This window comes from Mycolicibacterium duvalii (assembly GCF_010726645.1).
Taxonomy (GTDB): Bacteria; Actinomycetota; Actinomycetes; order Mycobacteriales; family Mycobacteriaceae; genus Mycobacterium; species Mycobacterium duvalii.
This window is the reverse complement of sequence record NZ_AP022563.1, coordinates 4,660,468-4,717,284: the sequence shown is the minus strand read 5'-3', so window position 1 is coordinate 4,717,284 and position 56,817 is coordinate 4,660,468. Positions and strand designations below refer to the sequence as shown.

55 protein-coding genes (2 of these 55 cut by a window edge) are annotated in these 56,817 nt (G+C 69.9%); 28 read left to right on the top strand and 27 right to left on the bottom strand.

Features of this window, described 5'->3' with window-relative positions:
* From mmpH to G6N31_RS22295, 4 genes are all read right to left on the bottom strand, one after another.
* Positions 1-38: the 5' end (the start) of an MMP endo-(1,4)-3-O-methyl-alpha-D-mannosidase gene (gene mmpH / locus G6N31_RS22310; protein WP_098004287.1), read on the bottom strand. It extends 1,027 nt beyond the left edge of the window; the window shows 38 of its 1,065 coding nt (coding positions 1-38); the start codon lies at positions 36-38; its stop codon lies beyond the left edge, outside the window.
* Positions 38-757 carry a class I SAM-dependent methyltransferase gene (locus tag G6N31_RS22305; protein ID WP_098004286.1) on the bottom strand — a complete coding sequence of 240 codons (720 nt, stop codon included), beginning with the start codon at positions 755-757 and terminating at the stop codon, positions 38-40. Before G6N31_RS22305 ends, mmpH begins: the two co-directional genes overlap by 1 nt.
* Positions 751-1,986 carry an MMP alpha-(1->4)-mannosyltransferase gene (gene manT, locus G6N31_RS22300; RefSeq protein WP_098004285.1) on the bottom strand — a complete coding sequence of 412 codons (1,236 nt, stop codon included), beginning with the start codon at positions 1,984-1,986 and terminating at the stop codon, positions 751-753. Before manT ends, G6N31_RS22305 begins: the two co-directional genes overlap by 7 nt.
* 203 nt (positions 1,987-2,189) lie before the next feature.
* Positions 2,190-2,657, bottom strand: a complete 468-nt coding sequence (locus G6N31_RS22295) for a PPOX class F420-dependent oxidoreductase (RefSeq protein WP_098004284.1) — start codon at positions 2,655-2,657, stop codon at positions 2,190-2,192.
* A gap of 97 nt (positions 2,658-2,754) precedes the next feature.
* Here G6N31_RS22295 and G6N31_RS22290 point away from each other — a divergent pair, with 97 nt between their 5' ends.
* From G6N31_RS22290 to glgX, 9 genes are all read left to right on the top strand, one after another.
* Positions 2,755-4,065, top strand: a complete 1,311-nt coding sequence (locus G6N31_RS22290; protein ID WP_179964225.1) for an MFS transporter — start codon at positions 2,755-2,757, stop codon at positions 4,063-4,065.
* 21 nt (positions 4,066-4,086) lie between these two features.
* Positions 4,087-5,481 (top strand): acyl-CoA dehydrogenase family protein, encoded by a 1,395-nt coding sequence (locus G6N31_RS22285; RefSeq protein ID WP_098004283.1) that lies wholly within the window; start codon positions 4,087-4,089, stop codon positions 5,479-5,481.
* A gap of 115 nt (positions 5,482-5,596) precedes the next feature.
* Entirely contained in the window at positions 5,597-7,456 is a 1,860-nt protein-coding gene (locus G6N31_RS22280) for a hypothetical protein (protein ID WP_179964224.1), read from the top strand.
* On the top strand, positions 7,453-7,626 hold the full coding sequence (locus G6N31_RS27085; protein ID WP_165776251.1) for a hypothetical protein: 174 nt from the start codon (positions 7,453-7,455) through the stop codon (positions 7,624-7,626). The genes G6N31_RS22280 and G6N31_RS27085 overlap by 4 nt, the downstream gene beginning before the upstream one ends.
* A 29-nt stretch (positions 7,627-7,655) precedes the next feature.
* Positions 7,656-8,081, top strand: coding sequence for a hypothetical protein (locus tag G6N31_RS22275; protein ID WP_098004282.1), 426 nt, complete (start codon positions 7,656-7,658; stop codon positions 8,079-8,081).
* On the top strand, positions 8,078-9,394 hold the full coding sequence (locus tag G6N31_RS22270; protein WP_098004281.1) for a hypothetical protein: 1,317 nt from the start codon (positions 8,078-8,080) through the stop codon (positions 9,392-9,394). The genes G6N31_RS22275 and G6N31_RS22270 overlap by 4 nt, the downstream gene beginning before the upstream one ends.
* 29 nt (positions 9,395-9,423) lie before the next feature.
* Positions 9,424-10,101 (top strand): PAS and ANTAR domain-containing protein, encoded by a 678-nt coding sequence (locus tag G6N31_RS22265; RefSeq protein WP_098004280.1) that lies wholly within the window; start codon positions 9,424-9,426, stop codon positions 10,099-10,101.
* A complete protein-coding gene (locus tag G6N31_RS22260; protein WP_098004279.1) occupies positions 10,098-10,676 on the top strand; it encodes an isochorismatase family protein in 579 nt (192 codons plus the stop codon). Before G6N31_RS22265 ends, G6N31_RS22260 begins: the two co-directional genes overlap by 4 nt.
* 79 nt (positions 10,677-10,755) lie before the next feature.
* Positions 10,756-12,900, top strand: a complete 2,145-nt coding sequence (gene glgX, locus G6N31_RS22255; protein ID WP_098004278.1) for a glycogen debranching protein GlgX — start codon at positions 10,756-10,758, stop codon at positions 12,898-12,900.
* Between the two features lie 238 nt (positions 12,901-13,138).
* Here glgX and G6N31_RS22250 read toward each other — a convergent pair whose 3' ends face one another.
* A complete protein-coding gene (locus G6N31_RS22250; protein WP_163722315.1) occupies positions 13,139-14,515 on the bottom strand; it encodes a maltokinase N-terminal cap-like domain-containing protein in 1,377 nt (458 codons plus the stop codon).
* Between the two features lie 74 nt (positions 14,516-14,589).
* On the bottom strand, positions 14,590-15,642 hold the full coding sequence (locus G6N31_RS22245) for a hypothetical protein (RefSeq protein WP_098004277.1): 1,053 nt from the start codon (positions 15,640-15,642) through the stop codon (positions 14,590-14,592).
* A 175-nt stretch (positions 15,643-15,817) separates the two neighbouring features.
* On the opposite strand from G6N31_RS22245, the gene G6N31_RS22240 reads away from it, so the two are divergent.
* The 3 genes from G6N31_RS22240 to G6N31_RS22230 all read left to right on the top strand — a co-directional run bounded on the left by G6N31_RS22240 (position 15,818) and on the right by G6N31_RS22230 (position 17,676).
* Positions 15,818-16,630 carry a HugZ family pyridoxamine 5'-phosphate oxidase gene (locus G6N31_RS22240; protein ID WP_098004276.1) on the top strand — a complete coding sequence of 271 codons (813 nt, stop codon included), beginning with the start codon at positions 15,818-15,820 and terminating at the stop codon, positions 16,628-16,630.
* 16 nt (positions 16,631-16,646) lie between these two features.
* Positions 16,647-17,234: an orotate phosphoribosyltransferase gene (gene pyrE, locus G6N31_RS22235; protein WP_098004275.1), complete on the top strand. Its 588-nt coding sequence runs from the start codon at positions 16,647-16,649 to the stop codon at positions 17,232-17,234.
* A gap of 76 nt (positions 17,235-17,310) precedes the next feature.
* Positions 17,311-17,676 carry a TIGR03668 family PPOX class F420-dependent oxidoreductase gene (locus G6N31_RS22230; RefSeq protein ID WP_234815379.1) on the top strand — a complete coding sequence of 122 codons (366 nt, stop codon included), beginning with the start codon at positions 17,311-17,313 and terminating at the stop codon, positions 17,674-17,676.
* Here the strand turns inward: G6N31_RS22230 and G6N31_RS22225 are convergent.
* A complete protein-coding gene (locus G6N31_RS22225) occupies positions 17,673-18,581 on the bottom strand; it encodes a DMT family transporter (RefSeq protein WP_197747145.1) in 909 nt (302 codons plus the stop codon). The two genes, G6N31_RS22230 and G6N31_RS22225, sit on opposite strands and share 4 nt — an antisense overlap.
* A 104-nt stretch (positions 18,582-18,685) precedes the next feature.
* Here G6N31_RS22225 and G6N31_RS22220 point away from each other — a divergent pair, with 104 nt between their 5' ends.
* Positions 18,686-19,024, top strand: coding sequence for an aminopeptidase (locus G6N31_RS22220; protein WP_098004273.1), 339 nt, complete (start codon positions 18,686-18,688; stop codon positions 19,022-19,024).
* Between the two features lie 28 nt (positions 19,025-19,052).
* Here G6N31_RS22220 and G6N31_RS22215 read toward each other — a convergent pair whose 3' ends face one another.
* The 7 genes from G6N31_RS22215 to G6N31_RS22185 all read right to left on the bottom strand — a co-directional run bounded on the left by G6N31_RS22215 (position 19,053) and on the right by G6N31_RS22185 (position 26,029).
* Entirely contained in the window at positions 19,053-19,352 is a 300-nt protein-coding gene (locus G6N31_RS22215) for a hypothetical protein (protein ID WP_098004272.1), read from the bottom strand.
* 46 nt (positions 19,353-19,398) lie between these two features.
* On the bottom strand, positions 19,399-20,673 hold the full coding sequence (locus tag G6N31_RS22210) for an MFS transporter (RefSeq protein WP_098004271.1): 1,275 nt from the start codon (positions 20,671-20,673) through the stop codon (positions 19,399-19,401).
* A gap of 88 nt (positions 20,674-20,761) precedes the next feature.
* On the bottom strand, positions 20,762-21,571 hold the full coding sequence (locus tag G6N31_RS22205; protein ID WP_098004270.1) for a hypothetical protein: 810 nt from the start codon (positions 21,569-21,571) through the stop codon (positions 20,762-20,764).
* Positions 21,572-21,576: 5 nt separating this feature from the next.
* Positions 21,577-23,943, bottom strand: coding sequence for a glycoside hydrolase family 65 protein (locus tag G6N31_RS22200; RefSeq protein WP_163722490.1), 2,367 nt, complete (start codon positions 23,941-23,943; stop codon positions 21,577-21,579).
* Positions 23,943-24,647: a beta-phosphoglucomutase family hydrolase gene (locus G6N31_RS22195; protein ID WP_098004268.1), complete on the bottom strand. Its 705-nt coding sequence runs from the start codon at positions 24,645-24,647 to the stop codon at positions 23,943-23,945. The genes G6N31_RS22200 and G6N31_RS22195 overlap by 1 nt, the downstream gene beginning before the upstream one ends.
* Positions 24,648-24,692: 45 nt before the next feature.
* A complete protein-coding gene (locus G6N31_RS22190) occupies positions 24,693-25,568 on the bottom strand; it encodes a rhomboid family intramembrane serine protease (RefSeq protein ID WP_098004267.1) in 876 nt (291 codons plus the stop codon).
* Positions 25,565-26,029 carry a VOC family protein gene (locus G6N31_RS22185; RefSeq protein ID WP_098004266.1) on the bottom strand — a complete coding sequence of 155 codons (465 nt, stop codon included), beginning with the start codon at positions 26,027-26,029 and terminating at the stop codon, positions 25,565-25,567. Before G6N31_RS22185 ends, G6N31_RS22190 begins: the two co-directional genes overlap by 4 nt.
* 266 nt (positions 26,030-26,295) lie before the next feature.
* Between G6N31_RS22185 and G6N31_RS22180 the strand changes: the two genes are divergently transcribed.
* The 3 genes from G6N31_RS22180 (at position 26,296) to lipE (ending at position 28,461) form a co-directional block, all read left to right on the top strand.
* Positions 26,296-26,706 (top strand): heme-binding protein, encoded by a 411-nt coding sequence (locus tag G6N31_RS22180; protein WP_098004265.1) that lies wholly within the window; start codon positions 26,296-26,298, stop codon positions 26,704-26,706.
* An 82-nt stretch (positions 26,707-26,788) separates the two neighbouring features.
* Positions 26,789-27,223 carry an Rv1352/Rv1906c domain-containing protein gene (locus G6N31_RS22175; protein WP_098004264.1) on the top strand — a complete coding sequence of 145 codons (435 nt, stop codon included), beginning with the start codon at positions 26,789-26,791 and terminating at the stop codon, positions 27,221-27,223.
* Positions 27,224-27,240: 17 nt separating this feature from the next.
* Positions 27,241-28,461 (top strand): lipase LipE, encoded by a 1,221-nt coding sequence (gene lipE, locus G6N31_RS22170; RefSeq protein ID WP_420090874.1) that lies wholly within the window; start codon positions 27,241-27,243, stop codon positions 28,459-28,461.
* A 17-nt stretch (positions 28,462-28,478) separates the two neighbouring features.
* On the opposite strand, the gene G6N31_RS22165 is transcribed toward lipE, so the two are convergent.
* The 3 genes from G6N31_RS22165 to G6N31_RS22155 all read right to left on the bottom strand — a co-directional run bounded on the left by G6N31_RS22165 (position 28,479) and on the right by G6N31_RS22155 (position 31,310).
* Positions 28,479-29,615: an FAD-dependent oxidoreductase gene (locus G6N31_RS22165; RefSeq protein ID WP_098004262.1), complete on the bottom strand. Its 1,137-nt coding sequence runs from the start codon at positions 29,613-29,615 to the stop codon at positions 28,479-28,481.
* Complete coding sequence (locus G6N31_RS22160) at positions 29,612-30,436, bottom strand: DUF1295 domain-containing protein (RefSeq protein WP_098004307.1); 825 nt, start codon at positions 30,434-30,436, stop codon at positions 29,612-29,614. Before G6N31_RS22160 ends, G6N31_RS22165 begins: the two co-directional genes overlap by 4 nt.
* A gap of 91 nt (positions 30,437-30,527) precedes the next feature.
* Positions 30,528-31,310: a glutaminyl-peptide cyclotransferase gene (locus tag G6N31_RS22155; RefSeq protein WP_098004261.1), complete on the bottom strand. Its 783-nt coding sequence runs from the start codon at positions 31,308-31,310 to the stop codon at positions 30,528-30,530.
* A 31-nt stretch (positions 31,311-31,341) separates the two neighbouring features.
* Between G6N31_RS22155 and G6N31_RS22150 the strand changes: the two genes are divergently transcribed.
* Complete coding sequence (locus G6N31_RS22150; RefSeq protein WP_163722313.1) at positions 31,342-32,502, top strand: zinc-binding dehydrogenase; 1,161 nt, start codon at positions 31,342-31,344, stop codon at positions 32,500-32,502.
* Between the two features lie 10 nt (positions 32,503-32,512).
* Here the strand turns inward: G6N31_RS22150 and hrpA are convergent, their stop codons facing one another.
* Genes hrpA through G6N31_RS22135 form a run of 3 tightly spaced genes read right to left on the bottom strand, consistent with a single transcriptional unit; the run spans position 32,513 to position 37,738 of the window.
* A complete protein-coding gene (gene hrpA, locus G6N31_RS22145) occupies positions 32,513-36,415 on the bottom strand; it encodes an ATP-dependent RNA helicase HrpA (RefSeq protein WP_098004260.1) in 3,903 nt (1,300 codons plus the stop codon).
* Between the two features lie 23 nt (positions 36,416-36,438).
* Complete coding sequence (locus G6N31_RS22140) at positions 36,439-36,828, bottom strand: VOC family protein (RefSeq protein ID WP_098004259.1); 390 nt, start codon at positions 36,826-36,828, stop codon at positions 36,439-36,441.
* A gap of 16 nt (positions 36,829-36,844) precedes the next feature.
* Complete coding sequence (locus G6N31_RS22135) at positions 36,845-37,738, bottom strand: mycobacterial-type methylenetetrahydrofolate reductase (RefSeq protein ID WP_098004258.1); 894 nt, start codon at positions 37,736-37,738, stop codon at positions 36,845-36,847.
* Between the two features lie 148 nt (positions 37,739-37,886).
* On the opposite strand from G6N31_RS22135, the gene G6N31_RS22130 reads away from it, so the two are divergent.
* The 3 genes from G6N31_RS22130 to G6N31_RS22120 all read left to right on the top strand — a co-directional run bounded on the left by G6N31_RS22130 (position 37,887) and on the right by G6N31_RS22120 (position 41,957).
* Entirely contained in the window at positions 37,887-39,035 is a 1,149-nt protein-coding gene (locus tag G6N31_RS22130) for a hypothetical protein (RefSeq protein ID WP_098004257.1), read from the top strand.
* A gap of 10 nt (positions 39,036-39,045) precedes the next feature.
* Entirely contained in the window at positions 39,046-40,503 is a 1,458-nt protein-coding gene (locus G6N31_RS22125; protein ID WP_098004256.1) for a protein adenylyltransferase SelO, read from the top strand.
* A gap of 89 nt (positions 40,504-40,592) precedes the next feature.
* The gene (locus G6N31_RS22120; protein WP_234815378.1) at positions 40,593-41,957 is read left to right on the top strand and encodes a WS/DGAT/MGAT family O-acyltransferase; all 1,365 of its coding nucleotides are present in this window, start codon (positions 40,593-40,595) and stop codon (positions 41,955-41,957) included.
* 12 nt (positions 41,958-41,969) lie between these two features.
* Here G6N31_RS22120 and G6N31_RS22115 read toward each other — a convergent pair whose 3' ends face one another.
* A complete protein-coding gene (locus tag G6N31_RS22115) occupies positions 41,970-42,611 on the bottom strand; it encodes a hypothetical protein (RefSeq protein WP_098004254.1) in 642 nt (213 codons plus the stop codon).
* 217 nt (positions 42,612-42,828) lie between these two features.
* Between G6N31_RS22115 and G6N31_RS22110 the strand changes: the two genes are divergently transcribed.
* The 5 genes from G6N31_RS22110 (at position 42,829) to G6N31_RS22090 (ending at position 46,653) form a co-directional block, all read left to right on the top strand.
* The gene (locus tag G6N31_RS22110; protein WP_098004253.1) at positions 42,829-43,173 is read left to right on the top strand and encodes a hypothetical protein; all 345 of its coding nucleotides are present in this window, start codon (positions 42,829-42,831) and stop codon (positions 43,171-43,173) included.
* A 166-nt stretch (positions 43,174-43,339) separates the two neighbouring features.
* Positions 43,340-44,617: a metal-dependent hydrolase family protein gene (locus G6N31_RS22105; RefSeq protein WP_098004252.1), complete on the top strand. Its 1,278-nt coding sequence runs from the start codon at positions 43,340-43,342 to the stop codon at positions 44,615-44,617.
* Between the two features lie 21 nt (positions 44,618-44,638).
* Positions 44,639-45,661: a CobW family GTP-binding protein gene (locus G6N31_RS22100; protein WP_098004251.1), complete on the top strand. Its 1,023-nt coding sequence runs from the start codon at positions 44,639-44,641 to the stop codon at positions 45,659-45,661.
* A gap of 84 nt (positions 45,662-45,745) precedes the next feature.
* Entirely contained in the window at positions 45,746-46,078 is a 333-nt protein-coding gene (locus G6N31_RS22095) for a DUF2237 family protein (RefSeq protein ID WP_234815377.1), read from the top strand.
* 44 nt (positions 46,079-46,122) lie between these two features.
* Positions 46,123-46,653 carry a DUF4333 domain-containing protein gene (locus G6N31_RS22090; RefSeq protein WP_098004249.1) on the top strand — a complete coding sequence of 177 codons (531 nt, stop codon included), beginning with the start codon at positions 46,123-46,125 and terminating at the stop codon, positions 46,651-46,653.
* A gap of 6 nt (positions 46,654-46,659) precedes the next feature.
* Here G6N31_RS22090 and G6N31_RS22085 read toward each other — a convergent pair whose 3' ends face one another.
* The gene (locus G6N31_RS22085) at positions 46,660-49,452 is read right to left on the bottom strand and encodes an AAA family ATPase (protein ID WP_264033342.1); all 2,793 of its coding nucleotides are present in this window, start codon (positions 49,450-49,452) and stop codon (positions 46,660-46,662) included.
* Positions 49,453-49,900: 448 nt separating this feature from the next.
* Here G6N31_RS22085 and G6N31_RS22080 point away from each other — a divergent pair, with 448 nt between their 5' ends.
* The gene (locus tag G6N31_RS22080) at positions 49,901-50,548 is read left to right on the top strand and encodes an MOSC domain-containing protein (protein WP_098004248.1); all 648 of its coding nucleotides are present in this window, start codon (positions 49,901-49,903) and stop codon (positions 50,546-50,548) included.
* Between the two features lie 68 nt (positions 50,549-50,616).
* A complete protein-coding gene (locus G6N31_RS22075) occupies positions 50,617-51,567 on the top strand; it encodes a phosphotransferase (RefSeq protein ID WP_234815373.1) in 951 nt (316 codons plus the stop codon).
* Here the strand turns inward: G6N31_RS22075 and G6N31_RS22070 are convergent.
* From G6N31_RS22070 to G6N31_RS22055, 4 genes are all read right to left on the bottom strand, one after another.
* A complete protein-coding gene (locus G6N31_RS22070) occupies positions 51,549-52,025 on the bottom strand; it encodes a hypothetical protein (protein ID WP_133117702.1) in 477 nt (158 codons plus the stop codon). The genes G6N31_RS22075 and G6N31_RS22070 overlap by 19 nt on opposite strands.
* 79 nt (positions 52,026-52,104) lie before the next feature.
* Entirely contained in the window at positions 52,105-52,821 is a 717-nt protein-coding gene (locus G6N31_RS22065) for an NUDIX hydrolase (RefSeq protein ID WP_098004304.1), read from the bottom strand.
* A 70-nt stretch (positions 52,822-52,891) separates the two neighbouring features.
* Positions 52,892-54,136, bottom strand: coding sequence for a KasA/KasB family beta-ketoacyl-ACP synthase (locus tag G6N31_RS22060; protein ID WP_098004246.1), 1,245 nt, complete (start codon positions 54,134-54,136; stop codon positions 52,892-52,894).
* 421 nt (positions 54,137-54,557) lie between these two features.
* Positions 54,558-55,544 carry a hypothetical protein gene (locus G6N31_RS22055; protein WP_098004245.1) on the bottom strand — a complete coding sequence of 329 codons (987 nt, stop codon included), beginning with the start codon at positions 55,542-55,544 and terminating at the stop codon, positions 54,558-54,560.
* 216 nt (positions 55,545-55,760) lie between these two features.
* Between G6N31_RS22055 and G6N31_RS22050 the strand changes: the two genes are divergently transcribed.
* Complete coding sequence (locus G6N31_RS22050) at positions 55,761-56,771, top strand: iron-containing redox enzyme family protein (RefSeq protein ID WP_098004303.1); 1,011 nt, start codon at positions 55,761-55,763, stop codon at positions 56,769-56,771.
* Positions 56,772-56,800: 29 nt separating this feature from the next.
* Here G6N31_RS22050 and G6N31_RS22045 read toward each other — a convergent pair whose 3' ends face one another.
* Positions 56,801-56,817 carry the 3' portion of a CDGSH iron-sulfur domain-containing protein gene (locus G6N31_RS22045; RefSeq protein WP_098004244.1) on the bottom strand. It continues 214 nt past the right edge of the window, so 17 of the gene's 231 nt are visible here — the last part of the coding sequence; its start codon lies off the right edge, out of view — the gene reads right to left on this strand; its stop codon occupies positions 56,801-56,803.

The following is a 56,817-nucleotide window of genomic DNA, read 5'->3' as shown; positions in this document are numbered from 1 at the left end:
GCGGTGAAAACGCCGGGAACGCTGGGGATCTGGGGCATCAGCTCGATCGCGGCTTGTCGAAGTAGAGGGCCACACTCTTGCCGATCACCGGATTGAGCAACGACTCCGCGGTGCGGGTCAGCCACGGCTGATCGACCATGTCCCACACCAGCAACTTGTGGTAGGCGCCCACCGCGGGATGGTCGTTGTTCTCCGTCCCGACAGCACATTTGAGCCACCAATACGGCGAATGCAGAGCGTGCGCGTGATGGGAGTGGGTCAGCCGCAGTCCGTGCGCGACCACCTTGTCGCGTAACTCGTGGGCCCGGTAGATGCGGATGTGTCCGCCCTCGTTGGCGTGGTAGGAGTCCGACAGTGCCCAGCAGATCCGTTCCGGTAGCCAGCGCGGCACCGTGATCGCCAGGTGCCCACCGGGTTTGAGAACCCGGACAAGCTCGGCGATGGCCCGGTCGTCCTCGGGCACGTGCTCGAGGATCTCCGAGGCGATCACGCAGTCGAAGCTGCCGTCCGGGTAGGGCAGATCGAGCGCATCGCCCTTGACGGCTTCCGCCGACGCCGACGCCGGCACCTCGCCCTGCTGCTTCATCGCCTGCAGGATCTCGTCGACATCGTTGAGATCCGAGGCGTTCTGGTCGAATCCGATCACGTCCGCGCCCCGGCGGAACGCCTCGAACGTGTGTCGTCCCGCGCCGCAACCGACGTCGATCACCTTGGTGCCGGTACCGACGCCGAGGCGGTCGAAGTCCACCGTCAGCATGTCGCGACCCTCCCGCAGGCCCGTTCGTAGACCGCAACCGTCTGTGCGGCAACCGATTCCCAGCTGAAGACTTCCAGCGCGCGCCGGCGGCCGTTGTCGCCGAGGCGGCGCAGCTCGCGCGGCGAGTCCAACAGCCGGCCGAGCACCGCGGTCAGCTCGTCGACGTCGGCCGGGGTGACCAGCCGCGCGCACTCGCCGTCGGGTCCGACGACCTCGGGCAACGCGCCGGCCCGGCTGGCGACGATGGGGGTGCCGCTGGCCATCGCCTCCACCGCCGGCAGCGAGAAACCCTCGTACAGCGAAGGGATGCACGCCACTTCGGCCGATGACAACAGCTGCGCCAACTCGGCGTCGGACAGACCGCTGGAGCTGTGCACGATGTCGGAGATGCCGAGTTCGGCGATGAGTTTCTCGGTCGGGCCGTTGGGCTCGAGCTTGGCGACCAGCTGAAGTTCGAGATCACGCTCGACGCGCAGCCGCGCGACGGCGTGCAGCAGGTGGCTGACCCCCTTGAGCGGTACGTCGGCGCTGGCGATCGCGATGATGCGATTGCGCACCCGCGCGCCGGCCGGCTGGAACAGCTGGGTGTCGACGCCGAGCGGCACCACATGCAACTGCTCGGGAGCCACCGCGAAGTCCTCGGCGATGTCGGCCGCTGACGTCGAGGACACCGTGACCAGTTCCGGGATCTGCCGCGCGACCTGCTTCTGCATCTCGGCGAAGCCGTACCACCGGCGGACCAGCGGTTTGCGCCACCACTTGGCGGCCGCGACATCGAGGACGCGGTCGCGGGTGATGGGATGGTGCACCGTGGCCACCACCGGCAGCCCCGACTCGGCGATGGTCAGCAGGCCGGTCCCCAGGCACTGGTTGTCGTGCACCACGTCGAAGTCGTCGCGACGGTCGGCCAGCAGGCGCGCGACGCGCATGCTGAACGTCTTGGGCTCGGGAAAACCCGCCGTCCAGGTCGTCAGCAGCTCCTGCAGATCGATGCTGGTCCTGATCTCGTTGGGGCGCGGAATGCGGAACGGGTCCGGCTCGCGGTAGAGGTCAAGGCTGGGCACTTTGGTCAGCGTCACCCGCGGGTCCAGACCGTCGGGGTAGGGCTGCCCGGAGAACAGTTCCACCTCATGGCCCAGTTCCACCAGGCCCCGGCTGAGATGACGGACGTAGACACCCTGGCCACCGCAGTGCGTCTTGCTCCGGTACGACAGCAACGCGATGCGCATGTCAGCCCACCGCTTCAACATGGCGCACCAGGACGCCGGTCCAGGATGGGAAGCCGCCCTGAGCTGCCCGAATCATATGGAGCAAGGAATTCCGAACCCTCCTGGACATGTGTCCAGACTATAGTTTGACGTGCTAGCAGACGCAACGCGTGTGCTAGCACTGACTATCACAAACGCCGCTGACCGTCCTGCTCACCCTATGGTCAGAGCCTCGGAGGGGGCGGCGGAAACCCACCGGTCGCAACTGGTCCCCACCGTTGGGCAGTGACCCTGATCAGGCACTTACCCTGTTCGGCCATCGCGGTGCGGTACTCGTCCCAGTCGGGATGTTCTCCCGAGACGGCCCGGAAGTACTCGACCAGCGGTTGGAGGGCGTCGGGCAGACCGACGACCTCGGCGTCCCCGTCGATTTGGACATAGGGGCCGTCGAACTCGTCGGAGAGCACCACCACGCTGGCGCGCGGTCGCCGGCCGATGTTGACCGCTTTGGCCCGCTGCGGATAGCTCGCGATCACGATCCGACCTTCGGCGTCGACGCCGCCGGTGACCGGGGAACTCTGCGGCGACCCGTCGGCCCGGAACGTGGTCAGCACCATCCGGTGCCGCGGCCGGACGAAGTCGAGCAGTTCCGAGCGCGAAACCGGGTCGGCGGTGGCGTACCTGCGGGCCATCGGCTCAGCCTATCCGCGGCCACGGAAACCTCTGGCTACACTGCGCCCCATGCGGCAGCGCCTTTACACTTCGCCGCGCATCTGACAAGGGATCACGGTGGCGGAGAGCAACAGCGCAGCAATCGTCGAGTGGCGGCGGTTCGGCAAGGTGCCGATCGCTGCGGGCCTGGGTTACTCGATGGGGGTCATCCACGTCTACTGCCTCGGTGCGTTCATGGCGCCACTGCAGGACGAGTTCGGCTGGTCGCGGGCTCAGGCCTCGGCGGGTCTGACGATCGTCGGCATGGCCGCGGCGGTCGCGGCGCTGCCGATCGGGCTGATGGTCGACCGGTTGGGGCCGCGCCGCGTCGGGCTGTGCGGGGTGACGCTGATGGCGGCGACGTTCGCGCTGATGGGCAGCGCGACGGGCTCGATGGTCAATTGGATCCTGTTGTGGGCGCTGCTGTCCTTCGCGTCGTTCTGGGTGCAGACCACGGTCTGGACGTCGGCGGTGGCCAGCCGCTTCGAGGCCTCACGCGGGCTGGCCTTCGCGGTCACGCTGTCCGGCGGTTCGCTGGCCGCCGCTGTGTTCCCGCCGTTGGCGACCGCGCTGATCGGGATCTGGGGATGGCGCGGCGCGTTCGTCGGCCTGGGGTTGATGTGGGGCGCGCTGGTGCTCCTGACGGTCGCCCTGTTCTTCCGGGGCGCCCAGGACGAGCGTGCCGGCCGGGCCGGGGAACCCCCGGCCGCCGCACCCGGCCCCGTACCGGTGACCGCGCCGGCGGTGGAACTGCCCGGGGTCACTCTGCGCGCCGGGTTGCGCTCCCTGACGTTCTATCAACTCCTGCTCGCCGCGGGGCTTTTCGCGTTCACCACCCTCGGTGTGGTGGTGCATCTGGTGCCGATCCTGCGCGACGCCGGCGCCGAACCGTTGGCTGCGGCCGGTACCGCGTCACTGGTGGGGGTGTTCTCCATCGTCGGCCGACTCGGGGTCGGCCTGTTGCTCGACCGCTTCCCGGGCCGGGTGGTCGGTGCGGGTGCGTACCTGGTGCCGATCGCGGGCAGCGCGCTGCTGCTCTTCGACGGCGCCAACCCGGTGAGCCAGACCCTGGCCGCGGCGCTGTTCGGGCTCACCCTCGGCGCGGAGGTCGACGTGATCGCCTACCTCGCCTCCCGCTATTTCGGGCTGCGCAACTTCGGCGGGCTGTTCGGCGGTCTGGTCGCTGCGCTGTCACTGGGCACCGCGTTCGGTCCGCTGGCCTCCGGCGCGACGTCGGACCACTTCGGCAGTTACGCACCGTTTCTGGTGTCGACGATGGTGCTGATGGGCGTGAGCAGCGTGGCGCTGGCACTGCTTCGGCCCGCGCCGGACTGGAGCCTGGAACCGTCGGTGGATTTGTCGCCGCAGGTGGGTACAGACCCCTCGTAGACCGACCGACGAGGGGCGCACATGACCTTCAACATCACGCCCACGGCAGCTCAGCACGACCTGGCGCGGCGCACCCACCAGTTCGCCGAGGAGGTCGTCCGGCCGGTCGCCTCCGAGTACGACCAGCGCCAGGAGTTCCCGTGGCCGGTGCTCGAGGAAGCGGCCAGCCAGGGTTTTTACAGTCCGCTGTTCTACCGGGACCTGATCGGCGACCCGACGGGACTGTCGCTACCGATGTTCATGGAGGAGCTGTTCTGGGGCTGCGCCGGCATCGGGCTGGCGGTGGTGATGCCGGCGCTGGCGCTGTCGGCGATCGGTCAGGCCGCGTCCCCGGAACAGATGCTGCAGTGGGCACCTGAATGCTTCGGCACGCCCGGTGATCTCAAGCTCGCGGCGCTGGCGATCTCCGAACCCGAAGGCGGCAGCGACGTGCGCAACCTGCGCACGACCGCGCGCCGCGACGGCGATGACTGGATCATCGACGGTCACAAGATGTGGATCGGCAACGGCGGCATCGCCAACGTGCACGTCGTCAACGCGGTGGTGGACCAGGAACTGGGCCACAAGGGCCAGGCGCTGTTCATCGTGCCCGGCGGCACACCCGGTCTGGAACTGGTCCGCAAGCTCGACAAGCTCGGCTGCCGCGCGTCCCACACCGCCGAGCTCAAGTTCGACGGCGTCCGGATTCCCGGCGACCACCTGCTCGGTGGAGAGGAGAAGCTGGAGTACAAGCTGGCCAAGGCACGCGAGGCCGCTGAAGGACTGGCGGGGGCCGCGTCCAGATCCCGCTCCGCGGCGCTGGGCACCTTCGAGCAGACCCGGCCGATGGTCGCCGCGCAGGCGCTCGGGATCGCCCGCGCCGCGCTGGAGTACATGACCGAGTACGCCAACCGGCGCGAGGCCTTCGGGGCGCCCATCATCGACAATCAGGGCATCGCCTTCCCGATCGCCGACCTGGCCACCCAGATCGATGCGGCCCGCTTGCTGACCTGGCGGGCGTCGTGGATGGCGGCCACCGGGGTGCCGTTTGAGCGCGGTGAGGGCTCGATGTCGAAGTTGGCAGCCAGCGAGGTCGCGGTGAAGACCACCGAGCGGGCCATCCAGACGATGGGCGGCTGGGGCTACATCAAGGACCATCCGGTCGAGAAGTGGTACCGAGACGCCAAGCTGTACACCATCTTCGAGGGCACCAGTGAGATCCAGCGGATGGTGATCGCCCGTGCGCTGGGCGCCGCGGACGGCGCGCCGCCGCTACATGTCGACCTCGAGCCGACCGGCGGACCGCTCAACCGCTACTTCGGTCGCGGCACTCCGCTGCGCACCCGCGCCGCGGCGCGCGCGCTGGCGGCCAAGGACAGCGTCCCGCAGCCGGTCATGCAGATGGCGATGAAGGTGCTGCGCCCGCCGCGCAAGTAACGGCCGCGTGCCCACCCGCCGCGAAACAAAACCCGGTACCCCTGGTTTCACCTGATTCGTTTTTGGCAACATTACCGATCAGTCAGATAGCGGTCCGGTACGCAGAGCGATGGGGATGACGATGGGGTTTTCGTGGGCGTCTTCGCGGTATGACGTGTCCCTGCTGGCTCAAGGCGACGAGGGCGGCGGCGCCGCGCTCAATGAGATCATCGGCCTCTCGGTCGCGGCTGCGGTCATCTCCGCGGTGCTGGTCTGGATCGGCTGGTTGCACCGCAGCCACAAGATCACCTGGCTGACCTCGCTGGCCGACTGGACCGGCCGGCGCTTCAAGCGACCGCCCTGGGTGGCCCTGCCGGTCATCCTGTTCACCAGCTCGATCATCTGTGCTCTGTTCGGGTTCATCTGGGACGTCAGCCTGCACATCGGCGACGGTCGCGACGACGGCGCCCTGGCCAACCCGGCCCACTACTTCATTCTGATCGGGCTGTTCGGCATCTTCGTCGCCGGCTGTACGGCGATGGTGTTGCCGCTCGACGGTGCGCGGCCGGGACCGGCCGCGGTGCGCATCACCGACGACTGGTACGCACCGGTCGGTGGTCTGGTGATGGCCGGCTGCGGTCTGTACGCGCTGACGGGATTCCCGCTCGACGACATCTGGCACCGCATCTTCGGCCAGGACGTCACGCTGTGGGGCCCGACGCACCTGATGATGATCGGTGGCGCCGGCTTCTCGACGTTGGCCGCGGCCTTTTTGGAGTACGAAGGCCGACGGGCCGCCGGACCGGACGCGCCGCGCGACGGCCTCGGCCTCAAGTTCGTGCTGTACCTGGCCTTCGCCGGAGTGCTGATCGGCGCATCGGTCTACCAGATCGAGTTCGACTTCGGCGTCCCCCAGTTCCGCCAGGTGTTCCAGCCGATGCTGATCGCTGCCGCGGCAGCTCTCGCGCTGGTGATGGCCAGGATCTTCCTGGGCCGCGGCGCGGCGATCATCGCGGCGCTGATCGCGATCGGCCTGCGCGGCATCGTCGCGCTGCTGGTGGGGCCGGTGCTCGAGGCGCCCATCAACTGGTTCCCGCTCTATCTCGGCGCGGCGCTGGTCGTCGAAGTGCTCGCACTGACCCCACTGCTCAAGCGACCCGTGCTGTTCGGCATGGTCAGCGGTCTGGGCATCGCGACCGTCGGGCTGTGGCTGGAATCGCTGTGGATCAACGCGGTGTACCCGCTGACCTGGCCGGCCAGCATCTGGGGTGAGGCGCTGGCGATGTCGGTACCGGTGGCGATCCTGGTCGGTGCATGCGGCGCGATGGCCGGGATGGTGCTCACCGGGCAGCGGCTGCCGCGGCGGGCGCTCAGCATCGGTCTGGTGTCGCTGACCGTCGTGGTCATCGGCGCCGCCGCGGCCAACGGCCTGACCTACAACACCCCGGAGAACGCGACCGCGCAGGTCACCCTGACCGAAGCGCCGCCCGTCGACGGAAATCGGTTCGTCACCGCCGACATCCGGTTCAACCCGCCGGATGTGATCAGCGACGACCCCAACTGGGTCGCGGTGCTCGGCTGGCAGGGGGGCACGGACAACCAGCGCGGCATGTTCGTCGACCGTCTCGACCGGGTCGGCCCCGGACACTACGTGTCGACCGAGCCGATGCCGGTCTCGGGCACCTGGAAGACGCTGGTGCGGGTGCACGACGGCAAGACGTTGGCGGCGGTGCCGATCTACCTGGCCGGTGACCCCGGCATCGGCGCGGAAGAAGTCCCGGCCGAGCCGCAGTTCACCCGCCCGTTCGTCTCCGAGATCACCATCCTGCAGCGCGAACGCAGTCCCGACATCCCGGAGTCGCTGTGGCTGATCGGCTGCCTGGTGGTGCTCGTCTGCACGCTGGCGATGGTCGCCGGGATCACCTGGGGCGGCGGCCGGATCAGCAACAGCGAACCGCGGCAGGGTGCCGACCTGGAACCGGCAGGACAGACATGACGGAGAGGACAGACATGACCATGCCGCCCGAGGTCGTCGTGCTCGCCGACCACCCGATCTGGATCGCCGTGCCGGCATTCGCTCCGGCGTTCGTGGTGGCCGGCGTGGTGGTCTACATCGCGGTGCGCAACCGCAAGAAGCGCGAGGCCGGCGAATCCCGCGACAACTGAGAACCCCCTCTCGAAACACTGAACAGGTGATGACAATCCGAATCGACACAGCGTTGGCAATCGCTGCGGCGGCGGTGCTGCTCGCCGGCTGCGGAGGATCAGAGCCCGGGCAGGCCGCGTCCCCGACCGCATCGCCTCCCGGGGTCAGCGAGCCGGCGGGTTCCGCCGAACCGGCCCCGCAGCAGTCCGATCAAGTCGTCCTCGACGTCACGATCGAGGGGGGTTCGGTGACGCCCACCAACGAACAGCTGCAGGCAGCGGTGGGTCAGCCCATCGTGCTCCGCGTCGACAGCGACTCCGCCGACGAACTGCACGTGCACTCGACACCGGAACACACGTTCCCGGTGGCGGCACAGCAGGGGCAGTCGTTCGAATTCACCGTCGACATGCCCGGACGCGTCGACGTCGAGTTGCACAACAGCCACACCACGATCGCCACCATCCTGGTGCGGTGACCGAGCAGCTTCTGGCCCATGGGTTGGGCGGCTCGAGCGATCTCCCGATCCCGTTCACCTATGCGCTCATCGGTGCCGCGTGGGCGTTGACGTTCACCTTTGCGGTGGTCGCGCTGGCCTGGCGGAGCCCCAGGTTCGACCCCGGCAAACCGGGGCGTGCGCTGCCGCAATGGGTCACGACCGTCGTCGACGCGTCGCTGACCCGATGGGTGCTGGCCGCGCTGAGCCTGGTGTTCACCGGATGGGTCGCGATGGCGGCGTTCTTCGGGCCGCAGACCGCCGACAATCCGCTTCCCGGCGTGTTCTACGTGCTGCTGTGGGTGGGGCTGGTAGCGCTGTCGTGGGCGCTGGGACCGGTGTGGCGGGTGCTGTCACCGGTGCGCGCGCTGCACAAGCTGATCGGCGGGCGCAGCGTCGGCGCAGACTATCCGCGCACGCTGGGCTACTGGCCCGCCGCGGCGGGGCTGTTGGCGTTCGTGTGGCTGGAGCTGGCCAGCCCCGACCCCGGCTCGCTGGGCGCGATCCGCACCTGGTTGCTGGTGTACCTGGCGGTGACGCTGGCCGGTGTGGTCTGGTTCGGGTCGCGGTGGAACTCGAACGCCGACCCGTTCGAGGTGTACAGCGTCGTCGCGTCCCGACTGTCGGCGTTCCGCCGCCGCGACGATGGCCGGGTCGCGGTCGGCAACCCGTTCGATCACCTGCCGTCGCTGCCGGTGCGGCCCGGCGTGGTCGCAGTGCTGGCCGTGCTGCTGGGCTCGACCGCATTCGACAGCTACTCGGCCACCCCGCAGTTCCGCAATCTCGCCGGGGAGTTGACCGACTCCACCGTCGGGGCCACGCTGGTACGCACCGCGGGCCTGCTGCTGTTCATCGGGGTGGTCGCGGGCACGTTCTGGCTGGCGGCGCGCGCCACCGGCGGGGTGGACGCGGCACGGCGCCGCGAGTTGCCCGGGCTGATGGCGCACTCTCTGATCCCGATCGTGATCGGCTACGTCTTCGCCCACTACCTGACCTACCTGGTCGAACGCGGGCAGCAGACGGTGATCCAGTTGGCCGACCCGCTGGACCGCGGCTGGAACGTGCTGGGCCTGGCCGACGCTCAGGTCGGCTATGTGCTGTCGACGCATCCGGCGCTGCTGGCCACGCTCAAGGTCGGGTTCGTGGTGGCCGGGCACATCGCCGGCGTGGTCGCGGCGCACGACCGGGCCCTGGCGCTGCTGCCCAAACAGCATCAGCTCACCGGGCAGCTGGGGATGATGCTGGTGATGGTGGGTTACACGTTCATGGGGCTCTATCTGCTGTTCGGCGGATGAGTTCGCGGCCGGGCCGATAATGTCAACTCGTGTCAGGTGAAGATGCCCTGGAACAGGCCCTCGCCGGCGGTGCCCCACAGCGAGTCGGATGGTTCCGTTTCTATTTCGCCGACGAACGCTGGGAGTGGTCCGAGCAGGTGCAGCAGCTGCACGGGTACCAGCCCGGCACCGTCACACCGACCACCGAACTCGTGCTCTCCCACAAACATCCCGACGATCGTCAGCAGGTGGCCGCCACCCTCGACGAGATGCGCCGCACCCATCGCACCTTCTCGACACGGCACCGCATCGTCGACACCGGCGGCAAGACCCACGAAGTCGTGGTGATCGGCGATCGGCTCAACGACGGCGACGGCCGGCTGATCGGCACCCACGGCTTCTACGTCGACGTCACCCCCAGCGCGACGGCCGCCAAGGAACTGATGACCGCGGCACTGACCGAGATCACCGAGAACCGCGCGGTCATCGAACAGGTCAAGGGCATGCTGATGCTGATCTACCGGGTCGACGCCGATGCCGCGTTCGAGTTGCTGCGGTGGCGCTCGCAGGAGAGCAACGTCAAGCTGCGCGCACTCGCCGAACGCGTGCTCCACGACTATGCCGAGTTGGTCTACGAGGAGACGCTGCCCCCACGTGCCGCGTTCGACCACCTCCTGCTGACGGCGCATCTGCGGGTGGACCGCGGCGGCGATACCGTGAACAGATGAGCGATCCCGCGTCACACGTCGCGTTGATCATCGTCGACGTGCAGAACGACTTCTGTGAGGGCGGCTCGCTGGCCGTGGCCGGTGGCGCCGCGGTGGCCCATGCCGTCAACGACCTGCTGGCCGGACCGTCCGGCCGGCGCTACCGGCACGTGGTGGCCACCAAGGATTTTCACATCGATCCGGGCAGTCACTTCTCCGACGACCCCGACTTCGTCGACTCCTGGCCGCCGCACTGCGTCGCCGGGTCGGCCGGCGCGGACTTCCACCCCGACCTCGATGTCGCCCCGATCGAAGCCGTGTTCGCCAAAGGGCACTACAGCGCGGCCTACAGCGGTTTCGAAGGCACCGACGACTCCGGCGCGACGCTCGCGGACTGGCTGCGCGCCCACCACGTCGACGCGGTCGACGTGGTGGGCATCGCCACCGACTACTGCGTGCGCGCGACGGCCGCCGACGCTGCGACCGCCGGGTTCACCACCCGGGTCCTGCTGGACCTGACCGCCGGGGTCTCCCCCACCTCCACCGCCGACGCGGTCGAGTCGTTGCGGGCCGCCGGAGTCGATGTGGTGACCTGACCCACCCGACGGTTGTACTCGGCCCCGAATGGGCATCCCCTAACGTCGCAGCCGCGGCAAGGAGTTCAGGAGAATCCACTTGACCCAGATCAGCACCCCGGGTGACGCGCTTGACCTCGAGTTATGGCCGGGTAAGGCCTACCCGCTCGGCGCCACCTATGACGGGTACGGCACCAACTTCGCGGTGTTCAGCGAGGCCGCCGAGAAGGTGGAACTGTGCCTGTTCAACGCTGACGGCGCCGAGACCCGGATCCCGCTGCCCGAGGTGGACGGCTTCGTGTGGCACGGATTCATCCCCAGCATCGAACCCGGGCAGCGCTACGGCTACCGGGTCCACGGCCCCCACGACCCGGCCAACGGGCAGCGGTGCAACCCCAACAAGCTGCTGCTCGATCCGTACGCCAAGGCCATCGACGGGCAGTTCGACTGGGATCAACCGCTGTTCAGCTACACCTTCGGCGACCCCGACAGCCGCAACGACGACGACTCGGCGGCCAACATGCCCAAGTGCGTGGTGATCAACCCGTATTTCGACTGGGGCGTCGACCGTCCGCCGAATCACGAGTATGCGGACTCGGTGATCTACGAGGCCCACGTCAAGGGCCTGACCCAGACCCATCCCGACATTCCCGAGCAGATCCGCGGCACCTACGCCGCGGTCGCGCATCCGGCGATCATCGACCATCTGCAGGCGCTGGGGGTCACCGCGATCGAATTGATGCCGGTGCACCATTTCGCCAACGACTCGACGCTGGTCGAGAAGGGGTTGTCGAACTACTGGGGCTACAACACCATCGGCTTCTTCGCGCCCGACTCGAAGTACAGCTCGAACCCGAACCCGGGCGGGCAGGTCCAGGAGTTCAAGGCGATGGTGCGCGCGCTGCACGAGGCCAACATCGAGGTGATCCTCGACGTCGTCTACAACCACACCGCCGAGGGCAACCACCTCGGGCCGACGCTGTCGATGCGCGGTATCGACAACGCGGCGTACTACCACCTCGTCGACAACGACAAGCGCTATTACATGGACTACACCGGCACCGGGAACAGTCTGAACGTGCGGCATCCGCACACCCTGCAGCTGATCATGGACTCGCTGCGCTACTGGGTCACCGAGATGCACGTCGACGGGTTCCGGTTCGACCTGGCCTCCACGCTGGCGCGCGAGTTCTATGACGTCGACCGGCTGGCGACCTTCTTCGAGTTGGTGCAGCAGGATCCGGTGGTCAGTCAGGTCAAGTTGATCGCCGAGCCGTGGGATGTCGGGCCCGGCGGCTACCAGGTCGGCAATTTCCCGCCCCAGTGGACCGAGTGGAACGGCAAGTACCGCGACACCGTGCGGGACTTCTGGCGTGGTGAACCGGCCACCCTCGACGAGTTCGCCTACCGGCTGACCGGATCGGCCGATCTCTACGAACACACCGCCCGCCGACCGGTGGCGTCGATCAATTTCGTCATCGCGCACGACGGCTTCACGTTGCGCGACCTGGTGTCCTACAACGAGAAGCACAACGAGGCCAACGGCGAGGACAACAACGACGGCGAGAGCCACAACCGCTCGTGGAACTGCGGTGTGGAGGGACCGACCGACGATCCCGAGGTGCTGGCGCTGCGCGCCAAGCAGGAGCGCAATTTCCTGACCACGTTGCTGCTGTCCCAGGGCGTGCCGATGATCTGCCACGGCGACGAGCTCGGCCGCACCCAGGGCGGCAACAACAACGGCTACTGCCAGGACAACGAGATCACCTGGATGCACTGGGACGAGGCCGATACCGACCTGCTCGAGTTCACCCGCGCGGTCTCCCAATTGCGCGCCGCACACCCGGTGTTCCGCCGACGTCGCTTCTTCAGCGGCAAGCCGCTGGGCCGCCGCGGTCCGGCCGGTCTGCCCGACGTCGCCTGGTTCACCCCGGACGGCACGGAGATGAGCGGCGAGGACTGGGGTACCGAGTACGCCAAATCGGTCGGGGTGTTCCTCAACGGTCACGGCATCCCCGACATGGACGCGCGCGGACAGCGGGTCATCGACGACTCGTTCCTGCTGTTCTTCAACGCCCACTACGAGCCGATCGAGTTCACGCTGCCGCCGGCCGAGTTCGGCCGTTCGTGGATCCCGGTGCTGTGCACGGCCGCCGAACCCGACCCCGAGGAGTCGTTCACGGCGGGCACACCGGTGACGGTGGACGCCCGGGCGACACTGGTGCTGCGGGCGGCGACCGACTAGGGCGGTGGCGTGACCGCCGTGAAAAACGTTGCGCGGCACGAGCCTTGAGGGTCCAGTTCAGCGAATTTCGCGTGTTCGTGTGTTAGCTTGAAGGCGCTGTTGCAACCGTGGCCGTCGAGTCGGCGTCGGGCGTTTCGCAACGTCCAATGCCACCGGCCTGGGCGGGCCGGCAGTAGGAGCCGAAGAGCGGCGGCGACCTACCCGACGGCCACGGTTGCCAGCCTCGGGTTCGGCGACCTCAGCCGAGGATGCGTGCGATCGAGCGCATCGGGATCGGTAACCAGGACGGCCGGAACCGCGCTTCGTAGGCCGCCTCGTACACCGCTTTGTCCAGTTCGTAGGCGGCCAGAACCTCGGCGGCGGAGCGCGGATCCGTTCCGGCGACCGCCGCGTAGCCGGCACAGAAGGCCGCGCTGTTGCGCGCCACCCAGTCCCGCGCTGCGGCGGCGCGCCCGGCGTCTCGGTCATCGAGTCCGACCATCTGCTGATACGCGGCGTACTCGAACGAGCGCAGTACCCCGGCCACGTCGCGCAGCGGCGAGTCGGGGCGGCGGCGCTCCTCGAGCGGCTGGCCCGGTTCGCCCTCGAAATCGATCAGCAACCAGCGCTCGGCGGTGCGCAGCACCTGTCCCAGGTGCAGGTCGCCGTGCACACGCTGCACCGAGATGGGCACCCCGGCCAGCCCCCGGAAGCGGGCCTCGATCGCGCCGGCGTGCTCCTGCAGTTGCGGTGCCGCGCTGACCGCCGAGCGGAGACGGTCGAGTACGGCGTCGAGCGGGAAGGGCTCGGCGCCGGTGCCGAGGTGCGCCGCGAGCATCGCGTGCACCGACGCGACGGCCTCGCCCAGTCGATGGGACTCGTTTGTGAAACTCCCACCCGACCCCCCGGCGAAACTCCCACCCGACCCCCCGGCGAAACTCCCACCCGACCCCCCGGCGAACAGGTCGCGAGTGTCCGCGGTGGCCATGTCCCAGCCTTCGGTACTGCCGGCCGCGAACTCGGCGACCATGCCCAGCGCGCACGGGAGCGAATCCGGCCCCGCCCACCACGTTTCGAACGACCCGAGCAGGCGGGCGACGTGCGGGTTACCCGCCCGGGCCAGCACCCGGTTCAACTCGATGTCGGGGTTGACCCCGGCAGTGACCCGCCGGAACGCCTTGAGCATGGCACGTTGATCGAAGATGACGCTGGTGTTGCTCTGCTCGGCACCTGACACGCGGGGTGTCGCGTCGAGCGGCAGGTGCGCCCCGGGTTCCTTCACGAACCGCAGGTGCGCGATCGTCGCCGACGCGTCGATCAGCGACAGCAGATGGCGCGCCGCCTCCGGGTCGAACAACGCGTCGTAGGCGGTGCGTTCCGCGCCGGCCCGGACCTCGGTGCCGATGACGGCGACGTCGGGGAGGTGCCCGACCGGACCGTCGGCCCAACGGATCAACACCTGATAGCGCTCGGCGGAGCCGTCGGTGTAGGTCACGTCGAGCAGCACGTGGTCGAGGTCGAGTCCGGCGTGCTCCGAGAGCGGAGTGACGCCGGCCGGCCGAACCTCGGCCAGCTCCCGGCTGCGCCCGGCATACCAGCGCTGCTTGCGCAGCCAGTCACCGAAAGGCAGTGTCATGACCTCATCCATAGCTGCTGTCAACCTACCCAGCACCCCGAGAAACGAACCATGCGTCGATCCGGGCCGGACTACTAGGCCAGGAAGCGCTCCGCGCCGGCGGTGCGCACGAACCGGACGCTGTTGGCCTGGCGATAACCCAGCACGCCGCCCCCGAACGTGACCAGCATCAGCCCCGCCAGACCGGGCAGCGCGACGGCGGCGATCTCGGCGAGCGTCGGACCCGTCAGCACCCGCGGATAGCCGGCCGGGCGCGGCATCTGTCCCGATGCGGACGCCGGCGTCACCGAGGTGCCGGGTGTCGGCGCCACCGAACCCCGGATCCTCGGCGTGCGGACCCCGGCGACACCCGGCGCGGTGGTGGCCTGTTCGACGGACGAGCCGGGCCGCGGCGCGCGGGCCCGCGGGCCGGCGCCGGCGACCGTCATCGCGCGGGGCACCGACACCACCAGCGGCGCCCGGAACACCGGCGTCTCAGCACTGCTGCCCCCGCCGCCGGTGCCTTCGCCCACGGTGCCGGTGCCGGCGTCGAGGACCGGGGCCTCCTGCTGGATGCGAATCGACGGACCGGGCGGCGGCGGTGGCGGTACCACCCGCAGCGCCGCGAGGAACTCCCCGAGCGTCGGCAGCGGAATCTCGACGGTGGTGTAGAAGGACGACACCGATGGCCAGCTGCCCTCCGGGATCTCTTCGGCGGCGGGCAACCGGAAGAACGGCAACGTCAGCGAGTTGCTGTACTCGGTCTTTCGCGAATCCTGCGGCGGGGGCAACAGCGCCGAGGTCGGACTCTCCCGGGTGGTGCCGCCGCCCGCGCCGCCGGAGCGGACCGGTTCGTCCCCGGCATCGTCGGTCACCCCGGCGTCGTCCGGCTCGACCTCGACGGTCTCCTCGTCGGTCCCGTCGTCGGGGTCGGGTTCGGTGGTCTCGGCCGGCTCACGGGATTCCTGCGTCGAACCGATCGTCGGACCCGCAGTGCCACCGCCGTCGTCCGTCGGATCCGAGTCCTGGCTGGAGCCGTCGGGGTCGGTGGGCTGGGCGAACACCGGCGCCGCACCCGCAGCGCCGCAGAGCACGCCGAGAGCGAGTACACCGGCGACAGCCACGGCGCGCAGCCCGAGCTCCGCCATGTTGCCCCCATCATCCGGGAATCCCCGTCGGCCGGTCACGTACCCCGACATTTTCGCACATCGCGCCAAATCTCCACGTGGAACAGGGTTTGCTGGGACCACGCCGAAATCAACGCAGGCGTCAGTTCTCGGCATGGTGGCAACCCCGCCGAGGTCCGCGCGTTAGGGTGCCGAGGTGACGTCCAGCGGCTCTCCTCGTGACCACGGCGACCCCGGCGACGCCCCCACCGTGCCGCCCCCGCTGACCGCCGCGCGCAACACCGCCCGGCCGTCGGCGGCCGAGGAAGCCCGCACCATCGCGGCGTCGGCCAACACCGCCACCCTGGCCACGCTGACCGCCGACGGCGACCCGTGGGCATCGTTCGTCACCTACGGGCTGCTCGACGGCGCCCCGGTGCTGTGCGTGTCCAACCTCGCCGAGCACGGGCGCAACCTGGCCGGCGATCCGCGCGCCAGCCTCGCCGTGGTGGCCCCGGCCGCCGAGGACGATCCGCTGGCCAACGCGCGCATCACCCTCGCCGGCCACGTCGAGCTGCCCGACGGGGCCGAACGCGAGGCCGCCCGCGAAGCGCACCTCGCCGCCGTCGCCGCCGCCAAGTACTACATCGACTACAGCGATTTCACGCTGTGGGTGCTGCGGGTGCACCGGGTGCGCTGGGTGGGCGGCTACGGCCGGATGGACTCCACCACCGGCGCCGCCTACGCGGCGGCCGAACCCGACCCGGTCAGCCCGCACTCCGCCGCCGCGATCAGCCACCTCAACGCCGACCATGCCGACGCGCTGCTGGCGATGGCGCGCACCCTGGGCGGTTACCCCGACGCCACCGCCGCCACCTGCACCGGCGCCGACCGCTACGGCCTGGATCTGCGGCTGGCCACCGGGCGCGGCGTGGCCTACACCCGCATCGGTTATCCGCAACCGATTCACTCGATCGCCGAATTGCGTTCGGCCGCCGTGGAGTTGACGCGGCTGGCCCGCACGTCCTGAACTACCATCTGTCGACATGGCTGAGCAGCGCGCGGCACCTCACCGACCACCGACCTGGCAGGCCGCGTTCGACCTCATCAAGACCCGCGGTTACGAACGCCGCGACGAGCCCTTCCGGCTGGCCAGCGGTCAGCTCAGCCACGACTACATCGACGGCAAGTTCGCCGTCGACACCGGCGAGCGGCTCACCATCGTCAGTCGCGCCGTGGCCGACCTGGCCGCCGCGCACGGCGTGGAGTTCGACGCCGTGGGCGGGCTGACGATGGGGGCCGATCCGCTGGCCCACGGCGTCGCGATGGTCACCGGCAAAGCGTGGTTCTCGGTGCGCAAGGAGCAGAAGTCCCGTGGTCGCGAGCAGTGGATCGAAGGCACCCGCCTGCAGCCCGGAGACCGCGTCCTGCTGGTCGACGACGTGATCAGCACCGGAGGATCGACCGAGATCGCGCTGGAACGGGTCACCGCGGTGGGCGCGGTGGTCGCCGGGGTGATCCCGATGGTCGACCGCGGTGACGTGGCCGCGCGGCGCTTCGCCAGGCACGGCGTGCCGTTCCACGCGCTTGTCACCTACCGCGACCTCGGCATCGAACCGGTCCAGGACGTCTGACCCGAACATCTCTAGGCTCAAGAGAGTGGCGGTCTCCGAATCCGCGGCGGCCCGGTTCCGCGCCGCACAGGTGGCGATGCTGGGCACCGTGCGGCCCGACGGCGCACCGCATGTGGTGCCGGTGGTGTTCGCGATGGCCGAGGCTCGGGATGTGGCCTACACCGCGGTGGACGGGAAGCCGAAATCGGGGCGGCGGCTGCAACGGCTGGCCAACATCGAGCACCACCCGGCGGTGAGCCTGCTGGTCCAGCACTACGACGACGACTGGTCGCAACTGTGGTGGGTGCGCGCCGACGGGGTCGCCGGACTTCATGACGGCGACGACGCCGGCGCCACCGGCCTGGCGGCGCTGCGCCGCAAATATCGGCAGTACCACGACGTCGAGCTCGGCGGACCCGTCATCGCCGTCCGCATCACCCGCTGGGTCGGCTGGCCGGACTAGGTGGGCTGATCCATGCGTTCGGCGGGTTTCGGCGCAGGCGCCAGCGCCTCCTCGTAGGCGCCTTCGTCGCGGCCCAGCGCGATGGTGCCCGCGAGCATCGCCGCGGTCGACAGCGCCAGCGCGACCGCGTCCCAGCGTCCGACATCGAGGTGCTCCCCCAGCACGACCGCGCCGAGGAGCACCGCGACCATCGGTTCGAGCACCAGCATGGTGGGCACCGACGTCTGCAGCGACCCGGCATGAAAGGCCGACTGCTGCAGCAGCATGGCCACCACGCCGAGCACCACCAGCAGGTACAGCACCGGGGTGGTCAGCACCGCGTCGACGCCGTCGTGGGTCAGCAGGTGCATGACCAGCTTGGTCAGGACGGCCACCACGCCGAACATCACGCCGACCGCGACCGCGAGCAGCACCGCGCGGCGCCAACCGACGGCCCGGGTCGCGACCACCACGCACGCCAGCACCGCAATGGTGCACACCACGGCGACGGTCACCGACGAGGACAGCGACGCCTGGTAGTCGCCCGGGTTGGCTTTGGCCAGCACCACGAACACGGCCAGCGCGACGGTCAGCAGCACCGCCCACGCCCACTCCCCACGGGTGACCCGCCTGCCCGCCCAGTGCGCGCTCAGCGGCAAGGCGAACAGCAGCGCCGACACCAGGATGGGTTGCACCAGCAGCAACGAGCCCTCGGCCAGCGCCAGGGCCTGGAACAGGAAGCCGGCGAGTGCGGCGGCGGTGCCGGCCCACCACAGCGGACGCCGGATCAGGGTTGCGAACATCACCGCACTGATGCCGTGTTCCGCGGGCACATCGAGGGTGGCCCGTTGGCGCACCACGATGCCCAGCGCGAGGAACACCGCAGCCAGAAGTGCCAGCAGCACCGTCAGTCCGTGGCCGATCACCCGACTAGGACAACACACTCGCCGGTGTGACGCCCACCCCGGTGGCCGGATGGCGCGTCACCGATCTTGTTTCGCGGAAGCGGAACTGGGCAATGACACGGAGCATGAAACTGCGACAGGTGTTGTTGGCGGCTGGTGTGGCGGCTCTGCTGGTCGGTGTCATCGCGTTGTTGGTACCGGTGTCGGTGTCCGGGCCGGAACAGAACATCGGGTGCGGGAACGGCATCTCCGCCGACCTGTCGGAGGCCCAGCGGGTCGACGACCAGAATCCGGCCAACCTGCCGATCATCGACCAGATCGTTCCGAGCCGCGATTTCGTGGCGGAGTGCGAGTCCGCGGTGTCGTCGCGCCGGTCCTGGGCCATCCCGGTCGCGGTCATCGGTGTGGTGCTGGTGGTGGGGTCGTTCTTCGCCGGCGGCCGCAGCGGGCGCGCAGCCACCTGAGGTTCGCGCCCGCCGCGGGCGACCTGACTCAGACCGCCTCGCGACGGGAACCGCTCGGCCGTTCGCCGTCGTCGACCACCCGCAGTCGGGGCCCCGCGCCGGGTTCCGGGGCGATCCGCTCGTTGACCGAGGCCACCACCGAGTCGACGCGGTGCACCGCGCGGTCACACAGACCGCGCACCCGGTCGCCGGCGGCGTCGACGTCGTCGGCTGCGCTGCGCAGGTAGGCCCGCAGGTTCACCCGTAGCCGCTCTCCCGCGCCCCGCAGGCGATGGCGCACCTGGTCATCGACCTCGACGGTGAGGTAAGGCAGCACCTGAAGCTTCATTGCGCGTCTCCCCTTCGTGGTTGCCTGCACCCAGCCTAATGGGGTCTCACTGCACCTGCGCCAGCGCGCGCCCGGCCGACTCCCGCAGGGTGTGCACCGTGGCCAGCGACACGAGCGCGGCCACGATCAGGTAGAACGCCGGCGCGATGGGGTCTCCGGTGGCGGCGGTCAGCCACGTCACTACATACGGCGTGGTGCCGCCGAAGATCGCCACGCACAGGTTGTAGCCCACCGAGAACCCGCTGAAGCGCACCCGGGTCGCGAACAGTTCCACGCCGGCGGTCACCGCCGCCGCGATGTAGATCGACTCGATGGCCGCCAGTGCGCAGTGCGCCACGATCGCCGCGACCAGCGACCCGGAGTTCAGCAGCAGGAACAACGGATAGCCCAGCACCGCGAATCCGAGCGACCCGGCGATCAGCAAAGGCCGGCGGCCGACCCGGTCCGAGAGCATGGCCAGCGGCAGGATCAGGACCAGCGCCACCACGCATGCCAACGTGATCGACACGAACGACGCGGTCTTCGAGAACTCCAGCGTTCTGATGAAATACGTTGGCAGAAACGCGAACACCACGTAATAGCCGATGTTGAACACGATGAACAGGCCCAGCACCTGCAGGATCTGCCGCGTGGACGTCGTCACCGCCTCGCGCAGCGGGGACGCGGAGGTCTTGTCGGCCTTGTCGAGTTCGGCGAACTGCGGCGTGTCGCCGAGGCGAAGACGGATGTAGAGCCCCACCAGGCCGAGCGGGCCGGCGATCAGAAACGGGATCCGCCACCCGTAGCTTTCCATCGCCTCGGCCGGCAGCAGCGCCTGCAACAGGGTCACCGTCAGCGAGCCGAGCAGGAAACCGACGACCCCGGACCAGGCCATGAAGGTGACGGTGACGCCGCGGCGACGGTCGCTGGCGAACTCGGCCAGGTACACCGCGCCGCCACCGTACTCACCTCCGGCCGAAAACCCCTGCAGGCAGCGCAGAATCAGCAGCAGCAGCGGCGCGGCCAGGCCGATGGTGGCGTAGGTCGGCAACAGCCCGATGCCCAGCGTGGCCGCCGACATCAGCAGGATCACCACGGCCAGCACGCGCTGCCGCCCGATCCGGTCGCCGAGGGGGCCGAAGAAGAACCCGCCGAGCGGGCGCATGAAGAAGGCCGCGGCGAATATCGCGAAAGTGTTGAGCAACGCCGCGGTGTCGTTGCCGGCCGGGAAGAACTGTGCGGCGATGAACGTGGCGAGAAAGCCGTAGATGGCGAAGTCGAACCACTCGACGGCGTTGCCGATCGAGGCTCCGGTCACCACTTTCCGGATGTCGGTTGTCATGCCACCTCCCGAATCTAAGCGGGGCGCTGAGTAATTCGCTTAGCACACCGCGGTGACCGGGCGTGCGCACGCAACATATCGCGGTGGGCTATCCGTTCGCGCGGCGGTAGTCGGCCTGCGCCTCCCTGACCGCGGCGGCGGCCTCTCTGCCGGCCTGTGTGGCCGCGTCGTAGGCGTCCTGCGCCGCGGTCAGCGCGTCCTCGGCCTCGCGCAGCCGGCGTTGCGCGTCCTGGTGGCGCAGCCGCGCGGTGGCGAGGTCGGCCCGCAGTTCGGTCAGTGCGTCGTCGGCCTCGGCCTTGGCACGTTGTGCGGCCAGCAGCGCCGCGCGGGCGCGCTGAGCGCGGCGGTGCTCGGCCTTCGGTTCCTCGGTGCGCCGGGCCGGCGGCGGGGGCGAGTTCTTCTTCACACTGGAAACCGCGGCCGCCGAGCCGAACTCACCGAACCCGGACCACTTTTCGGCCTTGGTCAGGCGGCCCAGGCGCGCCGTGACGTCGGGATCGGCGACGGCGGCCTGCAGCGTCGCGACGACGTCGTCCCGCACGGCCGCGGTGGGTGTGTCGAGACCGGTGAGGCGGAAGGCAGCCCGGGTCAGGTCATCGACCACGCGCCGCTGCTCGGCGGTCAGCGCACGGATCTCGCCGCCGTCCATCGCCGCGTGGGCGTCGCGCAGCCGGGCACCCAGGTCCGCCAGCTGCTCCCGCGCCCCGGTCTGCACCGCCAGCGCGTTGACCACCCAGGCCGCCGTGGTGGGTTTGCGGCTACCCGCGATCCGCCGCGAACCCGCCGGGTCGCCGCCGCGTTTGGCCGCTGCGGCCAGCCGGGTGCGCACCGCCGTGAAATCCTGCGGGCGAGTGGCGTACAGCTCGTCGAGCGCGCGCTCGACGTCGGTGCCGGCCACGGCCGTCAGTCGCCGCCACGGTCGCGTTGGCGGCCCAGCGGTTCCCGGCCGGGCGGCTGCTGCGGTGGCGGCAACAGCGGTACCCGGGGGCGCACCGGCACCCGGGTCGGTTCGTCGGTGCTCAGCTCGAGCTGCTCGCCGGCGTGCCGGATCAGCAACCGTGAGCGCGGACCGTCGCGCAACGTGTAGGTGACACAGTCGTGGTCGGTGTCGACGGTGACCCGGAACTCGCGCCACCGCAACCGGAACCGCAACCGGGAGATCCCGGACGGCAGGTGCGGGTCGAGCGCCAAGACGCCGTCGTCGTCGCGCAGACCGCCGAACCCGGCCACCAGCGCCGTCCAGCTGCCGGCCAGCGACGCCAGGTGCAGACCGTCGGCGGTGTTGCGGTGCAGATCGCGGAGATCGATCAGGGCCGCTTCGTAGGTGTAGTCGTGCGCCAGTTCGAGGTGGCCCACGTCGGCGCACATCACCGCCTGGGTGCACGCCGACAGCGATGAGTCGCGCGTGGTGCGCCGCTCGTAGTAGTCGACGTTGCGCGCCTTCTGTTCTGCGGTGAACGCGTGGCTCTGCAGCTGCATCGCCAGCACCAGGTCGGCCTGCTTGACCACCTGCGCCGGGTAGAGCCGCACATAGGGTTCGTGCAGCAACAGCGGATACCGGGTGTTGTCGTCGAAGTCCCACTCGCGCAACGTGGTGAAGCCGTCGCACTGCGGGTGCACGCCGAGTTCCTCGTCGTAGGGGATGTGCACCGCGTCGGCCGTGTCACACCAGGTGGCGATCTCCTCCAGACCGACCCCCAGTTCGCCGGCCGCGTCCGGGTTCCGCCGGCAGGCTTCGGCGGCCGCGCGCAGGTTGGCCGCGGCCATCAGGTTCGTGAAGACGTTGTCGCGTACCACCGCGGTGTACTCGTCGGGGCCGGTCACTCCGTCGATTCGCCAGCGACCGTATCGATCCCGATGTCCGAGCGAGTGCCACATCCGCGCGGTGTTGACCAGGACGGCCAGGCCACACTCCGCCTCCAGCGAGTGGTCGCCGGTGACCACCCGGTAGCGCTCGAAGGCCATCGCGATGTCGGCGTTGACGTGGAACCCGGCGGTCCCGGCCGGCCAGTACGCCGAACACTCCTGTCCGCGGATCGTCCGCCAGGGAAAGCAGGCGCCGTGCAGATCGAGTTCCTCGGCGCGGGCCTGCGCCATCTCCAGGGTCGACGACCGCCACCGCAGCGCATCGGCCGCCGCGGCGGGCGCGGTGTAGGTCAGCACCGGAAGCACGAATCCTTCAGTGTCCCAGAAGGAGTGCCCGTCGTAGCCGCTGCCGGTCAGGCCCTTGCTGGGAATGGCCCGGCGCTCGGCGCGGGCGCTGGCCTGCATCACGTGGAACAGCCCGAACCGCACCGCCTGCTGGCAGTCGGCGTCGCCCTCGACCTCCACGTCGGCGCAGTCCCAGAAGTCGTCGAGGTAGCGGCGCTGTTCGTCGAGCAGCCCTTGCCACCCGGTGTAGCGCGCGCTGGCGATCGCGGCGGCCGCCTGGTCCCGCAACGCCGGCCGGGACCGCAGGCTCGACCACCCGTACGCCAGATACTTCACCACGCGCAGTCGTTGCCCGGGTTCGAGGCCGCACACCACGGTGGTGCGCGCCCAGTCCTCGCCGGCGTCGCCGCTGAGGTCGAGCCGCCCCGGGGCCTCCACCACGTGGTCCATCGCCGCTGCCATCATCAGGCCGGAGGACCGGGTGCGGTGGACCAGCAGCGCGCCGTTCTCACTGACCTCATGCATCACCGGGGCCAGCGGATTGACCAGGACCGCCGCCACTCGCGGGTCGTCGGATGGCGACGGCTGGTCCTCGTTGGCGACGAGCTCGGACTGCAGCGTGACCCGCACCGGATCGTCGACGGCCTCGACCTCGTACTCGATGGCGGCCAGCCCGCGCTGCGCCAGCGACACCATGCGGACCGTGTTGAGCCGAATGTGCTTGCCGGCCGGGGATTTCCACTCGGCGCAGCGCCGCAGCACCCCGGCTCGCATGTCGAGGATGCGTTCGTGGGACAGCAGTTGGCCGTAGCGGGTGTCGAACGGCTCGTCGTCGACCAGCAACCGGATGATCTTGCCGTTGGTGACGTTGACGATGGACTGGCCGTCCTCGGGGTATCCGAAACCCGCTTCGGCGTAGGGCAGCGGACGGATCTCGTAGAAGCCGTTCAGGTAGGTGCCCGGCAGACCGTACGGTTCGCCTTCGTCGAGGTTCCCGCGGAGTCCGATGTGACCGTTGGACAACGCGAACAACGACTCGCTCTGCGGCAGCAGGTCGTGATGCAGTTCGGTCTCGCGCACCTGCCAGGGCTCGACGGGGAACGCCTCGTCCTTGATCATCATGACGTCAGCAACTCCCCGAGGTCGGTGACGACGATGTCGGCGCCGTTGTCGCGCAACGCATCCGCCTGACCCACCCGGTCGACCCCGACCACCACACCGAACCCGCCGGCGCGCCCGGCTGCGACCCCGGCGATGGCGTCCTCGAACACCGCCGCATCCTCGGGCGCCACGTCGAGCAGTTGCGCGGCGCGCAGGAACGAGTCCGGCGCGGGCTTGCCGGGCAGCTGCTCGTCGCGCAGCGTGACACCGTCGACCCGTTGCTCGATGTAGTCACCGAGGCCGGTCATGTCGAGAACCGCTGCGGTGTTGGCACTCGACGACACCACGGCGCGGCGCAATCCGGCTTCGGCGGCCGCCTGCAGATAGCGGCGCGAGCCGTCGAACACGGTCACGCCGTCGGCACGCAGCGTCCGGCCGAACTGCTCGTTCTTGCGCTCTCCGAGCTCGACCACGGTTTCGTCGTCGGCCACGATGTCGCGGCTGGCCAGAAACGACCGGACCCCGTCGAGGCGGGGCTTGCCGTCGACGTAGCGCTCGTAGTCCTCGCCCGCGTCGAACGGCCGGAAGTCGGGCCCCGTCGTCGCGCGCAGGTACTCGTCGAACATCGCTTTCCACGCGCGCCGGTGCACGCTGGCCGTGTCGGTGAGGACACCGTCGAGGTCGAACAGGCACGCGCGTATCCGATCGGGCAGACCCAGCATCCTCTCCTTCTTACCCGCTCGGGTGGGCGCCGACGCGCGGGCGCGCTAACCGAGCCCGAAAAGTGCCCGCAACTGCTCGGTGCGGAACCAGATCAGGCCGGCGACGATCAGCAGGACCGCCACGGTGGCCCCGGCCTGCACGGCGTTGCGATGCCGCGGCGGCGCGTACGCATAGGCGGCCGCCACGGCCGCGCCGGTGACCAAGCCGCCGAGATGGCCCTGCCAGCTGATGTTCTGCGAGCTGACCAGCGGCACGACGAAGGTGATCACCAGGTTGATCACGATGATCGCCATCACCCCGCGGACGTCCATGTTGAGCCGTCGCCCCACCACGAACGTCGCGCCGAACAACCCGAAGATCGCGCCCGACGCGCCCGCGGTCGCGGAGTTCAGCGATGACAGCAGGTACACCAGCACCGAGCCGCCCAACGCGCTGAGCAAGTACAGGGCCGCGAACCGCAACCGGCCCAACGCCAGCTCCAGCTGCGGGCCCACGATGTAGAGGGCGAACATGTTGAACAGGATGTGGATCATCCCGTAATGCAGGAACGCCGAGCTCAGCAGCCGGTAGAGCTCCCCGTCGGCGACGGCGGGCGCCCACAGCACCAGCTCGCGTTCCAGCGCCGACGACGTGGTCTGCAGGATGAACATCACGACGTTGACCGCGATCAGCCCGTAGGTCAGCACCGGCACCGTGGACGCGGCTCGGCGGCCACCCAACGCGGTCCGCACAACGGGGGCACTGCGCGCGGCAGCACCGACACACTCGGCGCACTGGTGCCCGACCGCGGCGCTGTGCATGCACTCGGGACAGATGAACCGGCCGCAGCGGGTGCACTGCACGTAGGTCGGCCGATTCGGATGGCGGTAACACGTCGGTGTCTGCGGTGGCGGCCCCGCTGGCTGATAGGGGTAGCTCACAGTGTGCCGAACAGTTCGATGTGGTTGCCGTCCGGATCGGCGACGAACATGAACCCCATGCCCGGCACCGGCGCGAACTCGGTCAGCGGCTCGACGATCGGGTGATCCGACGCCGCGAAGGCCTCGGCGACTCCGCGCAGCCCGTTCACCCCGATGGTGAAGTACCGCAGGCCCGCCTGGGCCCGCCCGCCGCCGGGAGCGACGGGAGCCGCGGGCGGGTCGGTGTAGGTGACGAGCTTGAGCACGCTGGTGCCCAGCGTGTAGCGCCGCTGCGAGCCGCCCTCGAACTCCAGGTCGCCCTGACATTCGAGCTCGAGGAAACCTTCGTAGAAGGCGACCATCGCGGGGAGGTCGGTGGTCACCAGCCCCACCTCGATGCCGGGGGTCAGCAGATCCAGCTTCACGCAGCCCACGCTAGCGGTCCCGCCGCAGCGCCTTGCCCGGTCACCGGGCAAGATCATCGATAACGATTCGGATACACCGCAGATCACGATCAGCTAAGGGACCCCGCCGAATCGTGAGAGATCTCAACGTGTGCTTGCCGAATTGCGCCGTCGGCGAACCGTTTCGGGGCTTTTTGAGGCGAACGTCACGTGCCGTGGATGTAACATTCCCGGTTTCGCCGCAGGTCCGGTGGCGAGCGCGTTTGAGCACGTCAGATCGCGGTTATCTTGGTTTTCGGGCGGGGATCTGAAAACCGATTCACTGATCAGAAGGACCAATCCACATGAATTCTCATGGTTTCACCGTGCCGATGTTCCGGCGCACGCTGGCCGGCGTCGGGGCGGCCTGCGTGTTCGGCGGTCTGGCCGCCACCCTGGCCACTCCGGCTGCGATGGCACAGCCGGCTCCGCAGTGCAGCGCCAGCGCCGTCGCCGACACCGTCAGCAACGTGACCGGCGCTGCCCGCGGCTACCTGAACGCCAACCCGGGCGCCAACCAGGCGGTCAGCGCGGCGATGACGCAGCCGCGTCCGGAGGCCGAGGCCAACCTGCGCAGCTACTTCACGGCCAATCCGTCGCAGTACTACGACCTGCGCGGCATCCTGGCTCCGCTCGGTGACACGCAGCGCGCGTGCAACATCGCCGTGCTGCCGGGTGAGCTGCAGTCGGCCTACGACACCTTCATGGCCGGCTGACGGACTCCGGCAGCCGGGCGAATCCCACGAGGCTGCGGCGGCGGGTGCCCACCCGCCGCCGCAGCACTTAGACTGACTTCCTATGAAGCGCACTCCAACGGCGGCCCTGGCCGCGGCCGCGGCGGTGGGTTGCTGCGCGCTGGCGCCCGCGGCGCAGGCCCAGCCCGATCCCGCCCCCGGACCCCCGGCCGACCCGCCGAAGACGTCGATCGAGGCCAACGGCACCTACGTCGTCGGAACCCAGATCGTGCCCGGCTTCTACCAGTCCGCGGGGCCGATCGAAGGCGGCGCCTGCTATTGGAAGCGCACCGCGGGCGCGGAGACGGTGGACAACGCACTGACCAAGAAGCCCGCGATCGTGCACGTGGAGGCCACCGACACCACCTTCACCACCAGCGACTGTCAGACCTGGCAGATGACCGACACCCCGCCCCCGCCGCAACCCGGACCGGGTGAGCTGCTGGGTCAGCTGACCCAGGTGATCGGCAGCGGCATGTTCAACGGGGGCCCGCGCTGACCGACGGCAGGATCGCAGTGGCCCGCGACCTCGACTCGGTCACCTCGATCGGGCCCGAGGAGCCCGGGGACGTCGACCCCGCCGCCCTGGAGCGGATCTGGGCCGCGGCCCGCCATTGGTACGCCGCCGGAATGCAGCCGGCGATCCAGGTGTGTCTGCGCCGCGAGGGCCGGGTGATCCTCAACCGCGCCATCGGGCACGGGTGGGGCAATGGGCCGGACGATCCGCCCGACGCAGAACGGATTCCGGTGACCACCGCCACCCCGTTCTGCGTGTACTCCGCGGCCAAAGCCATCACGACCACCGTCACGCACATGCTCGTCGAGCGCGGGCACTTCTCCCTCGACGACCGTGTGTGCGAGTACCTGCCCGGCTACACCGGCCACGGCAAGGACCGCACCACCATCCGCCACGTCCTCACCCACAGCGCCGGGGTGCCGTTCGCGACCGGGCCCCGCCCCGACCTCAAACGCATGGACGACAGCGCCTACGCGCGCGAGATGCTGGGCCGGCTCAAGCCCCTCTACCGGCCAGGGCTGGTCCACATGTACCACGGGGTGACGTGGGGCCCGTTGATGCGCGAGATCATCTCCGCGGCAACAGGACGCAACATCCGCGACATCCTGCACGCCGAGATCCTCGCGCCGCTGGGCTTCCGGTGGACCAACTACGGCGTGGCACCCGAAGACGTTCCGTCGGTGGCGCCGAGCCATGTCACCGGGAAGCCACTGCCCGCTCCGCTGGCCAAAGCGTTCAAGACCGCCGTGGGCGGCACGATGACGCAGATCATCCCGTTCTCGAACACGCGGCAGTTCCTCACCGGGGTCGTACCGTCGTCGAACACCGTGTCCAATGCCTACGAACTGTCCCGGTTCGCCGAGATCCTCTGCCGCGGTGGCGAACTCGACGGCGTCCGGGTGCTGTCCGAGCAGACGCTGCGCGAGGCCACCCGGGAATGCCGGCGGCTGCGTCCGGACATCGCGACCGGCCTGATGCCGATGCGCTGGGGTTCGGGGTACATGCTGGGATCGGCGCGGTTCGGCCCCTTCGGCCGGGACAACGCCGCCGCCTTCGGCCACACCGGTCTGACCGACATCGCGGTGTGGGCCGATCCGAGTCGCGCGCTGTCGGTCGCGGTGGTCAGCAGCGGCAAACCCGGACGGCACAAGGAAGCCGGCCGCTATCCGGCGCTGCTCGACCGCATCAACGCCGAGATCCCCAAGGTGCGCTCACGGTAGTCGCCGGACGGGAATCGCTACCCTGAGCGCACTTTCGCGGTGTCGGCGGGGTCGGCGCGCACGCCCCGGTAGATGCCCCACCGGACGATCAGCGGCATCAGCACCCGCTCGAACGACCAGGCCGGGAACCGGAAGGCCCGGCCGTTGGGCGCGAAGACCTGCAGGCCGTCGGGTTGGATGCCGAGCACCGACCCCCAGCGACGCGTCGGGGCGCGATAGGACTTGAGCGGCTTGCCCGTTGCCGCCGCGCGGATGTTGTGGGCCAGCAGCCCGTCAGCGCGGTTGCGCGCCGAGCTGCGCAGCGGGTCGGTCGCCGCGACGTCGCCGATGGCGAACACCTCGGGATGTCCGGGCACCTGCAGTTGCGGGGTGACCGGGACGAAGCCGCCGTCGTCGAGCAGTTCGGCGGGCAGCCAGTCGGTGTTGGGCCGGACCCGGCCGATCGCCCACAGCACGACATCGGCCGACGCGGGCGGCTGGCCGGTGCTCCACCGGACCTCTCCGCTGGTCAGCTCGTCGGCGGCGAACCCCTCGTCGAGTTCCGCGCGATGCCCGGGGTGCAGCCCGACACCGGCCTCGGTGAGCCTGCGCTCGATACTGCGCCAGGTGCGTGGATGGTGGCCGGGAAGCGCCCGCTCGCCGGGGAAGTACAGGTCGACGCGTTTGTCCGGCCAGGCACCGGCGATCTGGGCGGCGCTGCTGACCGCGGCCGCACGACCGCCGATCACGATCACCGAACCGGCCGCCGCGAGACGGTCGTGCGGTGCTCGCAGGTCGGAATCGATGTCGTCGGCCGACTGCAGCGTGGGACGGCGCCAGAACCCGTTGCTCACGCCGGTGGCGATCACCAAGACGTCGTAGGACACCGTGGCCCGGGAGCCGTCGGCGCGGGTGACGACGACATGGCGGGTGTCCAGGTCGACCCCCGAGAGGGTGCCGTGCACGGTGCGGACCCGGTCCAGACCCCGGAACTGCGAGAACGGGATCCAGTTGTGCCGGGCCCAGTGGCCGGGCCGGGCCAGCCGCCAACCGAGTTCCTGTCCGCTGACCAGTCCGGGCTTGCTCGAGATGCCGACCACATCGACGTGGCGGGCCAGCTTGATCGCGGTCAGCACACCGGTGTCGCCCAGACCGGCGACGACCACCCGCGTCATGCGTTGACCTTCGCCGGCGGGCGCGGGACGAAGCGCGACACCCGGTCGACGACGGCCTGGTACCCCGGTCTGCGCTCCAGGCTGCGGGACTCCATCATCGGGATGCTCGCACCGAGGAACATAGCCAGCATCGCCAGTGCACCGGCGAACAGCCACCACGCGTCTGCCGGCGAGGCCGCGACCCCGAACAGCGCGAGCGCGAACCAGAAGCCGAATTCGCCGAAATAGTTGGGGTGCCGCGACCACGACCACAGCCCGCGGTCCATCACCTCACCGGGCCGGCGGTCGGCGACGAACCGGTGCATCTGCGCGTCGGCGACGAACTCCAGGGCCACCGCGGCCATCCCGATCGCGAACGCCACCACCGCGAGCCACACCAGACCAGTGCCGGGTGTCGTCAGCGCGACATAGACGGGCACCATCGCGAGGAACACCTGCAGCGTGGGGATCAGGTGGATCGCCACCAGATCGACCGCGAACTCCCATCGACCCGCGCGGGCGCGGAACATCGGATAGCGCCAATCCTCGTGGTGCAGGCCGGGGAAGGCGTAGACCCAGTTGCCGGTCAACCGCACCGCCCACACCACGACGAGCACCGTGACCAACCAGGTCCGCAGCGGATCGGAGGCCACGTCGCTCTGGCTCCACCAGTAGAACAGCAGCAGCGGCGGGATCACGCTCCAGTACGCGTCATAGAAGCTCGAGTTGCGGTAGGCGCGGCTGAACCCGAAGATCACCAGCGTCGCCAGGATGTCGGCGATCAGCGTGTCCAGCCACAACCGCCCGGTCGACGGACCCCACCCCAGCCATACACCGGCCACCGCGATCGCGGCCACGTAGGCCGCGGTGACCACCGCCAACGACCCGGCCTTGCTCCTTGTCTGCTGCTGCACGGATCTGATCTTGCCCTGCCTAGCCGAGACGCACGCGGAAGGTCGTCGGCCAGTACTTGCCGGTGACCAGGAACTCGGCTCCCTCGACGTGGGCGATGCCGTTGAGCACCTGCGCCTCGGCCGGGATGCCGCGCTGCCACAGCCCCGAGGCGTCGACGACGAGGTCGACGGCGCCCGACGCGGGGTCGATGCGCACGATGGTGTCGGTGGGCCACACATTGGCCCACACCTGCCCGTCGACGCACTCGAGCTCGTTGAGGCCGCCCACCGGCCGGCCGTCACGGGAGACGTCGACACCCCCGATTTCGGTCATGTCGCCGGGGTCGTGGAAGCGCAGTCGGCTGGTGCCGTCGCTGCGGATCAGCCTGCCGCCGTCGTAGCAGAGCCCCCAGCCTTCGCCGTCGACCGCGACCTCCCGCCGCGGCGTCAGCGTGGCCCGGTCCCACTCGACGGCCACGCCGTCGCGGTAGGTCAGCTGCCAGACCCGGTCGCCGACGACGGTGATGCCCTCGGCGAAGTACCCGCCGGGCACGTCGACCGCGCGCCGCACCGCACCGGTCTGCGGGTCCAGCTCCCGCAGCTGCGACGCGCCGGCCAGCCCGGTGCCCTCGTAGAGCACGCCGCCGTCGATCTCGAAGCCCTGCGTGAACGCCTCCGGGTCGTGGGCCGTCTGGCTCACCACCACCGGCTCCACCACCGGTGCGGCCGGCACGGCCTGGGCATGCGGAACGCCGGCGCCGACGAGCCATGCCACCGGCAGCAGCGCGGCCCAGGTGCGCCACTTCGCGGCATCACGGGTCATACCGCCGTTCTACCGTGCGACGATGGCCTGCGTGAAAGCAGTCAGCTGTGCGCACGGCACCTTGGAGGTCGTCGACCTCCCCGATCCGCGGCCGGCCGACGGCCAACTCGTGCTCGACGTGCTGCGCTGCGGCATCTGCGGATCCGATCTGCACGCCAAGGATCACGCCGACGAGCTCACCGAGGTGATGGCCGAGGGCGGCTACCACGATTTCATGCGCGGGGACACCCCGACGGTGATGGGCCACGAGTTCTGTGGCGTGGTCCGCGAGCGCGGGCGCAAGGTCGGCAAGGGTCTGGCCGAGGGGACCCCGGTGGTGGCGATGCCGCTGCGGCGCGCCGCGGACGGGGTGCACCTGATCGGCCTGTCGCCGCTCGCGCCCGGGGCCTGCGCCGAGCAGGTGCTGACCGAGGCCGCGCTGACCTTCCCGGTGCCCAACGGCCTGGACCCCGCGACCGCCGCCCTCACCGAGCCGATGTCGATTGCGTTGCATGCGGTGCGCCGCAGCGACATCTCGACCAAGGACGTCGCGATCGTGATCGGGTGCGGCCCGGTGGGCCTGGCGATCATCTGCCACCTCAAGGCCCGGGGCGTGCGCACGATCGTGGCCAGCGACTTCTCCCCCGCCCGTCGGGAGCTGGCCCTCCGCTGCGGCGCCCACACCGTCGTCGACCCGGCCGTCGACTCGCCGTACGAGGCCGTGCCGCCCAAGCAGCGCGGCCTCACCGACCTGCCCGAGCTGATGCGGCTGGGGGTCGGGTCGATGGAGAAGTTGCGCAAGATCCCCGGCTGGGCCCACGTGTACCGGGTGGCCGACCGGCTGGGCGGCACGGCGCCGAAGCGTCCGGTGATCTTCGAGTGCGTCGGCGTGCCGGGCATGATCGACGGCATCATCGCGGCGGCGCCGCTGGCATCGCGGGTCATCGTCGTCGGGGTGTGCATGGGCGAGGACCGCATCCGCCCGGCGATGGCGATCGGCAAAGAGGTGGAGCTGCGGTTCGTGTTCGGCCAGACCCCGCTGGAGTACCGCGACGCGCTGTACATGCTGGCCGAGGGCACGCTCGATGCGTCGCCTCTGGTCAGTGCCACCGTCGGACTGGGCGGTGTCGGCGCCGCGTTCGACGCGCTGCGTGACCCGGAGGTCCACTCCAAGATCCTGATCGACCCGTCCAGTACCGCGACGCGGCCGTAGCGCCAGAGGCTCAGCTGTGCACCGCGTCGATCGCGCGGTAGATGCGCTGTTCGCTGACCGACCGGGCGGTGCCGAGCTGCTGCGCCCACAGGCTGACCCGGAACTCCTCGATCAGCCAGCCGATGTCGGCGACGTCGGCGGCGGCGGCCCGCGCCGGCGACAGCGCCGCCCGCAGGTCGTCGTAGGCGTGCTGCATTGCCGCGACCCGCTCCATGCGTTCGCGGTCCGCGGCCGGCGCGTGCGGGAGCCGGTCCAGCCGGCGCACCACCGCGGCCAGGTAACGGGCCAGATCCCCGAGCCGGGCCGCCCCGGCGGCCGTGACGAACCCCACCGGCAACAGCCGTGCCAATTGGGCACGGATGTCGGCGACCGCGTCGGCCTGCAGCGCGGTCGGCCGCGCCGGCAGCGCGAGCATGACCTCCCGCCGGCTCTGCAGCACGCGCTGGGCGCGACGCACCACGTCGACCGTGGTCTTCTGCAGTGACGCTGCCAATCGTGCTCCGGCAGCGTCGAATTCGGCCCTGGTCCACACCGGGCGCGCAACCAGCACCGCCACCGCGGCATCGGCGCAGTCCTCGAACAACGCGGTCAGTGAGCCATCGGGGTTGTCCCCCAACTCCAGGCGGGTACGGGTATCGAGGCTGCGCTCAACGGCTTTGAGCACGTTCGGGCCGGCCAGTCGCAGCAGCCGGCGGCTGCCCGGCCCCATCCGGGCCTCCTGTTCGGCCGGGGTGGCGAACACCTCGATGTCGACCGCACGGCCCGCGTCGACGAATGCCGGGTAGCCGCGCACCGGGTGACCCGCCGTACCGGCTTCTTCCACCACCCGGGGCAGTTCCTCTAGGTCGTCGGGCCAGCCGCGCAGACCGCGGCGGACCAGATCCCCGGCGACGGTGGCCGCGACGGCGGCCCGGGCCGGTCCAGCCAGTTGCTCCTGCAGTGCGCCCAGGTCCTTGCCGGACGAGACCACGGTGCCGTCCGGGCCTTCCACCGCGAACGTGACCCGCAGGTGCGGGGGCACCTTGTCGAGGTCGAAAGCGTCGACCGGCACCAGTATTCCGCTGCGCCGCTTGAGTTCCCGCTGTACGGCGTCCAGCAGCGGGCCATCGCCGGGAGAGATCGCGCGTAACAGCGCGCGTGCGGTGTCCGGTGCCGGCACGAAGTTGCGGCGCAGGTCCTTGGGCAGCGATTTGATCAACGCCACCAGCAGCTCTTCGCGCAGTGCCGGTACCTGCCAGGCGAATTGGTCGCCACCGAGGCGGGCCAGCACCTCGACCGGCACGTGCACAGTGACGCCGTCGTCGGCGGCGCCTGGCTCGAATCGGTAGGTCAGCGGCAGCGTGGTGTCCCCGGCCTGCCACGCGTCGGGCTGCTCGGCCTCGGATTCGCTGCGCAGCAGGTCCTTTCGGGTCAGCGTGAGCAGATCGGGGGTTCGGCGGCGGGTTGTGCGCCACCACCCGTCGAAGTGGCGCGCCGAGACCACCTCGGCCGGGATGCGGGTGTCGTAGAACGCGTAGATGTCGTCGTCGGTGACCAGCAGGTCGCGGCGGCGGGCCCGCTCCTCCAGCTCGGCCAGCTCGGCTCGGAGCCGGGCATTGTCGGCGAAGAAGTGGTGTCTGGTGCGCCAGTCCTGATCGACCAGGGCGTGGCGGATGAACAGCTCGCGCGAGACTTCCGGATCGACGTCGGCGTATCCGACCCGGCGGCGCGCCGCCAGCGTCAACCCGTAGAGCGTCACCCGTTCGAAGGCCATCACCGCGCCACGCTCGGCGTCCCAGTGCGGTTCGCTGTAGCTGCGCGACACCAGATGTCCCGCCAGTCGCTCCACCATCTGGGGCTCGACACGGGCCGCGGTGCGCCCGTAGAGCCTGCTGGTCTCCACCAGGTCGGCGGCCACCACCCAGCGGGGCGGGCGCTTGGCCAGCGCCGAACCCGGCGCGAGGACGAACTTCGCGTTGCGGGCACCCTGATAGATCCGACCGTCACCGTCGCGCATGCCTACGTGCGACAGCAGCCCGGCGGTCAGCGCGGCATGCACCCGGGACGCGTCGGCGGGCTCGTCGCCCTCGGTGATGCCCAGGTCCCGGCAGATGCCGCGCAGCTGGCCGACCAGGTCCTGCCATTCCCTGATCCGCAGATAGTGCAGGAACTCGTCGTGGCACATGCGGCGAAACGAGTTGCCGGAACGTTCTTTTCGCTGCTCCCCCAGATACCGCCAGAGGTTGAGGTAGGAGACGAAGTCGGAGTGGGGGTCGGTGAAGCGGGCGTGTTTGGCGCGGGCGGCGTCCTCGCGCTCGGCGGGACGTTCCCGCGGATCCGGAATCGACAGCGCGGCGGCCAGCACCAGGACCTCTCGCACGCAACCCTCGGTGTCGGCCTGCAGCAGCATCCGGCCCAGCCGAGGATCGACCGGGATCTGCGCCAGCCGCCGACCGACGTCGGTGAGTTCACCCGTGCTGCCGAACGCGCCGAGCTCCTGCAGCAGGGCCACCCCGTCGCGGACGCTGCGCGCGTCGGGCGGGTCGAGGAACCCGAACCGTTCGACGTCGCCGAACCCGAGCGCGGCCATCTGCAGGATGACCGCGGCCAGGTTGGTGCGCAGGATCTCCGGGTCGGTGTAGCGCGGTCGCGACACGAAGTCCTGCTCGGAGTACAGGCGGATACAGACCCCCGGTGCGGTGCGTCCGGCCCGCCCGGTGCGCTGCGCCGCCGACGCCTGCGAGATCGGCTCGATCGGCAGCCGCTGCACCTTGGTCCGCCTGCTGTAGCGGGAGATGCGCGCGGTTCCCGGATCGACGACGTACCGGATACCGGGCACCGTCAGCGAGGTCTCGGCGACGTTGGTCGCCAGCACCACTCGTCGGTTCTGGTGCGGGGCAAAGACCTTCTGTTGTTCGGCAGTCGGCAACCGGGCGTACAGCGGTAGCACCTCGGTCGGCGGCCGGACGTCGGCCAGCGCGGCGCGCAACGCCTCTGCGGTATCGCGGATCTCGCGCTCTCCGGACAGGAACACCAGCACGTCGCCGTCGGGTTCGGCCTGCAGTTCGCGCACCGCGTCGACGATCGCCTCGGTCTGGTCGCGCAATTCGGTGCGCACCACCTCGTGGTCCGGGTCGTCGGGATCGTCATTGTCGTCGGCGGTGACGGCGACTTCCAACGGGCGGTAACGGATCTCGACCGGGTAGGTGCGTCCGGACACGCTCACGATCGGCGCGGGACCGTGCTCGGCCCCGAAATAGGCGGCGAAGCGTTCGGGTTCGATGGTGGCCGAGGTGATGACGACCTTGAGCTCGGGCCGGCGCGGCAACAGCTCGCGCAGGTAGCCGAGCAGGAAATCGATGTTGAGGCTGCGCTCGTGGGCTTCGTCGATGATCAGGGTGTCGTAACGCAACAGGCGGCGGTCGCGCTGGATGTCGGCCAGCAGAATGCCGTCGGTCATCAACTTGACCAGTGTGCGGTCACCGGCCTGATCGGTGAACCGGACCGTGTAGCCGACTGCGTCGCCGAGCGGGGTGCCCAGTTCGTCGGCGATGCGTTGGGCAACGGAGCGGGCCGCCAGCCGGCGCGGCTGGGTGTGGCCGATCGTGCCGCGGATGCCGCGACCCAGTTCCAGACAGATCTTCGGCAGCTGGGTGGTCTTGCCCGAGCCGGTCTCACCGGCGACGATCACCACCTGGTGGGCCGCGATGGCCGCGGCGATCTCGTCGCGGTGCTCGCTGACCGGCAGGTCCGGATAGCTGATGGCCGGCAGCGCGGCCGTCCGCGTGGCGACCAGCGCCTCGGCCGCGGCGAACTGACGCTGCAGGCGCTCGAGTTGTTGAGCGGTGGGAGACCGCAGCTGGCGCAACCGGCGGCCCAGCCGCGCCGCGTCCCGGATCGTCAGGTCGTCGAGGCGTGCGCGCAGCGCCGCCACCTGGTCACGATGGGCGGCAGTGCTCAATCCGCGCCGAAGGTCGTGAGGCAGAACGGATGGCCGGCCGGGTCGATCATCACCCGCCACCGGTCGGGCTGCGGCTGGTGGTCGGCCCGCCGGGCGCCGAGCTGTTCAGCGCGTGCGACGGCGTGATCGAGATCGTCGACCGAGACGTCGAGGTGCATCTGCTGCAGCTGACCGGGTTCGGGCCACGTCGGCGCGACGTAGTCGTCGACGCGCAGCATGGCCAGCGTCTGACTGCCGTCGCTGATGGCCACGATGCTGCCGTCGGGCCGTTCGACGATGCGCCGCATCCCGAGCAGCGGCGCATAGAAGTCGGCGAGCGCAGCCGGATCGGGGCAGTCGATCGAGGTCGCACCCAGCCGCCCGATCGGTGCACGGTCCTGTGTCATGCCATCGCCTCGGTTGTCACGGTCGGTCCGGTGACCAGTACTCGAGCATTTCTGCGAAGGTCTCGAACGCGGCGGTGTTGACGCCGTAGGTGGCCTCGAAATGCACACTCAGCGGGAATCCGAGTTCGCCGACACCGTTGACCACCCGCTTGTACAGCTCGAGCATCAGGGCCCGGCGGTTGGCGGGGTCCGTGTCGGCCAGCGTCCGGACGAACTCCTGCTCGCGGGCCACCGCCTCGTTGCCGGGGTCCTGAATCAGCCAGTGGATCAGACCGACGCGGCTTTCCACCTTCGGAACGAACCCGAAGGACAGCAGGATCTCGGGGCGGTGTTGGGTGGTGGCGGCGAACTCGGTGAGGAAGTCGACGATCGCGTCGGAGTAGAGCAGCTGCGTCATGCCGTAAGTGGCGCCGCGGTCGCATTTGAAATTGAACCGGCCCTGCTCGCCCTCCCGGGTGGGGATCAGGATGACGCCGCGGTTGTCGACCACTTCGTCGAACATCGACAGCGCATCGGTCGGCGCCACGCCGGTGCCTTCGCCGTCGCTGAGCGTGCGCGGCACCCCGACGAACGCGATGCCCTCGAAACCGCTGTCCCGCAGCGCGGTCAGCCGGGTGCGCAGCGCCGCTTCGTCGGTGAACGCGGTGACCTGCGTGCACAACCCCTTGATACCGGGCAGCTGCGGTTTGATGATCTCCCAGAAGTCCAGCACGTCGAGCTTGGGCTTCATCTCGATCGGACGATCGCCGTCCTCCTCGATCATCCCCGGGATCATCACGTGGCGGACCCGGCCGGCCAGCCCGGCCTCCGCCGAACAGCGCAGTACCTTCTCCGCGTCCTCCAGGGCGCGCTCCCGTGCCCCGTCGACGTTGGGCGGCACCAGCTCGAGGGCGATGGTGTTCAAGCTCACAGCGATTGCTCCACATCTGTCATGCGACGTCGGCGCGGGCTCCCCAAACCCGCTCGTCGGCCCGAGATTCCCCCGCTCCCGGCGGGCATCACCATACCCAGTCGCCGTGTTCACGCGCCCGGCACGCACGGCACCATGGACAGCAGCCATGACTACACACGCCACTTTCCTGACGCGGTCGCGGTCGCTGCTGCTGCTGACGCTGGCGGTCGTCGCGGCCCTGGTCGCCGCCTGCACCGGCGTCGAGCCGGCGCCCGACCCGACGCCTGGCACCGAACCGAGCTCACCGTTCGACCCGACCACCACGACGACGCAGCCCACCGGCCCGCTGCTGGCCTACCGCGCGGCCGACGAGATCGGACTGGTCGACGGCACCCGAGTCGTCGCGACAGTGAAGGGCACCTTTCCGACGTCGAACGACCTGATCACCACCGAGGACCGCCGCTTCGTGTTCGCGCGCACCGAGGACAACCGACTGGCCACCCTGGACGTGGTGACGCGGCGCGGCAGCATCCGGCCGGTCACCGTCGGCCCCACCCTGGGCACCAGCGGGGACAGTGCCGTGGTGTGGTGGGAGCAGCCCGACCGGTTGATGCGCCTGGACCTGTCGGACCCGGACGCGGCCCCCCAGGTCGCGCAGACAGTCGCCCTCCCACCGGCGGCCGGGGTTCCGCCCGGCGCGCCCCGGCTGGTCGTCGCACGTGGCGGCACCGCCGTGCTGGCACGTGTCGAGGCGCCCCCGTCACCGTTCGGCGGCCCGGACACCCTCTACGCGGTCCGCGGTCCCGGTCCGCCCGCCCCGCTCGGGCAAGCCGACGCCAACAGCCCGGTGACCGTGGCCCGGCTCAGCCCCGACGGGGCGGAGCTGGCCTACGCGCTCTATCGCGCCGTCGACGGCGCCTGCGGCACCGCGGCGGTGGTGCAGTCCAAAGCCGACGGCACCCAGGAGACGTTCGAGGTGGCCGGCGCGGATCCCGCCGCCGGATCGCGCGTCACCAGACTGTGGTGGCCGACCGAGGGCCTGCCGGAGTTGAGCCTGTCGACGTGGCATTGCGGCGCCCCGCCGAGCGCACCTCCATTGGTGTGGCAGGTGGTCGATTCGACCATCGCGCAGCTCTCCCCGCCCACCTCGGCGTTGCAGACCGCCGAGCTGGAGCCGGGCAAGCGCGCACTACTGCTGCCGAACACCGACGATTACGCCGCGCCCGCGGGCACCCTGGTCTACGAGGACGGGGGCCGGCGGTTCCCGGTGAGAGAGGACGTCGACGGCATCGCGGTGATCCCGCCGGCTCCGTAGGCTGGATGGGGTGACCCTCGCACTCCACAGCCGGTTCGCCGGTGAACTGCCCGAGCTGGCGGTGGGCTGGAAGGCCGAGGAGGCCCCCGAGCCGACACTGCTGGTGCTCAACGAAACGCTCGCCGCCGAGCTGGGCCTCGACCCCGACTGGCTGCGCAGTCCCGACGGCATCGGGCTGCTGGTCGGCGCGACGCTTCCAGCGCAAGCCACCCCGGTCGCCCAGGCCTATGCAGGTCACCAGTTCGGCGGGTTCGCGCCCCGGCTCGGGGACGGCCGCGCGTTGCTGCTCGGCGAGGTCGTCGACGCTGACGGCCGAATGCGCGACCTCCACCTGAAGGGCTCGGGGCGGACCCCGTTCGCGCGGGGCGGCGACGGGCTGGCCGCCGTCGGACCGATGCTGCGCGAGTACCTGATCAGCGAGGCCATGCACGCCCTGGGCATTCCGACCGCACGCGCGCTGGCGGTCGTGGCCACCGGCCGCCCGGTCTACCGCGAGACGATCCAGCCCGGGGCGGTGCTGGCGCGCGTGGCCGACAGCCATCTGCGGGTCGGTAGTTTCCAGTACGCCGCGCTGGTGGCCCAGTCCACCGGTGACCCGGCGGTGCTGCGCCGGCTCGCCGACCACGCCATCGCCCGGCACCACCCGGCTGCGGCCGACGCGCAGAACCCGTACCTGGCCCTGCTGGACGCCGTCATCGCCGTCCAGGCCCGGCTGGTCGCGCAGTGGATGCTGGTCGGCTTCGTCCACGGAGTGATGAACACCGACAACATGACGATCTCCGGGCAGACCATCGACTACGGCCCGTGCGCGTTCATGGAGGCGTTCGACCCGGCCACCGTCTTCAGTTCGATCGACAGCTGGGGCCGCTACGCCTACGGCAATCAGCCGTCGGTGGCGCTGTGGAACCTGGCCCGCTTCGCCGAGACACTGCTGCCGCTGCTCGGCGAGGACACCGATGAAGCCATCCGGCTGGCCGAAGCCCACCTCGGGGCCTTCCAGATGCACTACGAGACACAGTGGTCGGCGGGGATGCGGGCCAAACTCGGGGTACCGGACGCCGCCGTCCCCACCGTCGAACCGTTGATCACCGACCTGCTCGAGCAGATGCAGCAGAGCCACATCGACCACACCTCGTTCTATCGGCGGTTGGCCACCGCGGCGCGCGGGGACGCCGAGCCGGTGCGCGGCGAGTTCGTCGACCTCGCGCGGTTCGACGAGTGGACACAACGCTGGCGCGCGCTGGGACCCGACGCCGAGGCGATGGATCGAGTCAACCCGGTCTACATCCCCCGCAACCATCTGGTCGAGGAAGCGTTGACGGCCGCCGCCGAGGGTGACCTCGCGCCGTTCGACCGCTTGCTGTCGGTGGTGCAGGCCCCGTACGTCGAACGCCCGGGACTCGAGCGCTACACCGAACCGGGCGACAAGGAGTTCACGACAGGTTTCCGGACATTCTGTGGAACCTGATCGTCCCGGCGTAACGTGACGTGGTGACCACCAAACGGCTCGGGTTGGAAGACCTTCTCTTCATCTACGGCGAGACACCGAGCTCGAAAATGCATGTGGCGGGGCTACTGCCGTTCACCCCGCCGCCCGACGCGCCCGCCGACTTCCTGCGCACGATGATCGACGAGGCGCGCACGCAGGAGGTGGTCGCCCCGTGGAATCTGAAGCTGGCCCATCCGCGGCTGCAGTTCAGTCCGCTGCACAGCTGGGTCACCGACGACAACTTCGACTTCGACTATCACGTGCGGCGCTCCGCGCTGGCCAGCCCAGGCGATCAGCGCGAGCTGGGCGTGCTGGTGTCCCGGCTGCACAGCAACCACCTCGACCTGACCCGCCCGCCGTGGGAGCTGCACGTCATCGAGGGTCTGGAGGGCGGGCGCTTCGCGTTGTACGCGAAGGTGCACCACGCACTCGTCGACGGGTACAGCGCCATGCGCATGCTGGCGCGCAGCCTGTCGCGCGACCCGGATGCCCGCGACACCCGCTTCTTCTTCAACATCCCGGCCCCGCCGCGCTCGGCGCGGGAGGCGCCCGAGCCTGCACCGGCCGGCGCGTCGAACCCGCTGACGTCGGCTGTGCGCGCGCTGACCGGGGTCGGGTCCACCGTGGCCGGCGGCCTCAACGCCGCCGCGGGGCTGACCTCCGCGCTGGTGAACACCCAGATCCGGCGCGACGGCGACTACCGGCACATCGCCGGGTCGGCGTCGGCGCCGCACAGCATCCTCAACGCCCGGATCAGCCGCAACCGCCGCTTCGCCACCCAGCAATACGACTTCGACCGGCTCAAGAAGCTCAGCTCTGCGCACGGCGCCACCATCAACGACGTGGCGCTGGCCATCATGGGCGGGGGCCTGCGCACCTTCCTCGCCGAGGTGGACAAGCTGCCCGACCGTTCGCTGGTCGCGTTCCTGCCGGTCAACGTCCGACCCAACGGTGACGAGGGCGGCGGCAACGCCGTGGGGGCGATCCTGGCGCCGATGGGCACCGACATCGCCGATCCGGTGCAGCGCCTCCAGGCCGTCACCGCCGCCACGCACGCCGCGAAGGCCGAACTGCAGAAGATGTCACCGGCGGCGATCATCGCCTACAGTGCCGCGCTGCTGGCCCCGGCCGGCAGCCAGATCGCAGGCGCGCTGACCGGCATCGAGCCGCCCTGGCCCTACACGTTCAACCTGTGCGTGTCGAATGTGCCCGGACCTCGGGAACCGTTGTACTTCAACGGTTCCCGGCTCGAGGCGACGTTCCCGGTGTCCATCCCGATCCACGGCATGGCCCTGAACATCACCCTGCAGAGCTACGCCGAAACCATCAACGTCGGCTTCGTCGGCTGCCGCGATCGGCTGCCGCACCTGCAGCGGTTGGCCGTCTACACCGGGGAGGCTCTCCAAGCGCTCGAGGACGCGACGCAGCGGTAGCGCGCCTGGAGATCAGTCGCCGAGTTCGCCGGCGATGTTGCGCTCCAAAACCGCGCGGGCCCGGGGCGGAAGCACCAGCAGGCCGTCGAGTTCGCGGCGCGCCAGCCGGTAGGCCCGCTCCCGCTCCTGCGGAGTGGCGGCCTCGTCGGCGGCGACACGCAGCAGGCGTTGGGCACGGCCCAACCGCTGCTGCTCCTCCGCGGAGTACCCGCCGTGGCGCCGGCGAATCGCTTCGGCCTCGGCGATGTCGAAAGCGGTCGCGTACTCGCCGACCGCGTCCAGGTACTCCTGCATCGCCGCCCGGTCGGCGACCAGATCCTCGACGTCAGCGGGCCGGTGAAAGTCGGCCCGCAGCTTGGCCCGGTGGAACCGCTCGGTGCGCGGATCCCGCATGTCGGTCATCAGCGGATACTCCAGTAACTTGCCGACGTCCAGTTCGTAGTCCAGCCAACGGGTGTCGGTGCGGTCGTGTTCCTCGACGGCGCGCGTCACCGCCCTGCGCTGCGCCGCAGTCGGATCGGTCGCCGGTCCCGGTTCCACCGCCGCGGGCCGCTGCCCGCGCACCGCCGCGATGCCCCGCCACGTCGCATAGCCCACGCCTGCCAGGGGCACCAGCAGCAGCAACAACTCGAGCAGCCGGAACACCAAACCCATTGAGCCAGGATGCCAGTTCGGCCACCCCGCTGCGCCGAGGGCGGCTGACAGCGGGTGCCGCAGCGGCCGAGGAATGGTTAGGGGCACCAAGTAAACAGGTTTCGAGCCGTGACCGACGGGCAATCTAACTGTCATGCGAAACAAGACATCGAAACTCGGAACCCTTGGATCCCTGGTCTTTGCGGGCGCTGCGGCAACTGCGATCGCTACCGCCCCGATGACCTTCGCGCAACCGGCGCCGCCGCCGTGCTTCAACCCGGACGGCACCCCGTGTGCCGTCAACGGCACCGCCGGACCCGGCGGCGCAGCGGGTGCGGTCCCCGGCGGCCCGGCGGGCGAGGCCGGGCCCGGTGGCGCCAGCGGCGTCATCCCCGGTGGACCCGGCGGCGCGGCCGGCCCCGACGGTGCCACCGGCGCCATTCCCGGCGGCCCCGCCGGCACGGCAGGGCCGGGCGGCGCGAGCGGCAGCCTGAGCCCCGGCGGCATTGGTGGCTCGGCCGGACCCGGCGGCGCCTCGGGCTGCATCCCCGGCGTGGGCTGCGCATCGATCCCCGCTCCGTAGTACGACACCCACCCATTCGCCACAGCGCGACTCCGACGCGGCGCCGCGGAAGCCGGGCCTGACCTGATCAGGCCCGGCTTCTGCACGTCGCACCGTGCGCCGTGCCGGACCTCCCACCATGTCCGGCCACCTCGGCGCTAACCTGTGGCCGACACGGGAGGTCTGTATGGGTGCGGCGAACGCTGCGACGAAGCGTCTGCTGATCAAGAACGTCCGGATCTTCGACGGCCGGACGCCCCGGCTGACCGACGGTCATGTGCTGGTGGAGGGCCGCACCATCGCCGCCGTCGAACCCTCACCGATCGCCGAGGCCCCCGGCACCACCGTCATCGACGGTGGTGGCCGGACGTTGATGCCGGGCATGAGCGACGCGCACGTGCATCTGGTGGGCATGGCCAACACGCTGCTCGACCTCGCGATGGGCACGCAGACCCTGTTGGCGGCCCGCACCCTGGCCCGCGCCAAGGACACGCTGCTGCGCGGCTTCACCACTGTGCGCGACATGGCCGGTGACACCGCCGGCATCAAGCAGGTCATCGACGAGGCGCCCGAGCTCGGCCCGCGGATCTATCCGAGCCAGGCCGCGGTGTCGCAGACCGGGGGCCACGGCGATTTCGGCTTCGTCTACGAGACGCCCACCGCGCTGGGCGGCGCGCCGTCCCGGGCCGAGCAGATCGGGTTCATGCGGGTCGCCGACGGCGCCGACCGGGTCACCGCCGCGGTGCGTGAGCAGCTGAAATCCGGTGCGGCGCAGATCAAGTTGATGGTGGGCGGCGGCGCGGCATCGCTGTATGACCCGCTCTACACGGTACAGTTCACTCCGGCCGAATTGCGCGCCGCCGTCGAGGCCGCCCGCGACTACGGCACCTATGTCGCGACCCACGTCTACAACGTCACCGGGATCCGGCGGGCGGTCGAGGCCGGCGTGCGGTCCATCGAGCACGGCCACCTCGCTGACGAGGACACCGTCGCACTCCTCGCCGAACGCGAAGTGTGGCTGTCCACCCAGCCGTTCGCCGAGCACGATCACAGCTTCCTCAATCCCGACAGCGCGGCCAAGAATCGGGAGATCTGCGCAGGCACCGACCAGCTCTACCGATGGGCCACCAAACACGGCGTAAAGGTGGCCTGGGGCACCGACCTGCTGTTCGAGCCGGAACGTGACGACGTGCAGAGCCAGATGCTGGTGCGGCTCGGTGAGTACATGACCACGTTCGAGGCGCTGACCATGGTCACCTCGGGCAACGCCGAACTGTTCCGCCTGTCGGGTCAGCGCGATCCGTACCGCGCGGCCCGGCTGGGCGAAATCACCCCGGGCGCTTGGGCCGACGTGCTGCTCGTCGACGGCGACCCGACGACCGACCTGGCTCTGCTGGGCGATCCGGCAGCCCATCTCGCCGTGATCGTCAAAGACGGCCTGGTGGTCAAGAACCAGTTGCCCTGACCCTGGGTAGGCTGTCGTGCCGTGCAGCCCATCCCCGTCATCGCGCTGACCGGTTATCTCGGGGCCGGCAAGACCACGCTGCTCAACCACGTGCTCCGTAGCCCGGGTGCCCGGATCGGCGTGGTGATCAACGATTTCGGTGAGCTCAACGTCGACGCGGCGCTGGTCACCGGTCAGGTCGATGAGCCGGCCTCGATCGCCGGGGGTTGCATCTGCTGCCTGCCCGACGACGGCGGCCTCGATGTCGCGCTGGCCCGGTTGGCCGACCCCAAGCTGCGCCTCGACGCCATCATCATCGAGGCCAGCGGACTGGCCGACCCGGTGGCGATCTCGCGCATCATCCGGTTCAGCGGCGTCGACCGGGTCCGGCCGGGCGGGGTGATCGACGTCCTCGACGCGGCACGGCACTTCGAGACCGTCGACCGTGACGCGGCCCCGCCGGCGCGCTACCGCGCGGCATCCCTGGTCGTGGTGAACAAACTGGACCAGGTCGCCGAGGCCGAGCGAGTTGCGGTGCTGCGGCGTGTCGAAGAGCGGATACACCCGAGCAACCCGCACGCACGCGTGATCGGTGCGGTCGGCGGCCGGATCGACCCCGCGCTGCTCTACGACGTGGCCGGCGGCGACGAGACGGGGCAGCTGACTTTTCGCGAATTGCTCTACGACAGCGAGGCTGCGGACGGCACGCATGACCACACCCACGCCGACTCGGTGACGGTGGTGACCGACGGGTGCGCCGACCCGGATGCGGTGTTCGATCTGCTCGAGGAACCACCGGCGGGGGTGTACCGGATGAAGGGCACGGTCGCGGTGCGGTACCGGTCGCAGACGCGCGGCTACGTCGTCAACGTGGTCGGCTCGTCGGTGCACGTGGCGGCCGCGTCAGGCGCGCGACCGTCGGGCAGCAGCCTGGTGGCCATCGGCATGGACTTCGACGCCGCGGCGGTGCGGACCCGGTTACGCGAAGCTCTGGCCGTACCGGCCGGCCCCGCGCCGGCGTCCGGAATCCGGCGGATTGCGCGGTATCGCCGGCTGAGCATCTGAGGTCGGCGCGATACTGAGGCGGTGCCAGAGCAACCAGAGCAGAATGTGCTCGGCGGACCGTTGACGCCGTGCGGTACCGACCCGATGACCGGTTTCTTCCGTGACGGCTGCTGCAGCACCGGCGAGCAGGACCTGGGCCGCCACACCATCTGTGCGGTGGTGACCGCGGAATTCCTTGCCCACCAACGCGGTATCGGCAATGACCTGTCGACCCCGATGCCGGTCTATCGCTTCCCCGGCCTCATGCCGGGCGACCGCTGGTGCGTGACCGCACGCAACTGGCTGCGCGCCCACCAGGACGGCTTCGCCTGTCCGGTGGTGCTGGCGTCCACCCATGCGCGCACGCTCGACATCGTGCCGCTGAATGTGTTGCAGGCCTATGCCGTTGACGTTCCCGATGACCTGACCGGGCTCTGAGGTCTATGATCATGAAATCCTGCTGACCCTGAATCGAGGCGATCATGACACCAGGACTGCGATCGGCACCGGCGTTGGTGTTGGCTGGCACCATCCTGGTGTTGCCGGCCTGCCAGATGTCGGTCTCTACGGGCGGGTTGGACTACGACAAGCTCGAGACCGCGATCACCGACGAATTGAACACCACCTACCAACCGATCGAGCAGCAGGTGTCGTCGCTGGAGTGCCCGCGCAAGTCGCCATCCCCGGGCACGGGGGACAAGCTGGTCTGCACCGCCGAGGTGGGCGGGCAGACCGTTCGGGTCGAGGCCACCGTGACCGACGACGACTACAACGTCGATTTCGCCACGCTGGACACCCTTTACAACCTGCCCGACACCGCCGCGGCGCTCTCCGAGGAGATCTCGAATCAGGTCGGCTTCCCGGTCACCGTGACCTGCGGAGCCGGGTTGCGTGCCGTGGAGGTCGGCAAGTTCCTGGATTGCACCGCAGCAGATGAGGCCGGGGTCGAACGCACAGTGCGGGTGACCGCCGCCCCGGTCGGCGAGAACGATCAGTGGGAGTTGCTCGATTAGGTTCGTCTAGCGGCCGGGATCTTCCTGCTCGGCGCCGTCGGGCGCGTCCATCCGGCGGGCCAAACCGGCCCGCGAGCGGATGCCGAGCTTGCGGTACACGCGAGAGAGGTTGACCTCCACGGTTTTCGGGCTGATGAACAACGCCGCGGCGACTTCGCGGTTGGACATTCCCGAAGCGACCAGCTCGGCGACCCGTCGTTCAGACTTGGTGAGCTGCGCGGCATCCTCGGTGCGGACGGCGGTGGCGCGGTCCAACTCGGCGCGGGCACGCACAGACCAGAGCGCACACCCGAGGTCATCGAAAACAGACAGCGCGTCACGGATGTTGGCCGCGGCAGCGTCTCTGTGCCGTTGCCTGCGCTGGAGCCGGCCCCACAACAACTGGGTGCGCGCACGTTCGAACGGCATCGGCAGTCGGTCGTGGTGGGCCAGCGCCAGCCGCGCGGCCTCGCTTGCGGCGTCCACGTGGCCCCCCGCCGCCAGCAACATGCTGCGGCAGCGTCCGCCGACGGCCAGCATCCGAGCTCGATCGAGCCGGTGCCCGCAGCGTTCGAGCCGCTCGACCAACGCTTCGGCTTGACCGAGCCGGCCCACCTGTATCAGGGCCTCGGCCGCATCGGCGACGAACGGAGCGGTGCAGATCTCGACGGCGTCCGGTGTTTTTTCGAGGACCTCGATCAGCGGGGAAAGCGTGGTCACCGCCGAGTCATAGTTACCCAGCGACAACTCCAACAAGCCCAGTGCGGTGATCGGCCACACCGCCAGGATCTGGGCGCCGCACCGCAGGCTGGCTTCCAGCGCGGCGTGGGCGTCGGCACGGGTTTCGTCCTCGCGACCGACATGGGCGAACAGCAGCGCGCGCATCGTCAGGGCGGTTGCCTGGGCCAGGTCGCCGCCCAGCTGGCGCGCGCGTTGCGTCGCTTCGTCGGCGATCACCTCGGCACGGTCGAGTCTGCCCAGCCAGAGCTCGATCTGAAAGCTGTGGAACGTGACGTGGATGAGGTCGTTCTCCTCGCCACGATCTATGCAGCGCTGCCGGATCGCGGCCGTCTCGTCGCGGGCGCGCTGGAGATCGCCGGTCCACGACGAGTACATCGCGCGGTGCACGCTGGGCCGGAAGGTCATCGGTACCGGCGCGTGCTCGTCCTCCAACTCGAGGGCGCGCTGCAGGCACTGTTGGTCAACGCCGTCGCCTCGCAGGAAGCGCACGTTGACGCGCAAACTCAACGCCTGACACAGCAGGTGCGGTTGGCCGGCGCGTTCAGCGGCGGCCACCGCGTCGTCGACTGTTCGCACTGCTGCGGTGAGTCGGCCGGCATGCAGCAACGCGAACGACAAGCTGACCAGAACCTGGGCGCGCAGCGCGTCGTCGTTCTCGGCCTCGTTCAGCGCGCGCTCCAGGAGGCTGACGGCCTGCTGGTAATCGGCATCGACCGCCCGCACGGCGGCGAGCTGGCTGAGTGCCTCTGCGCGCACTCTGCCGGCGTCGAGTTCCTCGACGGTGGCCTGCAGCAGCTCCTGGGATCGCCTCAAGTCTCCGGCGTCGCGGTGATTGTGCGCCGAGCGGATCCGCCGCTCCGGGGTGTCACCGCCCAGTCCCAGGGCCAGGTCCAGTAGTTCGGCGGCGGCTGCCGGCGCCCCCCGCGCACGGGCGATTTTCGCGGCCTGGTCCAGAGACTCCAGTGTCTTCGGATCAGCGCTGACCGACGCCAGAGCCAGGTGGCGCGCCTGGAGTTCAGGCTCCTCGACAAGGCCGGCCAACCGGCGATGCAACGTTCGGCGCCGGGAGCGGCCGGCCCCGGTGTAGACGCCCCTGGCCAACAGCGGGTGAGCGAACCGGATCTGGTGCCCGTCGATGACAACAAGGCCCTGGTCCTCAGCATCCTCGAGCAGCCGTGCGGTTTCCTCGGTGTCGGCGTCGGTCGCACCCGCGATGAGGTCGATGGTCGGCTCTTTCATGCAGGCCGCCGCGAGTAACGCCTCATGGACGTCGGAATCGAGCCCGCCGACCCTGGCCCGTACCAAATCGGCCAGCGTGTTCGGAAGGCCTGTTGCGGCGCCGGCCGGCTCCACCTCCATCGCCCGCGCCAACTCCAGCGCATAGAACGGGTTTCCGCCCGAAATCTCCGCGATCCGCACCATCGTCGGTCTGGACACCGACCGGCCCAACCGGTCGGACACGACCGCGCTCAGTCCACCAAGGCTCAGCGGACCGACCTTGACGCGCTCGAGGGCTTCAGGTCTGGGCAACTGCAGCCATGAACACGCACTGCCCGACGCCGGATCGATCCGCTCGGTGGCGAGCACCCCCACTCGCGCGGTCAGCCGCCTGGCAGCGAACGCGACCGCGTGCACGCTGGACGGATCGAGCCACTGCAGATCGTCGATCGCCAGCAGTACCGGCGCGTGTCCTGCCAGAGAATCGATCAGGGAACAGAATCCGGCGGCCACGGCGCGCTGGTCGGTTTCATGGCTCACGTCGTGGCTGTGCGACAGGACCCGTTCCAACGCCCGCGTCTGCGGCGCCGGCAGAGCCGCCCACGCCGCTGCGTCGACGTTGCCCAGCACGTCGGCCAAGCCCGCATAGGCCAGCACCGATTCGGCCTCGGCCGCCCGCGCCGACAGCACCGTGAAACCGCGCTGCCGCGCCCGGTCGATCGCAGCGAACCACACCGTGGTCTTGCCGATGCCCGCTTCGCCCTCCAGAATCAGCGCCGAAGGCCCGCCCGACATCCGGTCCAGAAAATCGGCGATTGCGCCGTCTTCGCCTGGACGGCTGACGAGACGAAGCGGCGTCACTGAAACGCTCCCCCTTCCGACCGACGGCGCCGGCAAGCGCTTCCCCGACGCATGGCAGGAGTGTGTGCCATGCGCGGTGGGTCGCTCGGCGACCTCATCGACCGTCCTTCCCTTTCAGCGATCCGCAAACGAACCGTATGGGGACCTGGGGTTACGAACCATTCTGACGAACTGGTCGCGACACTGCCCACGAACCGTGTGCTCAACCGCGTAGGCGGCGTGCGCGAACGCGGCAGTTCTCTGCCCGCATGTTTCGGCAACCTGAAGGTCTGGCCCAACTCGACTATCCCACAGGTCCGCTGCCCGGGTGGTGGGGACGGTCGGAGCGCAGCCAGCATGTACCAAGCACCACAACCGATTCCAACCATCAGAGGCGTTTCGGCGATGTGCGCAATCGCTCGGGGACCTGCTGTCGGCCAACATCATTGGATGCTGTTAGCTGGTGCTCATGGCTTCCGTTCTGACGGTCAACGTCGCGTCCGCGCCGGTGCAGCTGGGCCGGCTGCGTTCCGGGATCGACAAACGGCCCAGCCCGGGCCCGGTGCCGGTACGAGCACCCGGACCGGCGCGCAGCGGGCCGGGCAGCGGTCTGGCCGGCGACACCATCGGTAACCGCCGCTACCACGGGGGTGACGATCAGGCGGTCTACGCCTACGCCCGCGAGGATCTCGACCGCTGGGAGACCGACCTGGGCGGGGCCCTGACCAACGGGGTGTTCGGGGAGAACCTGACCACGTCCGGCGTCCACCTCACCGACTGCGTCATCGGGGAGCGCTGGTCGGTGGGCGACGACGGACTGGTTCTGGAGGTGACCAGCCCGCGCACCCCGTGTCGTACCTTCACGGCCTGGCTGGACCGGCCCGGCTGGATGAAGACGTTCACCGCCGCGAACCTGCCCGGCGCATACTTCCGGGTCATCGAACCCGGCACCGTCGCCGCCGGCGCAGCCGTCGCCGTGCTGGACCGGCCCGACCACGGCGTGACCGTCGGCACCGTCTTCCGGGCGTTGATGAGCGAGCCGGCGCTGCTCCCGTCCCTGCTCGTCGCCGACGCGTTGCCGGACAAGATCAAGAACAAGATCCGCAAGCGGCTGTGAGCTCGTCCGGCCCGACCGCCGCGAAAATGCCGAGCTGACCGGTCAGCTCCGTCGCTAAGGTGGCGCCGGTGAGCCCACTGCAGACCGCAGAGCAGCTCGCCCGACGTACCCGGCGGGCGTGCGCTGCGGCGCTGCGCGCGGCAACCGCCCTCGGGCTGTCGGCGACGCGCGCCCGCGTGCTGCACGACGCGTTCTCCGTGGTGGTGCAGCTCGAACCGGAGCCCGTCGTCGCCCGCATCCCGGTGGTGCTGACGGGAAGCTCCGATTCCGATGCGCAGCACAGCCGCCAGCAGCGCGAACTCGACGTCGCCGGTTGGCTGGCCGACCGGGGCGTTCCGGTGGTGCGACCGGCGGCTCAGGTTCCCCGCAGGCCGGTGCGCCAGGACGGCTTTCCGATCACGTTCTGGGAACTGGCCGACCTCGCCGAGGACCACCAGCCCTACCGCGGCGCCGATCTGGCCTACAGCGCCGAACTGCATGCGCGCCTGGCCGACTACCCGGGTCGACTGCCGTTTCTCGCGCCCTTCAACCTCGGCCTGCCCGAGCTGCTCGACCAGCTGCGGCCGGGCGGCCTGTTGTCGGCTGCCGATCTGGATCGGGTCTGGACGGAATTCCACGCGATGCGTGCCGTGCTGTCGACCGCCGAGGCGTTCCAGGCGGCGTTCCCGTCTGCCACCGTTCAGCCCATCCAGGGCGATGCACCGTCGCACAACGTGATTCACGCGCGGAACGGAATCCTGTTCAGCGACTTCGAGGATGTCTGCATGGGACCCGTGGAGTGGGACATCGCGCTGCTGGGTCGCGACGCCACCGCGCAGTACGACGCGGCGGCGGTGCGACGGGGCCTGCGCGCCACCGATCCGGATGTGCAGCAGCTGATGGACTCCGCGCGGCGCCTGCAGTTCGTCGGGTGCCTGCCGCTGATCGACGAGCTACCGATGCTGGCGCCCGGACTGGCCCAAGCGGTGCAGGAATGGCGGAACAGCCCCGGCTGGAGTGATCAGACCGGCAGCTGGTAATCCATCGGTGGCCCGTCGGGTCCGACCGCGCGCTCGTCGGCGATCGCCGTGGCCACCGCGACCCCGTCGCGGACGATGCCCAGCACCACCACGCTCTGCGCGGGCGCGAAGGTTTCGGCGCCGGGCACGGTGATCCGCGTGGTCTGCGGCGTGACCCGGAAGGTGGTCAGCCGACCGTCGGTGGCCATGGTCACGGTGTCGTCGGACAGCGCGACGATCTGGCCGCTGCGCTGGAACTCCCGTGCGGGGGGCTGCGCCTCCGAACCGACCGACGCGGGCGCAGCCACCACGGCGGTGACCGGTCTGGGCGATGACGCCACCGGCTGCTCATCGACGGTGGCTGCCAGCCATCCGGCGAAGCCGGCCGCTACCATCGCCGAGGTCAGCGCAAGACGCCGGAGGGAGAGCGGGCTGCGACCACGGAGGTCGCGGTGGCCGGTGAGCTGTACAGATGTCATGGCAGTTGTCGTCCCCAGTCGGGTTCGTGTCGGTCCCGGGTCGGTTACCCGAGCGACCGAGCAAACAAACCCGTGCGTGTCAACGCCAGGCGAACACCGGTTGTTCCATCTCGTCTACGGGGTCGGGACGACCTTCGAGCCCCAGCCACCTCAGCTGCAACAGCACCGCCCCGGTCGGGGCATGGATCAGGTCGTTGCCCAGCGGGATCTGCACGACGGGACGGGGGCTCTCGGCGATTTGCACGAAGCGCGGGGAGTCGGCGCGGGTGAGCTGATGTAGCCCGACCCGGTAGACGGCCACCACCTCGTCGGGCGCGGGGCGCGGGTCCAGCCGGCCCCCGCCCCACATCACCACCGGGGTGATCACATAACCCGAGCGGGTCGGGTAGTCGTCGAGTTGGCCCAGCACCGCCGACTCCGGCAGCTGCACGTCGAGTTCCTCGTGCAGTTCCCGTCGCGCCGCGTCGACGGCGTTCTCGCCTGGGTCGAGGCGACCACCGGGCAGCGCCCACTGCGCCGAGTGCGACGAGAGCCGGGCGGCCCGCCGGCACAGGAAGAACGCGGCGCCGCCGGACACGTCGACCATGCGTCCGTCGAGATCCTCGGGCATCGGCCGCCCGGCGATCCAGTCCTCGACGGGTGCGGGATCGACGCGGTCCTCCCCGACCAGGGAGTCCACCAGTACCACCGCGACCGCGGCGCGCCGCTTGCCGGCATCGGTGACGACACGGCGCCGGTGCCGGGCCAGCCGCTCCCGGATGCCGTCGCGCAACGCGTCGTCGTAGGCGAGTGTCACCACGAGAAGATTACGCAGCGGTCCGGCACCCGGGGTTCACGGTGTCCCGCGACCGCCGGGGCCGGGCGGGTCAGTACTTGCCGAAGACCAGCGCGACGTTGTTGCCACCGAACCCCAGCGTGTTGCTCACCGCGTAGCGGTAGTCGCCGGGGCGCGCCTCTCCGGTCACCACATCGAGGTCGATCTCGGGATCGAGGGTCTGCAGGTTGCGCGTCGGGGCGACGACGCCGTCGCGGACCGTCTGCACGGTCAGTACGGCCTCGATGGCCCCCGCGGCGCCCATGGCGTGCCCCAGCGCCGCCTTGGGGGCCGTCACGGCCGGCTGATGGTGACCGAACACCTGACGCAGGGCGCGCGCTTCGGTCAGGTCGCCGACCTTGGTCCCGGCGGCATTGGCGTTGACGTGGTCGATGTCGGTGGGAGCCAGCCCGGCCAGCGTCACCGCATGGCTGATGGCGGCGGCTTCCTGCTCGCCGGAGGGGTCCGGTTGCAGCAGGTCGTACGCGTCGGACGTGGTGCCCACGCCCATCAGACGGGCCAGCGGCGTCGCGCCGCGCGCGGCCGCGTGCTCCTCGGACTCGACGAGCAGCAGCGCCCCGCCCTCGCCGAAGACCATGCCGGTCCGGTTCTGGTCGAAGGGCCGGCACGCGCCCTCGGGATCGTCGTTGTCGGTGGCCAGCATTCCCATGTTGTTGAACACCACGATCGGCAGCGGCTCGATCTTCGATTCCACGGCACCGCAGATGGCCACGTCGGCTTCACCGAGGGTGATCAGCCGCCACGCTTCGGCGATGGCCGACGCGCCGGAGGCGTCGCCGACGGTCGGCGCGATCACGCCGGCTTTGGCCTGGCGGTCCAGACCCACCGCGGCGGCCGGAGCGTTGGGCATGTGCATCTGCACCGCCAGTGGGGAGATCGCCCGCAGACCCCGGCTCTTGAATTCCTCGTACCCGGTCCACAGGTCGCGGGTGCTGCCGAAGGCATGGCTGATCGACACGAGAAGGCGGCGTGTCTCCACCTCCGGATCGCCCGCCGCCGCCCACAGCCGCCGGCTCAGGACCAGGGCCATCTTCTGCATGTACGACAACCGGCGCACTTCGACGCGGCTGAGTTCGGCGTCGAAATCCTCGGTGACCCGGCCGCCGATGCGGACCGGCAACTCGACGTCGCCCGGCAGGAACTCGGCGATCGACCCGATGCCGCTCTTACCGGCCTGCAGCTGCGACCAGGTGGACTCGGCGTCGGTGGCCAGCGCGGTGGTGGACGCCACCGCGGTCACCACGACCGCGGGCCGACCGCCCTTCGATGTCGCCACGTTCGACCCCCTCGTGTCGTTGCCCCGATCATCATCTCAACACGGACTTCTCTAATCGGCAGTTCGACACTTCGTCAAGGGACATACCTGCCAGCAACCCTGGTCACCGGCGTTTGCAGGTCTGGAATTACAGAGCTTTCCACCATCTGACCGGTGAGGACGGCTCATTGCTCCATGCCGGCGGCGGGGGCTGTGACGTCGTGCGCAAATGGCCCACCAGCCGCCGCAGGGAGTCCCTGGCCGCACCCAACACCCCCGGATGACCGGCGATGGCCGATCGAGAAACTGACATGACGCCTCCCACCCGCAGGACCGGCGACAGCCACCGGTCGGAGGTCAGGCGGGTACCCGCATTACCCGTCGTCAAACGCACCGAACCGGTGCGAGCACGTGGCTCGCACCGGTCGGCAGCGAAGGGACGTCAGCTGATGCCGACGACCTCCTGCGCGATCGCGGCGAGGCGGGCCTGGGCCGCCGAGACCACACGCTGACGGTTCTTGTGGGCTTCCTCGTAGGCGATGATCACCCGGATGTCGGCCGCGTCGGTCAGTTCCTTGACGGCGTTGCCCGCTTCGGTGACGGTCAGGTCGTCGTAGTCGCTGATCGGCAGCTCGCCGGGTTCGAGCGTCCCGGTCGCCCCGCGGGCGGCGTGAATCGCGTCGGCCGCGTCCTCGGCGCCCTGCTCGCGGGTGATCCGTTCGGCCGCTTCCAGCGCCGAATCACGGGCGCCGGACAGCGCGCGGGCGGCGATGTCACCGGTGCGCGTGCTGCGCTCGGCCAGGTCGTTGATCGTCGGACGCACCGAGCGCAGCGCCTCGGCCGCGCGATCGGCGCCGCGGGTCGACCAGGTCAGCGGCAGGTTCACGACCTTCACCGCGAGGCCGGCGAGGGCCTGCATCGGGGTGCGCCGCAGCGCGGCGGGACCGCCCAACGCGTCCTCGGCCAGCACGGTGGTCAGCCACTCGACGGTGGCCGAGTGCGCCGTGATCAGCCGGGTCGCGAGCTCCTCGACTTCGGTGTTCTTGGCGCCGACGGCCAGCGCCTTGATGTAGCGCGCCCGGTCGAGCAGCTGGCCCTCGAGAGCGAGGTCGCCCAGCAGCGCCTCGTCGAACGGCTCGGCCTGCTCGGTGAGGGCCTTGACCGCCGCCGCGGCCCGGCCCAGGAACGGGCCGAGAACGTCGGGGAACCCGCCGAGATCGCGGATCGCCTGCTGGATGGCCTCGGCGCGGATGCGCGCGTTCTCGGCGTTCTCGGTGAGTTCGCGGCGTACCGCATCGGTGCGGGCCTGCGTGACGCGGGTCTCCGCGACCTGGATCTCGGTGTGCGTGAGATCGAGCACGGTGCGGAGCTGGGCGATCAGAGTCGCCGTCTCGTTGGTTCGGGCCTCATTGTTCTTGACGGTGGCCATATCTGTGTTTCACCCCTTCGAGTTGATGAGCAAGATCGGTGAGCACATCTTTTGTGCGCCTGCTCCTGGGTTACCCGTCCGGCCCGGATGCGATGGGTGATCCGCCGACATGTGAGAAAGGCGGCAAGATGTGTAGGCACCGGGGCCCGGTGGGTAAGGCGTCAGGGCTTCGAAAGCTTGTTTGGTTCTTGGCCTCCGGGGTACGTGAGTGCCGTGATGCCGACCCTGGTTCAACCCGTGCTGCCCGAGCCCCGCGGACCGATCTCGATGTCCGTGGTGGACCTGCTGGCCGAGCGGGCGCAGTTGCGCTACCTGACCCGTGTGGAGACCTCGCTGGCCGACGCCGATCCGGCCGGCCTAGACGTGCAGTTGGCGCTCTACATCTGTTACGAACTGCATTACCGCGGATTCGCCGGTGTGGATCCCGGGTGGGAGTGGAATCCGGGCCTGCTGTATCTGCGGGGGCGTCTGGAGGAGTTGTTCCTCGAGGATCTGCGCCGCGGGGTCGGGCACATCGGCCCCGACGTCAGCGCGCTCGAGGAACTCGACGCGCTGTGTGTGGAGCCGCTGCAAGGCAACGGTCCCTCGTACTTCTTGCGGGACGAGGGCACATGGGACCAGATGCGCGAGTACTTCGTGCACCGCTCGGTGTATCACCTCAAGGAGGGTGATCCGCACGCGTTCGCGATCCCGCGCTTGACCGGGCAGGCCAAGGCCTCGTTCGTGGCCGTCGAGTTCGACGAGTACGGCGCCGGCAAAGGCGCCCGACTGCATCAGCAGCTGTTCACCGACCTGATGGCCGCCGCTGACCTGGACACCACCTACCTGGGCTATCTCGACACGGTTCCGGCGGAGTCACTCGCGGTGGTCAACGTGATGTCGATGTTCGGTCTGCACCGCCGCTGGCGCGGCGCCGCGGTCGGGCACTTCGCCGCGACCGAGGTGACGTCTCCGCCCGGGTCGCGACGCATGGTGGCCGCGCTGGAACGCCTCGGCGCACCGCAGGAGTGCGCGGGGTTCTACCGCGAACACGTCGAGGCCGACGCGGTGCACGAACAGGTGGTCCGCACCGACGTGGTCGGTGACCTCGTCGCCCGCGAACCGGGGCTCGACCAGGACGTGGTGTTCGGCATCCGGGCGTTCGGGCTGGTGGAAGACCGGTTGGCCGAACACCTGATGAAGTGCTGGCTCGACGGTCACTCATCGTTGCGCCGTCCGCTGGACTGACCGCGACAACGGCTGTCCCAGAGCCCGTTTCAGGTGCCTCCGGCGG

Coding starts and splice junctions, on each gene's coding strand:
- G6N31_RS22260 (WP_098004279.1), top strand. CDS start 10,098: ATGAGCGATCCCGCGTCACACGTCGCGTTGATCATCGTCGACGTGCAG.
- G6N31_RS22120 (WP_234815378.1), top strand. CDS start 40,593: ATGCATGTGGCGGGGCTACTGCCGTTCACCCCGCCGCCCGACGCGCCC.
- G6N31_RS22210 (WP_098004271.1), bottom strand. CDS start 20,673: ATGACAACCGACATCCGGAAAGTGGTGACCGGAGCCTCGATCGGCAAC.
- G6N31_RS22140 (WP_098004259.1), bottom strand. CDS start 36,828: ATGACACAGGACCGTGCACCGATCGGGCGGCTGGGTGCGACCTCGATC.
- G6N31_RS22175 (WP_098004264.1), top strand. CDS start 26,789: ATGAAGCGCACTCCAACGGCGGCCCTGGCCGCGGCCGCGGCGGTGGGT.
- G6N31_RS22130 (WP_098004257.1), top strand. CDS start 37,887: ATGACTACACACGCCACTTTCCTGACGCGGTCGCGGTCGCTGCTGCTG.
- G6N31_RS22280 (WP_179964224.1), top strand. CDS start 5,597: ATGACGATGGGGTTTTCGTGGGCGTCTTCGCGGTATGACGTGTCCCTG.
- G6N31_RS22215 (WP_098004272.1), bottom strand. CDS start 19,352: ATGAAGCTTCAGGTGCTGCCTTACCTCACCGTCGAGGTCGATGACCAG.
- G6N31_RS22250 (WP_163722315.1), bottom strand. CDS start 14,515: ATGACACTGCCTTTCGGTGACTGGCTGCGCAAGCAGCGCTGGTATGCC.
- G6N31_RS22180 (WP_098004265.1), top strand. CDS start 26,296: ATGAATTCTCATGGTTTCACCGTGCCGATGTTCCGGCGCACGCTGGCC.
- G6N31_RS22110 (WP_098004253.1), top strand. CDS start 42,829: ATGACCTTCGCGCAACCGGCGCCGCCGCCGTGCTTCAACCCGGACGGC.
- G6N31_RS27085 (WP_165776251.1), top strand. CDS start 7,453: ATGACGGAGAGGACAGACATGACCATGCCGCCCGAGGTCGTCGTGCTC.
- G6N31_RS22185 (WP_098004266.1), bottom strand. CDS start 26,029: ATGATCTTGCCCGGTGACCGGGCAAGGCGCTGCGGCGGGACCGCTAGC.
- G6N31_RS22195 (WP_098004268.1), bottom strand. CDS start 24,647: ATGCTGGGTCTGCCCGATCGGATACGCGCGTGCCTGTTCGACCTCGAC.
- G6N31_RS22105 (WP_098004252.1), top strand. CDS start 43,340: ATGGGTGCGGCGAACGCTGCGACGAAGCGTCTGCTGATCAAGAACGTC.
- G6N31_RS22245 (WP_098004277.1), bottom strand. CDS start 15,642: ATGGCGGAGCTCGGGCTGCGCGCCGTGGCTGTCGCCGGTGTACTCGCT.
- G6N31_RS22230 (WP_234815379.1), top strand. CDS start 17,311: ATGCTGGGCACCGTGCGGCCCGACGGCGCACCGCATGTGGTGCCGGTG.
- G6N31_RS22070 (WP_133117702.1), bottom strand. CDS start 52,025: ATGACATCTGTACAGCTCACCGGCCACCGCGACCTCCGTGGTCGCAGC.
- G6N31_RS22080 (WP_098004248.1), top strand. CDS start 49,901: ATGGCTTCCGTTCTGACGGTCAACGTCGCGTCCGCGCCGGTGCAGCTG.
- G6N31_RS22115 (WP_098004254.1), bottom strand. CDS start 42,611: ATGGGTTTGGTGTTCCGGCTGCTCGAGTTGTTGCTGCTGCTGGTGCCC.
- G6N31_RS22095 (WP_234815377.1), top strand. CDS start 45,746: ATGACCGGTTTCTTCCGTGACGGCTGCTGCAGCACCGGCGAGCAGGAC.
- G6N31_RS22285 (WP_098004283.1), top strand. CDS start 4,087: ATGACCTTCAACATCACGCCCACGGCAGCTCAGCACGACCTGGCGCGG.
- G6N31_RS22165 (WP_098004262.1), bottom strand. CDS start 29,615: ATGACGCGGGTGGTCGTCGCCGGTCTGGGCGACACCGGTGTGCTGACC.
- G6N31_RS22055 (WP_098004245.1), bottom strand. CDS start 55,544: ATGGCCACCGTCAAGAACAATGAGGCCCGAACCAACGAGACGGCGACT.
- G6N31_RS22090 (WP_098004249.1), top strand. CDS start 46,123: ATGACACCAGGACTGCGATCGGCACCGGCGTTGGTGTTGGCTGGCACC.
- G6N31_RS22155 (WP_098004261.1), bottom strand. CDS start 31,310: ATGACCCGTGATGCCGCGAAGTGGCGCACCTGGGCCGCGCTGCTGCCG.
- manT (WP_098004285.1), bottom strand. CDS start 1,986: ATGCGCATCGCGTTGCTGTCGTACCGGAGCAAGACGCACTGCGGTGGC.
- G6N31_RS22050 (WP_098004303.1), top strand. CDS start 55,761: ATGCCGACCCTGGTTCAACCCGTGCTGCCCGAGCCCCGCGGACCGATC.
- G6N31_RS22295 (WP_098004284.1), bottom strand. CDS start 2,657: ATGGCCCGCAGGTACGCCACCGCCGACCCGGTTTCGCGCTCGGAACTG.
- G6N31_RS22305 (WP_098004286.1), bottom strand. CDS start 757: ATGCTGACGGTGGACTTCGACCGCCTCGGCGTCGGTACCGGCACCAAG.
- G6N31_RS22200 (WP_163722490.1), bottom strand. CDS start 23,943: ATGATCAAGGACGAGGCGTTCCCCGTCGAGCCCTGGCAGGTGCGCGAG.
- G6N31_RS22220 (WP_098004273.1), top strand. CDS start 18,686: ATGAAACTGCGACAGGTGTTGTTGGCGGCTGGTGTGGCGGCTCTGCTG.
- pyrE (WP_098004275.1), top strand. CDS start 16,647: ATGGCTGAGCAGCGCGCGGCACCTCACCGACCACCGACCTGGCAGGCC.
- G6N31_RS22275 (WP_098004282.1), top strand. CDS start 7,656: ATGACAATCCGAATCGACACAGCGTTGGCAATCGCTGCGGCGGCGGTG.